This is a genomic window from Paracoccus beibuensis (assembly GCF_026162625.1).
Classification (GTDB): domain Bacteria; phylum Pseudomonadota; class Alphaproteobacteria; order Rhodobacterales; family Rhodobacteraceae; genus Paracoccus; species Paracoccus beibuensis.
Map to the genome: position 1 here is coordinate 1 of NZ_JAOTBD010000024.1, position 54,926 is coordinate 54,926.

Consider the following 54,926-nt stretch of genomic DNA (forward strand, 5'->3'; position numbering starts at 1 on the left):
GGGCAAGTGGCGGAGGGAATGGGCCTGATATCCAACCCTCTCCAGTTCTTTTGGCCACAATCACGAGCCGAGTGGCTTTCGGCGCGCGGGACTGAAGGCTCAATGCCGCGCGCCGTTCTTTTCCGCTGTGTAATCCCGCCTCTCCGCCGTTACAGTCGCCCGCAATCATGCAACTGCGTCAGCGCGGTCGCCCAAGCTGCTCCAGGCGCGGTATTCGAGCCAGGCCAGAAGGCCGACGATCAGCGCCTGCGTAAGGATCAGCGCGATTCCGAGGACATTGGGGGTGATGAAGGCGAGTAGTGCCACGCTGACAAGTGTCCACCCGACATTGCCGAGGATGACGAGCCATACAGCAAGCGCGCTGCCGGTTCCGGCGCGGCCAATCACGGCCATGCAGATGCCGATCGGGATCAGCAATACGCCGGCGTAGAACAGCACCGGTCCAGGAATGGCCGTGATTGTGCCGACCGGGCGCGCGGCAAGGACCAGCAGCAGCCCCATCGCGAGACAGGTCGCCGCATCGATGTTCAGAATGCGGACCAAGCCGCGTTTGTCATTTGTCGTCATCTGGCGTTTCTCCTCGATCCGCTTTTCGATGTTTCGATCCGTCAATCGCGTCAGCCCGCCCTAAGCTGTCTGCGCGATGACCATGGCAGTCAGCGCGACCATGCCCAGCACGGCGCGCGCGATGTGGGAATACTCCCACAGGTTCCGAAGGTGCTGCCAATCTGCTTCGCGTCCCGCATAGATGGAGAAGAAGGCGGCTCCCGGTCCCGAAATGTCCGTGTCCTGCAGCCAGACCGCATTCACCGGATGGGTGACGAGCCAGTAGACCGCGTGCCCGGCGGCCAGGCAGGCAAGGGCGGCGGCAGTCCACCAGAACCGGTCGCCGCCGATTGGCAGCAGGAACAGCAGGACCGGCAGAAGGAGAAGTGCTCCCAGCTCTCCGATCAGCCCCCCGATGGTGAAGCCGGGATAATAGATTGCCTGCACGGCGCGATAGGTCTGCTCGTCCAGCCGCAGCTTTCCCGGAAACTCCAGCGCATGGGCAAGTGCAAGGCCCATGGTCACGGCGACCAGCAGGACCGCAAGGACGGAAAGCGCCTGTGTCATGAGGGTGCTCCTTCGATCTCCCCTGGGGACTAATGATGCCTCGCCCTTGGGGCGGCCTTGATCAGGCGCATTCTGCCACGTCGGCGTGCAACGGCGACACCGCCTCGGCGGCGAGAGCGGCCTGCACCGCGGGCCTCTGTTCGACGCGGTCGACGAACGCGTCGAAAACCTTCGGCGTCGCGATCTCAAGCATCGCTGCCCAGCGAAGCATGACATAAAGGAATGCATCCGCGCCGGTGAAGCGGTCTCCGAACAGATGGTCGCCCGCCATCATTGACCCAATCCTGCGGAACCGGGACGACAGCAGATCCCGGATCCGGCTCTGCTGTTCCGCGTCCTCGATGAAGAACAGCGGGATGCAGGGCTTGTGCAGTTCGGTCGAGATGAAGCCAAGCATCTGCAGATGCCGCGTTCGCCCAAGTCGGCCCGTGGGCAGAAGGCCATCGGCCTGGCTTGCGATCCAGTCCAGGATGGCAACGTTCTCGGTCAGCAGCATGCCATCATCAAGCACCAGGGCGGGCACATAGCCGTTGGGATTGATCCGCGTGTAATCGGAACCGTCCTCGAGCGTGCGATTGAAGATGTCGACACGATGTGGCCGGAAATCGAGCTTCGCTTCGCGCAGAAGAATGTGCGTGGCCTGCGAGCAACTGGTTGGGGTGTGGTAGAAATCCATGTCCGGTCTCCTGATTGTCCCGTGGAACTTGCATCCCCACCGTCGCAGATCGGACCGGACCAGATCAGAGGCGTTTCGACCGGTTTCGGGGCAAAACAGCCATTACCTGGGAAGACTGCGGAGTCGGTTGCGCTGGCGATACTGTGCCGGGGTCACGCCGGCGCGGCGCTTGAACAGCCTGCGAAAGAAGGTCGGATCCTCGTAGCCCACGGCGGCGGATATGTCTTCGATGGCCATGTCCTCGGTCTCGAGAATCTGCTTGGCTTCCTCGATCCGGAGCGCCTGAACGTATTCGACGGGCGTATAGCCGGTGGCGGCGGAAAACCGGCGCTTGAAGCTACGTTCCGACAGGCCCGAGCGATCCACCATGACAGCCACAGGTGCCGAAGTGTCATAGTGATCGACGAGCCATTCCTGGATCCTGGATATGACGGCATCGCTGTGCTGGCGTGGCCGGGCCATCGACGCAAAGGGCAACTGGCCGTAGCCTCGGTCGCCGAGGAGAAACAGCCGCGCGATGCGGGCCGCCTCGTCCGCGCCGCAGAACCGGCCGATCAGGTAAAGCGCGAGATCCTGCCAGGACGATGCCCCGCCCGTCGTGATCAACTGCCCGCCACGCCCGCTGTCGCACAGGATGCGCTCGGGTCGGAACCGGACAGATGGATACCGGTCGCGGAACAGGTCCGCCATCGTCCAGTGCGACGCCGCCTCCGCGCCGTCCAGAAGGCCTGCCTCGGCGAGAAGCACGGCCCCGCTACATGTCGAGCAAACGAGAGATCCGTGGTCGATGTGGCGATGAACCCATGCGATCTCCGCAGGCCACCGCCCGTCGAGCACATCGTCATGGTTCAGGTGGATGTCGCAGATGATGATGACGTCGGCACAATCCCCATTCAGGCCGCCATCGGGCGTGACCAGCAACCCGGTGCTGGACCGGAATGGCCCTCGGCGATGCGCCACCAGTTTCGGGTGAATCGGGCGGGACAGTGCCTGGTCGTTTGTCCCCGTGTCACCGAGGACTTCGTGCAGGCCGAAGGCGGCCATCGTCCCGCTTTCCGGCAGGCTCAGGATAGAGACACGAAGTGGTTCGGTGGGACGCGGGCGTATCGGCATAGTCAAGTTCTGGCATAAATGCCCCGAAACTGTCGAGTCTGACACTAACCTTCGCGGCCGATTCGACCCAGTCTCGATCCACAGCAGAAGCAAGGGTCACGAAGGGACACCGATATGAGCATCGTGGAAGGCACCGTCGACCTGACGAGGGAATATGACCAGCCGGTCGCAGAAGTTTTTGCGGCCTGGTCAAGCGAAGACGCGCAGCGGACATGGGGCGATCCCGGAGATGGCTGGGAGATGAGCTTCGAGCGGTTCCGCTTCACTGTCGGCGAAACCGACAGCTGCCGCTTTGGTCTCAAGGGAGGACCGCAATACATCAACGAAAACCGCTATTTGCTGATCGAGCCGGAACAGCGCATCGTTTACGCAACGTCCCTCAAGAGCGCCGACCGGCTCACCTTCGCTGGCACACTAGCCATTACCTTCGAGACGACGGAAGACAGCACGCGGATGAGGCTGATCGAACAGGGCCTCTATTTCGATGGCCAAGATGACGTCGCCGGCCATCGATCCGGCTGGGAAGGGATGCTGGCAGCGCTCGGAAAATACCTTCGCGGCCGGCGCTGAGCCGGTGCGGCGAAGTGGGCTGCGATTGGAACAACCAGGCCAGGAAGTCCGGCGGATACGCATTGGGGCATCGGCCAATCGAAGACAAAAATTGAAGGAAGACCATGATACGGACGTCAACTGCCGCGCTTGTCGCATTGCTATGGCTGACCCCTGCAGTCGCGCAGGAACGCGCGGACATCGCCAGGAACGGCGCGGTGGACCTCGCCTATTGGAGACATGGCCCTGAGGCCGGCGTTCCGATTGTGGTCATCAACGGCCAGGGCGTCGCGACACGGCCCCACGACGATGGGCTGACTAAGGCACTCCTCGCCGAAGGTTTTCGCGTCGTGCTTTTCGACAATCGCGATTCAGGCCAAAGCACGGTATTGAGCGCGGAAGGCTCTGCCGCCTACGACCTTTCCGACATGGCTGCGGACACGATTGCGGTCCTCGACGCTGCCGGTGTCGAACGCGCGCATGTCGTGGGCCACTCGCTTGGCGGCATGATCGCCCAGGTTCTTGCCGCGGAACACCCCGACCGGGTTCTGTCGTTGATCTCGGTTTCGTCTACGTCGGGGGAGCCGGGGCTGCCTTACGGCCCGGCAATGGCGGCAATGTCCGAGCCGCCGCCTGACGCGTCCGCACCGATGGCCGATCAACTCGCGCGGTTCTACCGCATCTTCGAGGGCGAAGCCGACAGGATGCCGGATGCCGAAGTCGCTGCGAGAGTGGAGGCCGACATGGCCGTGCGGGACCCGAACGCCGCCGAGCGTCAAGTGGCGGCGGCGATGCGGACGGGTGACAGACGGGCATTGCTGGGCTCAATCGAACTGCCGGCGCTCGTTCTTCATGGCGGCGATGATCCATGGTTTCCGCTGGTTCATCCGGAAAGCACGGCGGCAGCCCTGGGAGGCGCCCCGATCGAAGTGATCGACGGAATGGGCCACATTCTTGCCGACGCGGCGGCGCCAGACGTTGCGGCCCGGATTGCAGGTTTCGTGGGGAGCCTGCCCACACCATGAGTTACAGGAACAGTAATCCCACAGATGTCCACCATCGATAAAGCAGGGCGGGGACCGCGAAGGCAAATCGACACCCTCCACACAAGGACCAACTTCAATGTATTACGATAGCATCAAGGATCTGAGCACGCGCATCAGTTCGCGGGAGGTGTCGCCGATTGATGCGGTCGAAGCATGTTTGCGACGGATCGCCACGCTGAACCCGAAATTGAACGCCTTCATCACGGTGATGGACGATGACGCACGCGAGCAGGCAAGGCAGGCGGAAGCGGAAATCAAGGCGGGTCACTGTCGCGGACCGCTCCACGGTATCCCTGTGGCTGTGAAGGATTTTTACGATACGGCCGGCGTCAGAACTACCGCCGGGTTCGAGCACTTCAAGGACCGCATGCCGGAGGCCGATGCGCAAGCCGTCGATAGACTGAAACGGTCCGGCGCAATAATTGTCGGGAAGACCAACATGGATTCCCTCGGGATGGCGACCACAGGACTTACAAGCTGTTTTGGTCCAGTGCGAAACCCGTGGAACGAAGCCTATGTTCCCGGTGGTTCGTCTGCTGGCTCTGCAGTCGCTGTGGCTGCCGGGCTTTGTTATGCGACGATTGATACCGATGCCGTCGGTTCGACGCGCCTGCCAGCGGCATGTTGTGGTGTAGTAGGTTTCAAGGGCGGCTTTGATCTGATCAGTACGAAAGGCATCTTGGGCGACGAGCCTGTCGATGACTTTATCCGCTGGATGGCGCATGCAGGGATCACGACTCGCAGCGCTGCCGATACCGCGTTGATGTTGAATGTGCTGTCTGAGCGCGAGGGCAATATTTCTCTCGCCGATCTTGAAGATCCAGCCACCAGCCTGAGACTTGGTATTGGAAACAATTTCAAATCCGACGGGGAAATCAGACATGCCTTCGACCAGGCGGTGAACATCCTCCGGGGCGTTGGATACGGGTTGGGTGAAGCTGCGGTGCCGGTCTGGAATCCCCAAGCCGGCTTGGACACTATTGAAGCAGATCGGGTCAATGTCACTCGCGATGCGTTTGCCGATGCCGATATAATCCTGCTTCCAACTCTGACCTCGTGCGTTCCGTCAATCGAGGCAGCGGCAAATAAACCGGATCAGGGTGTTGCGCCGGAGAACACGGCCTTTGCCAATTACTATGCCTTGCCTGCTGTTACCGTCTGCTGCGGCTTCGACAGCAAAGGCATGCCGATTGGCCTGCAAATTGTCGGAAAACCCGGCGGTGAGCAAAACATCCTGCAAGTTGCGCGCCACTACGAAATAACTGCCAGCTTCGGCTCAAGCCATCCTATACCGTAAGCTTCTGGATATGCAGAGACCGTGCGGATCTTCTTCGGTAGCAACGACGAGTCGACGATGAGGTGACCAGAAATGGTTCAGACCCATGTCGACGCTGCGAGGTTGGCAAGGAAGGGCGGCGCTGGCAGGTCACACAACTGTTCATCCGTGGAAAGGATAGATAGACACATGTCGATTGCGGGCCTCATGACTACGGACCGCTTCATGGTCCGGGAGTTTACCGAGCATGACCGTAAAGCGTTTATCGCCTGCCACATGGATCCAGAGTTCTCGCGATTTCATCTGGAGAGCGAACGCGGTGCGGCGCATGCGTCGTCGGTTTTCGATCTTTTCCTTGCCTGGCAGCAGGAAGACCCCCGGCTGAATCACCAACTCGCAGTCGCGCCCCGCGACGATCCGAAAACATACCTCGGCAATGTCGGTGTTCGAATGGGAGGGTTGGCGCCGGGTCAGGCCGAACTTGGAATTGAGTTGATTCCGTCTTACTGGGGCAACGGAGCGGCGACCGAGATCATGGCAGCGATCCTTCCCTGGGCTACCCGGCGGTTCGGTCTGACAACGTTCATCGCCGAGACGGCGATCGAGAATGCCGCGGCAGAGCAGCTCGCGCGAAAGACGGGTCTGCGTCAGGTCAGCATGGGTGAAAAGCGCATGTGGCGGTCGGATCGAGGCTAAATCGATGCGACGAAGGAGATGGTCTTGCTCAGTTTCGAAGGTCGCCAGATACCGCTGTTCGGGATTTTTCTAAAGAATAGGACGCACCATGATTGCGTATTGGATTGCGGCGGCCGGCCTTCTGGTCTTGATATTGATCCATCTGACGGTGGGCGAGAAGGAAGTCGTGAGACCGCTGCTCGCTTCGCGTGAGTTCAAGGACGACACCAAGTACGTGCTCTTCTTGTGCTGGCATCTTGTGACTTTGGTCATGGCTGGGGCTGCGGCAGGCTACGTCGCTGCAGCGATGTCAAATGAATGGAGGGATTTCGCTCTGGCGGGAACGATCCTGATAGCCCTGCTCGCACTGTGGAGCTTCACCGTCGTGATATGGAAGCGGCAACGACACCGCGATATGCCGCAGTGGATTGCTTTTGCCGCCGTGGCGCTGCTGGGATTGGCGGGGCACGTTACGACGTGAGTGGCCCGCATAACAGAGAATGTCCGCTTTGTGGCGCGTCAGATGTTGGTGGGCTCGATGGATGTCGGGAGCTATTCGGTGCTCTGGCCGAGAAGGAGTTCTCCGATGCTTCCTACTTCGCTTTTCATCGGCTGACAGTTGACGCCTACTGCTTGCAGCACCCGGAAATCTACATGATCTCTTCCAAATCGGCCGCTGCCCATCTGGCTGCGATGTGCTGGTCAATGGAGCAAGGATTGACCCGTAACCTGCATCCCCGGCTCAAGGCTTTTGTCGATGGTCCCAGGAAGTTCGCTCGAGTCGAGCCGCCCAAGCCCCTACACAGGGGAGGATTCAGGATTTCCGATATGGTGCTTGCCGACACCCTCGACGAGTACGAAGCGCACGCCTGGACGTGGGCGCGCTCTGCCTGGGGCGCCTGGAAGGATCACTGGGGGTTAGCTCGGCAGTGGGTCTCTGAGGCATGTGGCATTTAGGAGGACTGCCGCAAGCCATATCGGCGCCTTCTTTCGATCATCTGTTATTACCGGGCGTACTGAGCGCGACTGCACAACTTGGTTCGTAAGCTGTCATGATGCGAGTTCTCTAAGTCCAGGCGGCAGGGATCGATCAGATGGCGGGCATAGCGCGGAGTGGGAAAGTTGTGTTTGATCGGGCATTCGTCACCCGAGAGTGGTTGAAACCGGGCATTATGCGCGGTTGCACGCTTGAGCCTGATCGCGCATGACGCCGTAGTCGCTCAGCAACTCGGCGGTGGCGGACCCGTCCGGCAGCAACCCAAGTTCCTCGGCCGCCCGCGCCTGAAACTCACGGTTGTACCCGACTACGGGCGGGCAGACGGTGGCAGTGCCTGTATCAGAACTGACCGTCACGCAGGCGCTCAGCAAGCTCGTCGCGATCGTGAGGACGGCGAGCCGCCGCTTCCAGCATCCGGCGTTGGACATCATTGGCTTTCTCCGTGGTGACTAGGCGTTCGGCGAGACGTCCCGATCGTTCGCCGAATCGGCGCAGGGCCAGCAGGAACAGAAGGATTGCGAGGGCGGTGACGGCGAAGCGGAGCGCTGTGCGCGCCCATACCGAGCCGGCGAGCGTGGCGAGGAGCCCGGAGATCACCGCCGCCCCCGGCGCCAGTCGTCGAGCCGAGCGTAGATCGTGACCGCAATCCCCCCGAGAGCGACGGCGATGAACACCCAACGGAGCGTGTCGAGATACGGCACGAGCGGCAGGATGGCGGTCTGGGTCTCGGCCAGGACGCTCTGCGCCACCTCGACCCCGGCCGCACCCAGCGTCGCCACTCCGGCCGCGCCTCCACCTTTCATGGTGCGGCTGTCAGCCAGCATCTCGCGCGCGGGCGGCGTCTCCGCTGCAAATACCGTCGCCCGGACCGGGAACCGCTCGCCCCACTGACGCGCGGGCCCGAGATCGACATGCATGAACCCCGAGCGCGGGTAGAAGCCGAAGCCGAGGAACCCGACCTCCCGCGCCGCCGCCTCGAAGGCCACGGGGTCGTGGTTCGCCATGGCGATGTCGAAGGCGGCGCCGTCGAGATGCTTCGACCGGGTGGCGCCGCCCACGGCGCGATTGTGCTCGGGGCTGCGATAGGCCGAGCGAACGATCAGCGGCTTGCCCAGCCGGTCGCGCAACGCCTGCAGCCTGTCGAGGGCGGGTTCGTTGACCAGCAGCTTGCCGGTGCCCCGGCAGGCGATCTCGGCGGGTGAGAAATTCGGCCAGCGCCAGGCATCCTCCGGCGCCTTGCGCCAATGGTCGTAGAACGTCGTGTTCATGGGGATCCTCGGGAAACGAAAAAACTCGCCTCGAGGGCGGGTACGGTTGGGTCGATCGATGGGGTGGTGAGCGGCTACGGGCTGCCGCCGAAGATCTTCAGCTTGATTGCGATGCCGGCGAGCAGCGCCAGCATGACGCCGGTAGTGATCATGCGAACGGCGGTCTGCATCGCAGTCCGCCGCACCAGCCGGATGCAATCCACCAGGGATCGCAGGTCGCGGATGTCGAGCGCGGCCTCGTCGCCGTCGAGCCCGACATCGGCCAGCGCACGCTTTGCGCCTTCCTCGGCCGCCCGCGTCAGGATCGCCTCGAACTCGGCGTCGGGCATGCGCACGAAGCCCTCGGATCGGGGTGGTGTCATTGGATCCTCCTTCGCCGCTCAGCCGACCTTGCAGCCCCAGAAGGACGTGTGATCAGCGGCGAAGTAGCCATCCGCGACCCGGAAATACCCCTGGAGCTCGACGGTATCGCCTGCCGTCAGCGGCACCATGGTCTGAAGCCAGATCGCGGTGGCGAGCGAGACGTGGGTGGCAGAGATTTCGCCGAGGGAGCCGCGGATTTCCGTCGTGCCGTTCAGGACCAGCCGCCCCCGCATGCGCGCGGTGGTGCTGGCGTTGACCTTGTACATGAGCGTCGCGCCGAAGAGATAGGTGCCGTCCACGGGCGCCACAAAGTGGTTGTTCGCAGCGTCGAAGGCCCCCTGGTCGTTGTAGTCGGTGTTGTTGAGGCCGATCTTCGTCCAGGTTCCGACGCCGACATAGTTGTCGTAGTTGGTGTACGCCTTGAACCGCGGGAGCCAGGGCTGGTCGACGATGCCGGTGGCGTTGTCGACGCTCAGCCCGTCGAAGAAGGTGCTGCCGTCGGCGGAGACTGCGAGGCGGAAGCGGTCGGAGCCGAAGAGCCCGACCAGCGCCTTGGTCACGAATCCGGTCTGCAGCGTGAGCCCGAGATCGTCGCCCGCGGCCTCCTTGTTCATGGTGTAGAAAAGATCGCCCGTCCCGCCCTCGACCACCGTTTTCGCCGTCCAGAGCGCGGCGTTCAGCTTGGCCGAGAACGGATTGGCGGCGTCGGCGGTGGTGCCGACGCCCAAGAGTGCCATGTTCTGCAGTGCGTCCGGGGTGGTCCCAATCCAGCCCGCGCCATCGTAGACCAGCAGCTGGCCCTCATCCTCGACCCATGCCCGCCAGCCAGTCCGGGGTGGCAGGCGCAGCCATGCGCCATCGGTCCAGAGCGCGACGTTCAGGTCCCAGCCCGCCCAGTCGCCCGTCGCGCCCGAGGCGACCATGTAGCGGTCGCCGTCGGAAGGAGAACCGGGCGGCGCTGTCAGATCGCGGTCGAGCACGGAGAGTTGCACGAGCCCGTCGAGCAGCCGGAGCGCCTCGTTGTGGGTGACATGCTTCTGGGCCTGCGCCGCCAGGATGTAGGGCAGCAGGAGATGGGTCGTGGCATCGGACATGGACGGTCTCCAGAACGAAGAAGGCCGCCTGCATGGCAGGCGGCGAACAGTGGCGCAGCGGTGGTGCTGACGAGCTACCCGCGCTCGGGCGTCTTCCCCGGAATCGCGGACAGAACTGGGTCGGGTTTCGCCGCGTCCCACTTCGCGGTCATCGCGGCCCAGCGATCAATTTCGGCACGGAAGGCCGGGTCATCGATCCGCAGATGGAAGGTGTAGAGCCGATCGACAATCTCGCGCATGAGCGCGCGCATCTCGTCGTCATCGATCCGAGAGACCTCGGACCAGGGAATGCGGTTGCCTTCTGCATCTTGGACGATGACGTCGCTGCCGTCACCGGTGCGCGAGATGGGCGTCCGGCCCGCATGCAGGGCCTCCAACTGCGTGTTGCGCACGCAGGCCACGGCCATCACTCTGGCAAGCTGGGCTGCTATACGGTCTTCGTCTTCAGGGCGCATGACCCAAGCTTACGCCGCAGGATGCGTGCTCTTCCAGATCTCATTGCGTGCCTCAAAAGGTCAGCGTGACGGTCTTGGGCGCGCCCCGCCCGACGAGGGCGGAGAGCTGGTAGATGCGTATGTCGAGCGTGTCGCCGGGGCCGAGCGGCGCGCCCCAGTCGGCGGTCTGCTGGGCGGCGGTGTAGATCGCGCTGGTGGTGGTCGTGCTCAGCACCCGCTTCACGGCAGCGCCGTCGAGGAGCTCGACCTCGTAGACTTCCAGCTCCTCGGCCAGCGGCACCTCCAGCCCGCCCCAGCTATCGGCCGCGAGCGCGCGGGACCGGCGCGTCCAGCGGATGGTCAGATCGCCGGGACCGCGTGGCGTGCGCCACGGCTGCTCGACATGGACGACGGAGAACGGCCGCAGCCCCACGCCCACCGGCGTGAAGGCCTGCGCCACATAGGTCTCGTCGCTGACCGGGCGGCTCGCCGGGCCGATGCGCCAGTTCCACGGGATGCCGAGATCGGCCTCGGCGATCGGCAGTGACGCGAGCGCGGTGTCCAGAACCACTATCCGCACGCCTGCGGGCGCCGGATTGCCCACTGCGCCTTCGGTCCCACGTTGGCCGCGGAGGAGACGGGTCAGGCGATAGCGGCCGGGGGCGATCAGTTCCGCCGCGCCTGCCTGCACGATCTCCCAGAGACCGGGCGCGCTCTCGATGGCCAGCGCATTGGCACCGCCAAAGAGGGTCAGGTCGGTGACGCTTTCCAGCGTGCCCGCCAGCAGATCGACCACCAGCGCATTGCCGAGGTCGAAGCGGGATGTGGGCCCGGCGTAGAGGTCCGAGACCAGCGTCCCGATCCGGGCGCGGCTGCCGAACGTGGTCAGCAACTCGAATCCATCCGTCGAAGGACTGCGGAACACCGCCATCTCGCCGGGCCAGGGAACCGCGTGCGCGGCGACCAGCGGCCGATGCGCGGGCTGGTCCTCGATCAGCTGCGGCAGGTCCATCAGCACCGCATCCGGCGCGCCGAACACCACGGCCCGCGTCAGCGACGCCGCGCGGGGATCGCCGGGCGGCAGGTCGTAGGTGGCCCGGTCCTGGCGGGCCGCCTCGATGCCGCGCGCCTCGGCGTCGGCGATGGAGACGAGCCGCAGATCGATCAGCCGCCCGTCATGCGCGAGGCGGATCGCGTCAGCCGGGTCCAGCGCCAGCCGCGAGGGCGGCAATCGGAACGCCGCCGTCTCGCGCCCCACCCACGCCTCCATCAATGTGCGGCGGCAGCGGCGCTCGGCCTCCTCGGGCGGCACCGCCATCGGGAAGGACTCCGAGGCGATGCGCGTCGTGTCCACGGTGATGCGCCGCGCCTCGACGAGGGCCGCGTCGTAGTCCTCGTCGGCGCGGGCGATCTGCCACTTGAGCGCCTGCGGCAGTTCCGTCTCCTGGCCGCGCGTCAGTTCCAACACGTCGCCTTCGGGGGCCGCCACCAGATCGTCGGGCTCCAGGGTGGCGACGGAGGCCCGGCCGCGCATGATGAAGCGGATCACGCCCTCGGTCTCGACGGCATCGAAGCCGAAGTGGCGCGACAGCGTGGTGATCGAGACCCGAGGGCTTTCCAGCGCGCCGATGGCATAGCCCTCGACCGCGCCCCAGAGGCCGGTGACGTCGATGCGATCCTCGGGCAGACCGGCGCGCAGGCAGAGGTGCCGCACGAGGGCCGCCAGCGACACCGACCCGAGGCGCCCAGTCAGCCAATGGCCCAGACGCCAGTTGGGGCCATCGGTCCAGACGTCGGTCAGTTCGGGAAAGAACGGGTACGGCCGCGCGTCCCAGGTCCAAGCCGCGCATTCCGGCACGTCGACCATCCGGTCGCCGTAGACCGAGGACAGCGGGTTGTTCGCGGCCTCACCCCAGAAGAGCCAGGTCGCCTCGAGATAGGCGCGCTGGATGGCGTCGTCGCGCCAGGCCCGCGAGAAATGCGGCGTGAAGCTCTCGGACGATTTCGGGTCGAAGAAGACGTTCGGCTGGTTCGTGCCCCGGTCGATGGCCGGACAGCCGAGCTCGGTGAACCAGATCGGCTTGGACTCGGGCGTCCATGCCGTCGGCGTCCCGGCCTCCACCCCGCTCGGGCGGTCGTAGTGCGGGTTCGCCCACCAGGCCCGCAGATCCTTGTAGCGGAACACCCATGCCTTGCCTGCGGCGCCATCCGTGATCGGGGTGCGGGCTTGCCCGCTTCGGTCGGCCGCGCTGGCATAGAACCAGTCGAAGCCTTCGCCGCCCGCGATGTTCCCCTGCAGGTAGGCGCGGTCGTGGATCGCGGGCCAGCCCTCGGCCGCGTCCGCATGCTCGAACCCATCGCGCCAGTCCGACAGCGGCATGTAATTGTCGATGCCGACAAAATCGATCTCGGGATCGGCCCAGAGCGGGTCGAGATGGAAGAACACGTCGCCCGAGCCGTCGCCGGGCTGGTGCCCGAAATACTCCGACCAGTCGGCGGCATAGCCGATCTTCGTGCTTGCACCGAGGATCGAGCGGGCATCCGCGAGCAGATCCCGATAGGCCTGCACGGCCGGATAAGTGGATGTACCCGAGCGGATGGTTGTCAGCCCCGGCATCTCGGTCCCGATCAGGAAGGCGTCGACCCCGCCCGCCGCGGCACAGAGATGGGCATAGTGCAGAACCATGCGGCGCAGACCCCAGTCGCCAGATGGCCCGGTCCAAGAAACCGTCTGACCCGAGACGCTGAAGCTCGCGGGCGTGGCCGCGCCGAACAGCGCCGCGACCTGGCTTGCGGCCGCGGCGGTCTTGTCCACGGTCCCGGCGAACCCCGCGGCAGGCGAGCAGGTGATCCGGCCTCGCCAGGGGAACGCAGGTTGGCCCGTCTCGGCGGCGTTGTCGGAATACGGGTTCGGCAGCGTGTTGCCGGGCGGCACGTCCATCAGGATGAACGGATAGAAGGTGACCCGCAGCCCGCGGGCCTTCATCTCCTGGATCGCCTGCACCACCGCGAAGTCGGACGGCGTGCCGCCATAGACAGGGCGATCCTGATCGTCCCGGCTGACCAGGAAGGCATTGGCGCGGCTCACGCCGTTCACCGACCAAGTGGCCGGCGTCGTCGACTTGGCCGAGACCTCGACACCGGGCCGCACCTTGCAGGAGCCCGCCCGCAGATCGTCCCCGAACCACGCCACGACCAGGCTGACGCTCTCGACCGCGGGCGCCATCGCCTGCAGCCGGTCGAGCGCCTCCACCATGTCGGTGGAGTCGGCGAGCGCGTTCAGGTTCTCGGGCACCGTCGCGCCGCCATCGGTCTTGCGGATCGCCTGCGTCGCATAAGTGAACTCGCCCGAGGCGGGGATCATGGTGACCGCGCGGGTGAGCCCCTCGGCGGTGTCGGGGTCGGCGAGCGGGCGGAACACCTCGAAGGAGAGCTGCGGCAGGCGGTTGCCATAGCTGGAGAGCGGCAGCTCCTCGAAGACGACATAGGCCGTGCCGCGATAGGCGGGCGTGTTGGCGGAGCCCATCTTCGCCGCGATGAACGGATCGGCCGTCTGCGCCTCGTCGCCCGGATACCAGCGCCAGGCGACCCCGGAGAGGTCCATCGGCTTGCCGTCGGCCCAGATGCGGCCGATGCCGGTGATCGGGCCTTCGCACAAGGCGACCGCGAAGCTCGCGTAGTACAGATACTCGGTGGTCTTGACCTTGCCGCCCCCGCCACCCTTGCCGCCACCCTGCGTGGTGGTCTTGGTCTCCTCGCGGAAATCGGTCGCCCAGATGATGTTGCCGCCCATGCGCATGCGCCCGTAGAGCCGCGGGATCACCGCGCCCTCGGTGGCCGAGGTGATGCGCAGAGTGTCGAGCCGCGCGCCCTCGATGCGCTGCGTCGGCGCCAGCGACGAGATGATCCAGCTGTCGACGACCGAGCCGATGGTGGAGCCGATGAAGCCGCCGATGGTCGCGGCGCTCACGCCGAGGATCGCGCCGCCGATCGAACCGCCAATGGCGGCGCCTGCGGCACCGAGGACAAGCGTTGCCATGTCGGGGTCTCAGCGTTGCGGGAACAGGAAGGCGAAGGCGATGCGCCGCCGCCAGGATGGGCTGAGCGGTTCCTCGATGACGCCGAGCCGCTCGTAGGCATGGAGAAAGGTGTCGGGTGCGGTGAGGATCCCGACATGCTTGGCGATGGCGCGGGGCTTCATGCGGAAGAGGACCAGCGCGCCGGGACCTGCCTCGGCGGGCGACACCTCGATCATCATGCGCCGCGCGCCGTCGGCCAGAACCTCGCGCGGGCCGATCTCGCCCCAGTCGCGGCTGTAGGCCGGGATCGGGAACGGTTCGGGCCCGACGACCTCGCGCCAGATCCCGCGCGCCAGTCCGAGGCAGTCGCAACCGACGCCCCGAAGGCTAGCCTGGTCGTGGTACGGCGTGCCGCGCCAGGAGCGCGCCGTCGCGACGACGCGCGCGGGGTCGGCCAATGCGAGGGGTTGCGTCACAGCACGCCTCCCTCGTGCCCGCCATCCTTGGTGGCGTAGCGCAGCACGGCATCCTGGCCGGGGATGTGTGGGAAGCCGCGGAAGTTGACGGTGTTGGCGAACTTCGCCACGCAGGTCTCCATGCGCTTGTCGCAGCCCGCGCGGATGGCGAAAGCGTCACCCTCGGCGATCGCGCGCACCGGCGCCTCGAGCAGGGTCAGGATCGCGATGCCGTCGGTCACATCATGGCCCAGCACCTCGGCACGCCGGCCTGCGTTCGCGCCGCTCGTCCAGTCCAGCGTACCGAAGGTGAACCAGCCGGAGGCGAAACCGCCAAGGCCTGAGGCAGTGAAGGCCCGGTCGCGCAAGAGATCGATGACGGCGCCCGTGCCCTTGTAGGCCGGATCCTCGAGATCGACGCCACAGCGCGCGTCGCCGAGCGCGGCGTCGCAGGTCGCCTGGAAGGTCCGCCCGACCGTCTGGCCGAGCACATGGGCGAGCGAGCGCACCTCGGCGACGAAAGCGAGCCGCCCACGCCGGATCTGGCCGATGGCCCCGCGGCGCATCAGCACGCGCTGACTGGCATCCGTCCAATTCACCCGCCAGACCTCGACCTCGGCGTTGTCCCAGCGGCCGTCGAGGATGTCGGTCTCGGTGATCCGATCCGAGGTCAGCACGCCTTCCGCGTCTTGTGCATCCACCGACAGGTCCGATCTCGAGCGGACCTCGGAGGCTGTCAGCCCGCTCTCCGGCTCGAAGTCCGTCCCGTCGAAGCTGAGCGTCCGGTCGTGGTCGGTGAAGCCGAAACTCGCGCCATCGGCGCGGGCGATCCGCCAGCACCAGGCGAGCGTGGTCGTGCCCTCGTCGAGATGGGCCTGCAGGGCGGGGTCGAGGGTCTTCATCGGCGCAGTTCCAGCAGCGGAATGGAGGTGATCGAGCCGAGCCGCTCGAGGTCGAGCGTGACGTCGAGCACATCAGTGTCGAAGCGGACCGGCACGTCGAATTCGAAGCCCGCGGTGATGGCAACGCCAGCGCCCGGCGCCGTGATGAAGGTGACGACGCCGGTCGTGGTGTCGACCGACCAGCCGGAGGGCTGCTCGACGCCCGACAGCGCGATGCGCTCGCTGCCCGCCACCGGCTTGGCAATGGCGCGCGTCCAGGATTGCGCGCCCGAGGCGTAGCGCTTGACCAGTTGAAAGCCGGTCGTCGTGCCGTCGCCGGTGCCGATCGGCTGATCGGTCGGCAATGGCGTGCCCGAAGGCAGGCAGGACTTGTGGTCGCCCCAGTCCTTGAACCGGAAGCCGTGGAGGCGCCCGTTCCGCGCCTCGAAGAAGGCGACCACCGCCGCCAGGTCGTCGGCGCGGCGGATGCCGTAGGCGACGTCATAGCGGCGGCGCGAGTTGGCCCAGCTGGCGTTCCTCTCCTCGTCTCCCGAGGCGAGCTCGACGATCTGCGTGCGCCGCTCGGGCCCGCCGCGTGCGCCGCGGCTGATGTTGTCTGGGAACCGGACCTCGTGAAACGCCATCAAGTCTCTCCTTGGTTCGTGCTCTGGCCCCCGCAACCGGTTCCCACTTGCGGGGTCGCACTCACATGCCCCTCCGCCCGAGCGAGACCGCACGGGCAATGTCGGTCGCCACCTGCGTGCGGGACTGCCGGAAGCTGTCGGCGTCACGCGCCATGATGGTAACGTTGACCCCACCGCCCGCGCCGTAGCTCTGCGCCTCACGCCGGGACAGCACGCGCTCGCCGCGCTGCAGGATCGCCGGCACCTCGTCGTGACGAAGCCCGGCCATGCCGCCGCCATGCATCCGGGGCGCAGCGGCGAAGGCCATGGCCGGGACCATCCGCGAGGGTCCGGCCGATCCGACCATCCCGCCCGCATGCAGGACGCTGGCGAAGATCCCGCCAGCACCGGAGAACACGCCGGAGAGCGCGTTTGCGATCGGCCCGAGGATGAAACGCCGCGCCCCCAACTGGGCGAGATCGGCGAGCAGCGAGGTGACGAGGTCGCGGAAGTTCAGCTTGCCGGTCTTCACGAACTCACCGACCGCGTTCTCGGCCGACTGGAAGGCGCCGACGAGGCTCTGACCGATGTCGCCGCCGATCTCGCGCGCCTTGCTGGCGTAGTCGGACAGCGCGGCGGTGACGGCCTGCCAGCCGGTGACAGCAGCTTCGGTCGCGGGCTCTGCCGCAGCGGCGGCAGTACCGGCCGCTGCGCCTGCACCCGTGGCGGCGCGTCCGGCATTGCCGAGCGCCGTCTCCAGCCGGTCGGCCGCGCCGGTGGCGTCGGTCAGCGCATCGGCACTGGCCTCGTCGGTACCGCGCACGGCATCGCGCAGGGCCTGCCAGCTTTCGAGTGGCGCACGTGCCCCCTCGGCTAGATCGCGGGCCGCGCCACGGTAGAGGTTCGCGGACTCGAGCGCCCGGTTCGCCGCCTCGGTCAGACCGAGGTTGGGTGCGGTGAGCGGGTTGTCCTCGAAGGCCCGATCGAAGGCCGCCTGCGCTGCCGTGGTGGCGGCACTGGCCGCGCCGTCGAAGCGGTTCTCGATCTCGCCGAGGTCGAGGTCGGGCATCAGCGAGATGCGGCGCTCGGACCCGAGGGCTTCCAGCCCCTGGTTGATGCCACCGATGAAGCCGTTGATGCGCGAGACCACGCCGTTCAGCATCGCCTCGACACCGTCGACCAGGCTGTTGGCCGCTTGGAACGCGAGATCGCCAATGACGGCGGGCAGCAGACCCCAGATCGCTTTGATCGCCTCGTACGCCCCCTCGAACGTGTTCGCGGCGATGTTGCCGAAACCGACGACGCTCTCGATGGCGCTCTGCATGCCCGAAGCGGCGTCGGCCTTCAGGTCGAAGAACATCGCCGTGGCCGCAGCGCCCGCCGCAGCCGCGCCCATGCGGATCCGCTCCCAGACCTCGACGGCAAGATCCTTCAGGAGCGACATCGCCTCGCCGAAGCCGCCCGCGCCGGACACGAGGCGGGTGAACTGATAGACGAGTTCGCCCCCGCCGACGATCAGCGCGCCGATGCCGGTGCGGATCAGCGCCCCGCGCAGAACGACGAGCGCCGTGGCGAGGCCCCGGACCGAGAGCGCGGCGGCGGCCATGCCGGCGACCCAGCGACTGGCGAGGAATGCTGCGAAGGTGGCCGCGTAGGTGGTCAGCCGGCCGATGTTGTCGAAGAGGCCGCGGATCGCGATGCCAAGCGGACCGGTGCGGCTGGCCACCGCCGCCATGGCGTTGGCGACAGCTTCCAGCGCGGGGGCCGCGGCGACAGCGAGCTGGTTCGACAGCCCGCGCCAGATCAGACCGAGCCGGGAGATGGCGTCGTTCGTCCGCTCGATCTGGTCGGCGTCCTGCTCGGAGACAACCACTCCGAAGGCTAGGACGTCCTCCGTCGCCTGGCGCAGCGTCGCCGTGTCGATCCGGCTCATCGCGATTGAGCCTTCCTCGCCGAAGAGCTGGCCCGCGACCGCCGCGCGTTCGGCGGCGGGCACGAAGCTCTCGATGGCCGCGTTGATCGCGCCGACCCGTTGGTCCAGCGGCAGCGCGATCAGTTCGGTGGCGGAAAGGCCCAACCGGTCCAGCGCGTCGGCGGCCGGGCCGCTCCCGGCGGCCGCCTGGCTGAGACGCCGCGTCAGATCCTTGGTGGCCTGCTCGATGCCGGACATCGACACGCCAGCCAGCTCGCCCGCGCGCTCCAGGGTCTGGATCGAGGCGACGGTGGTCCCGAGGGACTGCGCGCGCTTGGCTTGTGAATCGACCGTCTGCAGGCCGGAGCGAACCATCGCCACGCCTGCGGCGGCAGCGGCGGCCACGGCGGCGGCTGCAGCCACCGCAACACGGCGGGAGAACGCCGCCAGCCGGGTGTTCGCCGCCTCCATCTCCCGGCTGAGCCGGCCGAAGCCGCGGGACCCGGCTTCACCGACACCTTCCAGTTCGGCCCGCACCTGCCGTCCGCCCACGGCCGCGAGGCGGACGCTAACCCGTTTTTCCGCCATGGGCGTGATCCATCTGTTCGTTGAGCTTTGTGACCATCACCGCCTCGATGACGGGCAGCAGTTCGGCCGTGACGAGCGGCGGCACGCCGAGGGCGTCACCGAGCGCCAGCGCCGCCGACATGTCCCAGCCGATCACCGCGCCGGGGAGCACACGCAGCTGGCCGCCGAGACGACCGACCAGGTCCCAGACCTGCCAACCCTCCGGAGTTTCCGGACGGTTCAGCCGCGCCGGGCAGTCCGGGCAGGCTTTCGCGCAGGCTTGGCAGTATCGGTCGCCGCCGCCGAAGGACCATTCGGCGAGGGCGCGGAGGCGTTTTTTTCCTGTTCCAGCAGCAGGCCCTTGGAGACGTAGGTCAGCTGGAACGCCTCGAAGATCGGCCAGACGTCGAGCAGCGCGTCGATGGCCTCGGGGCTCGGGTCGATGGGATTGCCGTCGGCGTCGCCGATGCCCTCCCAGGCGAGCACCGCGCGGCGGGCCAGCGCCTTGGCGAAGGCGACGGCGCGTTCCTCGTCGAATGCCTCCTCGGGCACCGCTTCGACGGCCGGATCGCTGCGCGTCGCCACCATCAGCGCGGTGGTCAGCGGGCGCAGCTGTACCCGCACGCCGGGGGCGAGGTCGTGCCAGCGTGGCGCGTTGGTCAGGTCGAGCGTCAGCATCGTCAATATACCTCGATGTCGTTGATCAGGGTTGCGGTGCACATCCGGCCGACGACGCTGTCGCGGGCGGCCTGCCAGTCGAAGGTCGCCTGCACGCCCTGCGGCCCGGAAATCTCGATGCGCGGGCGCGGCAGGTAGACGGCATGCACGGTGAACGTGAAGCTCTCGCCCGAGGGCAGGACGTAAGCGAACTCCATCTCGCAGGCCTCGCCGTTGATCGCCTGCGTCACCAGCGTCTGGTCGGCGAACCGCACCTCGATCCGGCCGGTGAGCGCCGCGATGGACGGGTCCGCACCGTCGATGCGGCCGTCGCTCCGGATCGTCTCAATCCGGTCGAGGTTATTGGCATAGGTGATCTCGGCCGAGACCACATTCCCGAGGGCAGAACCGTTGCGGGTGATCGCCCCGTTGAAATGCCCGAAGCGCTTCAGTTCCAGCGCGGCGGGCGTTCCGGCGCTGGTGGTCGTGCCCACCGTCTCGCCCTGCGCCACCAGCCGCGCCGTCGCGGTCAGCAGGCCCGAGCGCTGCATCTGCCAGGTGATCTGGTCGAGCACGCAGCCGGAATACATCGCGTAGCGCGGGATCTCGGGCATGCCGGTCTCGATCGACATGCTCGGCAGCGTCCACGACCCCGACTGGAACTCGTGGGTGTACGGCGCTTCCACGCCCGTGGTCGTCGGTGTTCCGAACGCCGCCTTCAGCCAGAAGCCGAAGGCCTCTGCGTCGAGCGGCACCACGACGTCGCCGTCTGCCGTCACCGCATCCTTGATCGGCGCCAGCGGATCCCGGCCGTAGCCGAGAAGCTCCGAGTTTAGCAGCGGTTGCTCCGCCCCCAGCGAGGTGCTGGCGAAAGGCATGCGGGTGAAGCCGCTGGCGGGCGGCGTGCCATAGACGGTCTCGAACGCAAGCGCCATCTGCGCCCGCGCCCCCTGGGCTCGTGCCATGGTGTTCTCCTCGGGTTTTCGGGATTAGCCGAGCGGGTCGGCCGTGGAATAGTGCAGCACCACTGGGATGACGGCGGCCTTCAGGCTGGCCGCGCCCTCGACCAGCAGGTCCACGGGGCGCGGCGCTTCCGCCTCGACCCAGTCGCAGAGCCCGCCCAGCGTGCGGTCGGCGGCGAGCGCCGAGCCGATGCTGGCAGTCAGCGCGTCGAAGGCAGCGTCACGCTCGGCGCCCTGAATGACCGCCTCGATCTCGGCCCGGTGCTGGTAGTGGTAGCGTAGCGGCGAGAGCGTGGCCTCCGGTTCTCCGGGCTCGCCGTCGCGCAGGATCAGCAGCCCCTCGGTCGGGACACGCTCGGGCAGCACCTCACCGCGCAGGGCAGTGGCGGGCAGCGCCGAAAGCCGCGCATGCAGCGCGGCGAGGATGGTTTCGCGAGGGGTAGGCATATACGTAGCCGTTTAACTTCCTATCTTGACACCGGAGGCCACATCGCATTAGGTAGTCAAATGGCTACCAATCATGCACCCCTTCACAAAGTTTTCGGCGCGCTTTCGGACCCGACACGGCTTGCCGTAGTCGAACAGCTTGTCCAGGGACCGGCATCGGTCTCCCATCTTTCCCAACCCTTTGGCATGGCCCGTCCCACCTTTCTGAAGCACCTTCAGGTTCTGGAGAACGCTGGCATCGTTACATCCGAGAAGGCTGGACGCGTTCGAACCGTCACCCTGTCTCCCAACGCTCTAGACTGGGTCGATACATGGGTACGTCAGCATCGCAAACGTTGGGAGCGCCGCCTGAACGACCTCGGTACAATTCTCGAAAAGGAGATCAATCGATGACCAACGCAGGGCAATCGCACGAAACATTTACTATAGATCGAATTTACCCAAATTGCCTTGACCACGTCTGGGCTTGCTGGGCGGCTGCCGATAAAAAGCGAGCTTGGTTTGGCGACGGCTTGCAAGAGATGGATTTCCGCCCCGGCGGGATTGAACGAGGTGCCTTCCAAGACACGATGGGCGAGCATCAAAACGAAACCAGATACTTCGAAATCTCGGACCGAAATCGCATTGTTCTAGCCTATTCGATGGCGTTGAACGGCCGCGTACACACTGTCTCATTGGCCACGATCGTCTTTGCCGACCATGATGGTGGAACCCGTCTGACCTACACCGAACAGATGTGCGTCATTCCTCCCAGCGACGGCGTCGACGGGCGCCGACACGGATGGGATGCGCTGCTGACAGGGCTGGAGAGTTACTTGTCAGCGGACACGATCGCACAGGCTTAAACGATACGGCAGGGCAAGCCGCCGATCATATCACCTTCCATCCACCCAGTTCCCCACGATCAGCCCCGGCACGCTGTCCAACGCCCGGTCTGCATCTCGTGCGAGGTCCAGCCGCTTCGGCAGCTTCACTTGCGGGACCAACAGGAAGATCGGAGCGGTGACTTTGCCGCGTCCGGTCTTCGAGCGTGACACCACGGCCTGACCCTTCGTGTTCAGCCGTCCCTCCGCCACTAGCAAGCTCGGACCTGTGCGGCGATAGACGAAGCGCAGGCGCAGACCGCGCCGCCGTTCCCATTCGCCGGGCGTTATCCTGCCGCCGCGCAGGGAGTTGCCTGCGGCGGGCAGCGGGATCGCCAGCCAGAACCCGTTTTTCGAGCGGATCAGCGGCCCCGTGTCATGCGCGCCCACGATGACCGGAGCCTTGGACCAGACGAGAGCTGCCGCGTCCAGGCTCTCGCCCGACCTCGGGAAATTCTGGCTGCGGATCGAGTTGGCCAGCCGGGGCCCGAGCCCCGCGCCGGTGATCTGCAAACGCCAGGCGGTCTTCAACCCAGTTCCGGCCTCGCGCATGGCGGCTGTCACCGCGCGTTCGCCCGCCGCCACCTCCGCCGCCATCATCGCAACGATGTCTGGATCGATGTCGAGCTTCAGTTTCACGCGGGCCTCAGATCGACGGTCCAGACCAGCCGCTCGCGGTCGCGGACGGGCTCTCCCTGAATGAGGAAGGCGTCGCCGTCGATTTCCAAGCGATCGCCGGGACGCGGGTTAGCCACCTCGGCCACGCGCAGGTCGATCCGGGTGGTCTCGGACCAGAGGCGCGCATCGCCGAAGTCCGATATGGCGTCAGCGCGCCGGGCGACGGCACGCACCAGAACGGCCGCGCCGCCGCCGGCGATGTAGACTGCGTCCTTGCCGATGTTCGGATCGGCGAAGAGCGCGCCCACGGCGGCGGCAAAGGCGCTCATCAGAAGGCCGCGTTCAGGCGCACGCGGCCGATGGTGTCGCCCGCGCCGCTCGCCACCGCCTCGGTGGCCACGCCGATGAGAGTGTTGTCGGTCGCGACCGTGGTGCAGCGCTTGTTGGTGTCGTCCCAATAGACCTTGGCGCCGACGGTCCAGGCCTGGGAGCCGACCTTGGTGATGTCGAAGACGCCGACGAGCGCGGTCTCGATGGGCTCGCCGAGAGCGGCCGCTCCGGCGGCGATGCCGAAGATGGAACCGACGAGCAGCCCATCGCCAGAGGCGACGGCATAGGGCGCGGTCAGGGTGATGGTGTTGCCGGGCTGGACGTAGTTTTTCATGGGGGTGATCCTCGTGGAAAGACGAAGGGCGGCCCGAAAGGACCGCCCGCGTGTCAGGGTTCAGCATGGGGTGCAGGTTATGCGCCCGGGTTCTTGTAGAGGCCGCGCCAGTCGATGGCCTTGGCGCCGAAGTCGAGGCGGCACTTGATCTCGACGCCGTCGACATCGAACCCGTTGCGGGTCTCGATGTAGGCGCCTTGCTGGCCCTCGAGGTAGGCGTATTCGATGGTGTCGATCTGGTTCGGGCTCGCGGCCAGATACCACGCGGTCTCGCTGGCGGCGTCGAGCCGCGGCTCGCTGATCGGCGCGAGCGTGCGGATCGACTGCGGCACCACGCTGGACGTCGCGGCGGGCACCAGGTTCTGGGCGACCAGCTGCTCGGCCCTCAGCTCCAGCGAGGCGGGAACGATCAGGAAGGCCGGACGGACGTTCAGCACCGTCTTCTTGTCGAGACCGGTCTGCTTGGCCATCGCCGCTCGGGCCGCACCCACGCTGCTCACGTCGAGCGCGGCGCCGGTGCCCGCGAGGTTCTTGTGCGTGGTGTGGAAGAGCGCGTTGCCATCGGCCATCGCCGGGTTTGCGGTGATGATGCCCCAGACCACGTCCGACTCCAGTTGCGCGATGGAGTTGCCGTACATCGCCGGAATCCGGGTGAAGGCGTCGAGATCGTCGTTGATCAGGGTCTGGCGGGTGATCGCGACCACCCGGCCATAGGTCTTGACCTTGTAGCTCTCCTTGCTCTCGCCCAGCGTCCCACGCTTGAACTCGCCGCTTTCGCCGACCTCGAGCAGTTGCGGCGCTTCGCCGAGCTGGACCCGGTGCATGGCCTTGAAGTCGGTGGCGAGCACCTGGCGGCAGAACAGCATGAAGGTGCGGGGATAGGCCTCGTAGGCCTGCCGCAGCGTCTTGTTGGTGACGGCCGAGAGGATCTCGGGGAAGTCCGAGGTCGAATGCAGGGCGCGGGTCGCCACCTCGTCGCGCGAGAGCCCCCGCGTGTTGACCCCGGCATTGCCGAGGCTTTCGCGGGCCAGTTCCAGCAGCGTCATGCCGCGGTACTGCCGGGCGGCGTCCTCCAGCTGGAACAGCGTCGGGCTGTAGCGATGCAGCAGCGCGTTCGCCACCGCGTCGCGGCGGGTGATCCGCTCGTCCCGGCCGCCAAGCGGGACAGAGACATGGGGGAAGGTCCGGATCTCGTCGGATTTCGCCGCGACCTGATCGAGGATCAGGCGGCGGGACTCGTCGACGCTGACGCCGCGCTTGACCAGATCCTCGGCGAAGCCGCGCTCGAGGTTCAGCCGCCCGGCCAGATCGTAGATGGTCGAGACGCGGTCACGTTCGGCCTCGCGGGCGCGGGTGGCGACGGCTTCGGTGTCGGACGCAGGCCCTGCCTGTGTCTTCGGCTGGCTGCGCGTCTCACTTGCTTGGACCTTCGGTTCGCTGGCGGCGACCTTCGGGTCGGGCGCCGGTTTCGGCTCGGTCATGGGGGTGTCCTCGGTATCATTCGGCTCGGTCGGCTGGGTGGTGGCGGGGGTTGCGGCGTCGCTCGCCGGGGTCTGGGTCTTGTCCGTCATCGGGATCGGTCCTTTCGGGCTGGAAGGGGCGTCCCGGCGGTGAAGGACGCAGTCGTGAAGGGGGTGCTGGGCGCGGAAGCCCGCTGCGGGGTCGGCGCCGACCGCGACGGCGGAGACCTCGAAGGGCGTCCAGTCCACCGCGCGCCAGAGTTCGCGCGCAGCCTCGGGTTTCGAGACCTCGAAGCGGTGGACCTGGTAGCCGATGGAGACCGCGCGGATGTGGCCTGCCTGGATGTCGCGCCAGATCGGCTCGACGTCGTCGCGCTCGCTGATCCGCACGAGCGCGATGCCCCGGCCGTTCTCGATCCGGGCGGAACCGGGGACGACCGACCCGATCACCGCATCGAGCGTGTCGAGCTCATGCACCTTCAGAAACGGCGCGCCCGCATTCAGCCGGTCGAGCCGGACATGGGCGGGGTCGAGGCTCAGCTCCTCGTCGTAGGGCTCGCCGAAGAAGGTGGCGCGGCGGACGCGCGCCCCGGCCGACCAGACCACCTCGACGGTGCGGCTGTCAGCGTCGGCGGTGTTCGGCGCAAGCTCCGCCGACCGGCGCATGGCCGGCAGTTCGATCATCGTGTCCATGGGTCAGTCCTGTTGGTCGGCCTGCGCCGGGTCATTGTCCGCGTCGGCGGCCGGGTCGTCGGTGTCTGGTTCGTTGGCGGCCGGATCGGTCGCCGGATCGCTGCTCTGCGCGCTGCCGGTCTTGGTCACCCGCCGCGGGTCGGTGTCGAGCACCAGCCCCAGCGCGTCGAGCTTGGCGTTGGTCGCGGCGATCTCGGCCAGCACGGCGTCGGGGTTGCGGCCCTGTTTCGCGATCACCTCGGCCAGCGTCATGGTGCCGGAGCGGATCGAGAGCAGGTTCGCCATCGCGTCCTTCTGCGGATCGACCGCCTCGAACTTCGGCGGCGACCATTCGACCGGCACGATGGGCGACGGGATTTGCCCTGCCGCCCATGCGGCCTCGGTGAACCATCGCCATACCGGCGCGCAGAACATCGGAATGAAGAGCTGCCACTGCACGGCGTCGATCTGGCGGCGGAACTCGACGAGCCCCGCGCGGATCGAGGAATAGTTCACCTGTGACAGATCGCCGGTCAGCAGCTCGTAGGGCACCCTGAACCCGGCCGAGATCGTGTGCAGGCTCGCGCGCTTGTATTCGCCATAGCCGCCGGTGGCCGAGGGCTGGTTGAAGCGGATGTCCTTGCCGCCGCGGGCATAGGCGATCAGCCCCGGCTCGAACTGCTCGACCCGGTTGCCATCGGCATCGACCACTGAGGGTGCGATGCCCTGCTGCGCCTCGTCATCGCCGAAGACGATGGCAGTCACGCAGGCCTCGGTCTTCTTGCGGACCAGTTCGGCCACCTCGTAATCGTCGAGATCGCGCAAGCTGCGGATGACCGGCGCGCCCCAGGGAACGCCGCGCGCCTGCGTGCGCTGCTTCTCGTAGACATGGGCGATCTCTGACGCTGGCACCGGGCGGCTCTGCAACCCGTTCTGCAATGCGTCATAGGCGTCACCGGGATGTTCGGCATGGAGCCAATAGGCTCGGCGCTTCCCGACCGGGTCGAACTCGATCCCCTGCACCAGTCGTCCCGCGCCGAGGGCGCCGGATTTCGTGGCGTCGAGGAAGTCGGCTTCCAGCACCTGCAATTGCAGCGGCACCGGCAGACCGTCGCTCGCGCGCCGCAGGCGGCGGCGCACCAGAACCTCGCCCGCCTCGACCATCTCGCGGCAGATCAGCGTCTGCAGGCCGTAGAAGTCGAGCTGGCCGTCGGCGTCGCACTCCGCCGTCCAGCGTTCGAAGAGGGCGTCGACCTTCCGGTCCAGCGTGTCGTCGCCGCTCGCGGCGCGCGGCATGATCCCCGCGCCGATGATGTTGTTGACCAGCACCGCCACGGCTTTCGCCGCATGCGGGTTGTTGCGCACGAGGTCGCGCATCCGGTCGCGCAGCAGCGCCCCGGCGACGCCGATCTCGGTATCGGCCGAGGATCCCGGCGCGCGCCAGCCCTCCGTCCGCCGCCCGCGTGCGGCCCCGTCGTAGCCGCGCGTCAGGGTCTCGAAGGCCTGACGCGCCATCACGCGGCGTGCCGCCATGCGCGGCGCCACCGTGGCGATGGCATGATCGAACCAGGTCGCCGACATCACCGGTCCCCGCGCGAGAAGCCAGCGAGCCCGGCCACCGGCAATGGCCGTGTCGTTCCCGCGATGGCGCGCTCGATGGTCCGAATGCGGGCCAGCAGGTCCTCGGCCGAGCCATAGTCTACGGATTTTCCATCGTAGCTGACCCGGGTGGTGCCGCTGGCATAGGCCCGGCGCAGCGCCGAGAGCTCGGTTTCCGTCCAGTCTGCCATTAAAACCATCCTCCGCGCCGTCCGAGCCAGTCGGAGCGGCGCTTGCCCTGCGGGGCCTGTCCCGGCCGGTTGATCTGCCCGGCGGGATCGGTGTCGGCGGGGGCCGCCCCGAGCTGATCCTCGAGGTCGCGCCATTTCTCCTCGGGCCAGCGGTCCGCGCCCGCGATCCAGGCGGCGGCGCGGGCATAGACCCGGCAGTCCAGCGCCTCGTTGCGTTCGCGTAGCTTCTGCCATTCCAGCCGGGCGAAACCGCGCTTCGTGCGCACCGTCACCAGCTGTTCGGCGACGAACTGCTTCAGCCATTCGTTCTCGACCCAGTGCGGCAGATGCACCGATCCGGGCGGGAATGCCGCCCCGTCGGCCATGTCCTCCTCGGTCGGGCGCGCCAGCCGCAGGAAGCGGTAGGTCTCGGCCTTGAAGGTCGAGACCGCCACGGTCCAGAGCCGCGCGCCGCGCCGCAGACGTTTGCCGCCCTCGGTCGCGTCGACGAAGGTCGGTCCCGAGACAGGGCTCGAACGGTTGAACCCCTCGACGCCCTTCACCGGCGACACCTGCGCGAACCCCTGCGCCCGCGACCATGAATAGACCGCAGGAGCCTCGTAGCCCGTGTCGATGGCGAGACGCGCGATCCGAAGATGCGCGCCGCGTTCATGCGGCCAGGACCGGTCCAGAAGTGCTGTCAGTTCCGACCACGCGTCGTGCCGGTCGGGACCGCCCTCGATGACGACATGATCGACGAGCCAGCTTTCCAGCCCACGCCCCCATGCCCAGATATCGACCTCGATCCGGTCCTTCTGGACGTCGGCGCCCGCGGTCAGGAACAGCCCGCCAGCAGGCACTGTGCCGGATGTCCAGCGCTCGCGGCGGTCGTAAAGCCGCTGCCAGTCGGGGGCTTCACCGGTCTCGACCCAAGTCTCACCGAGGATCGTGTTGCGGAACGCCTTGATCGCCTCGTCAGAGCCCTGCGCCGCGTCCCATGCCCGCACGATCCGCTCCCAGCTCAGCCAGCCGATCGGCGAATAAAGTGCCGAGAGGTGATACCCGACCGTGGTCGGATCGGCGGCGGTGGCGGTCGCCCGCCATTCGCCGCCCTCCAGCATCGCCGTCTTGTGGTGTTCCGCGATTGCCGCGTCGCAGCCCTCGCAGTGGTATTCCGCCGTCTCCGGGCGGCCCTTCTGCCAGCGCAGCCTGTCGAACTTCAGCCACTGCATCGCACCGCAATGCGGGCACGGCACGAAGAACCGGCGCTGGTCCGATGCCTCGTATTCCCGTTCGATCCGGCTCAGGCCCCGGATCGTCGGCGTCGAAACCAGGAAGACCTTGCGCCGATGGGCGAAGGTCAGCGACCGGGCTTCCGCCAGCGTGACCGGGTCACCTTCCTCGTCGGCCGAGGCCGGATAGGCATCGACCTCGTCGAGGAAGATGTAGCGCGCCGGGGTGGACCGCAGCCCGACCGCCGAGTTCGCACCGGTCATGATCAGGATGCCGCCCGCGAATTCCTTCGACAGCATCGTGTTGCCGGCGTCGCGTGACCGCGCCGGTTTGACCCGTTCCCGCAGGTCGGGGCTCTCGTCGATCAGCGGGTCGATCCGCTGGCGCGAGTTTCGCTTCGCCAGTTCCACCGTCGGCTGGACCGCCAGCATCGGGCCCGGCGCCTGGTGGATGGCAAAGCCGATCCAGTTGTTGCCGGCCTCGGTCGCCCCGACCTGTGCCGCCTTCATGAACACGATCCGCTGTGTGGGATCGCCGGGCGACAGCCGGTCCATGATCTCGCGCATGTAAGGCGTGCGCACCGTGCGATACCGCCCCGGTTCGGCCGAGGCGCGGCCCGAGAGCATGCGGTGCCGGTCGGCCCATTCCGACACGGTCAGGTCCGGGTCGGGCCGCAGCCCGTTGCCCCAGGCACGCAGGATCTCGCCCGCGTCGTCGAAGTCCGTCAGGCCATCGCCGCTCTCACCGGAAGTCGGGCCGGACCTCGGCGAGTTCGTCGAGGTGGGCGCGTACATGTCTCTCCAGGACCTTCTGCATCGCGGCTGGCTCCACGGCGACCTGCTGGCCGGTCGCGTCGCTGCACGAGGCCGAGAGCTCGGCCGCCATCAGCGCCGCCACGCGCGCAGGCCAGGTCACCCACGCATCCCGTTCCTCCCGCGCCAAGCGGAACACCAGCGCCAGCGCGCGGGCCCGCTCGATCAACTCCCCCTTCAGCTTCTGGAGACGGATGCGCCGTTCCTGCGCCTTCAGCACCTCGTTCGCGGTCTTGGCCTGCAGGAAGGTCGTACCGCCGCCGACAGCCGGGGCAGTCAGTCCCTGCTCACGCAGGGTGTCGCCAACGGCGGCCACCGCTACCTCGGGGACGGGCTTCAGCTTTGGCGCAGGCGGTTTTCTGGTCTTCGACGGGTCTGTCGTCTCGGCACGCCGGGCGTCGCTGGCGGCTGCGTTGATGCTGCCGTCCGGATAGAGGACCAGCCGCTCGGCCGCCTTCGCCTTCTGGATCGCGCCGCGCGACAGCCCGACATGCGCGGCGTACTGGCGCTCGCTCATGCCCTGCATCGACGGCTCCGATTATCATTCAAGATCATGTGCTTATCGAGTTGATAAGCATGGCGGAGAGAGCGAACGTCACTCCAACGAAGCGATGCAACTCACCAAGGAGCCAGCCGGATGACCCGCCGCGCACAGGACAACACGAAAGCCCTCGACGCCTTCCTCGCCGCCAAGTCCGAGATCGACGCGATGCTGGAGCGACTCGCCGCCCTGAGCGCCGACCATTTCGAGACCCACCCCGACGAGATCAATTGGGGCCATGTCGGCACCCTGAACCACTACCGCGCCAAGCTGCGCGAGATCACCGACATGGCCTTCAGCGAAGGCGAACACGCCGAGTGAGACGACCCGCTCCCGGTCCCGCCCGCCGACCGGCGGGCTCGACCTCGTAGAAGGGCCTGCATTCCGCGCGCCCCGATACGGGAGACGACGATGACCAAGCTTTCCGATACCCAAGCCCTGATCCTGAGCGCCGCCGCCCAGCGGCCCGAGCACATAGCCCTGCCGCTGCCCGAAAGCCTGCGCGGTGGCGCCGCCACCAAGGTGGTCGGCGCGATGCTCGCCAAGGGCTTCCTGCAGGAGGTCGACGCCGACATGCGCAAGGGCGAGCCCGTCTGGCGCGAGACCGGCGACGGCCACGGCGTCACGCTGGTCGCCACCGACGCAGGCCTCGCCGCCATCGGCATCGAGACCGAGGACGCGAACCCCGCGCCTGTAGGCGCGACGGACGCGCCGACCGAGGAGCCCGGGCCGGACACCCCCAACGAACCGAAGACTGCGCCCAAGGCGCGCACACCGCGCGAGGGCACCAAGCAGGCCACCCTGATCGCCATGCTGCGCGCGCCGGACGGCGCGACCATCGAGGAGATCATGGCCGCGACGGGCTGGCAGTCTCACACGGTGCGCGGCGCGATGGCCGGGGCGCTGAAGAAGAAACTCGGGCTCGAGGTGTCCTCGGAGAAGGTCGAGAGCCGGGGGCGCGTTTACAAACTCCCCGCCGCCTGACGCGCCGGACGCCGACAAGCTGATGGCCGCCGTCCCGCCGAGGCGGCGGTCGATCATTTGGCGCTCCGCATCCGGATCGCCTCGAACACCCGCCGCAAGGCGAAGGAACGCGCTATCGACACGATGGTGAAGATGGCGCCCATCTTCAGGTTCTGCGCCAGCGTCGTGTGCAGGCCGAAGATCGGGAAGATCAGGATCTGCGTCATGACCGCGACGCCGTAGCCGACGATCACGTTGGCGACGGACTCGACCAGAGACATGAGGCGCGACTGCTTCATGCGGCGGACTTGCGCTTTCGCGCGGGTTCGGGTTCGGGTTCGGCGTCCGTGTCCAGCGTCTCGGCTGGTGGTTCGGCGTCGCCGCACAGCCGCTCGGTTCTCACCTGCGTGAAGGTCCGGCCATCGCCGTCGAGGATCGCGTCCTTGCCGGTTTCGGCCTGCCAGCGTTCAACGGCGACATCGACATAGGCCGGGCTGATTTCCATCGCGAAGACGCGGCGGCCATTGGCCTCGCCCGCCATGATCTGCGAACCGGAGCCCGAGAACGGCTCGTAACAGAGCCCGCCTCGGGCGACGTGCTGGCGCATTGGGATGCCAAACGCGTCGAGAGGCTTCGGGGTCGGGTGGTCGGGGCGCTCGTCCTTGGCGAAGGACGGCATCTCCCAGGTCGAGGGCAGCGTCTGCTCGGCCACCTTCGGCGGGCGGTTCGGACGACGCCAGCCCATGAAGCAGGGCTCGTGCTTCCAGAGGTAGTGTGAGCGGGTGAGAACCCCGCGGTCCTTCACCCAGATGATCTGCTGGTGGACGAAAGCGCCCGCCTTCTCCCAGCAGGCCTCCAGCATCGCCTGGCGGCGGGAGGCGTGCCAGCAGTACCAGGCGGCATCCTCGGCGATGGCCTCGGCGACCGCCGCAGCGATGAAGCCGTCGTAGAGTTCCGCCCCCTGCGAACTGTCGTCCCAGGTAGTTCCATAGGACGCCGACCAATCCTTGTTGCGGGTCGGATGGTTCGAGCCGTCGTAGTCCACGAGGTACGGCGGATCGGTCGCGAACAGGATTGCGCGCTCGCCATTCATCAGGCGGCGGACATCATCGTGGCTGGTGCTGTCGCCGCAGAGCAGCCGGTGATCGCCGAGGATCCAGAGATCGCCCGTCCGCGACGCCGGATTGCGTGGGGGTTCGGGGATGGTCACCGGCGGCACTGAGCCCCCGGCGCCACCTTCTTCCCCGTCCCCCTCCGGCACGAAGGCCAGCAGCTTGTCCAACTCGCCGTCGGAAAAGCCGACCAGCGACAGCTCGAAATCCTCGGCCAGCAGATCGTTCAGTTCCGCCGACAGCAGCGCCTCGTCCCAGGTGCCGAGTTCCGTCAGCTTGTTGTCCGCGATCCTGTAGGCCCGGCGCTGCGCCTCGGTCAGATGGCCCAGCACAATCACCGGCGCTGCGGTCAGCCCGAGCTGCGTCGCGGCCAGCACGCGCCCGTGCCCCGCGATCAGTTCCCCGTCCTCGCCGACGAGGCAAGGCACGGTCCAGCCGAACTCGGCCATGCTGGCGGCGATCTTCGCGACCTGGTCCGCGCCATGCGCCTTCGCGTTCTTCGCGTAGGGCTGGAGGCGCGACAGCGGCCACGTCTCGATCGCGTCCGGGGCGAAGCTCAGCGTCATGGTGGGCAAGGTTCCTCGGTCGGGTGGATGCCGGTGGCTTCCGGACTCCGGATGCCGCGCCGGACTCCTCACGGGGTCCAGCGGCCACCAAGGGTGTCCAGCTTCAAAGGCTTGATTTTGCGGTGTTTCAGGCGGGTTCAGGCGGCGCTGGCTTCCGGGTGGCTTCCCAAAAAATCGGCCCTGTCGCTGGCGATGCGTCGCGCTTCGCCCGCCAGCATACGAATGTCGCCAGGAAGGAACCGGAAACTGCCGTGGGATGGACCCCGGCCGGACCCTCGCTGGATACCGGGGTCCAGAAGAGCCCCGTCAACGCAAAGGGGAGAGCGAGCTTTCCAGCGCACTCTCCCCATCTTGCCTTCGGAATAGCATGGATCTGTTGCAGATGTCGAAGGGAAAAGTGTTGCAACACATTGGAGTCACTGCGCATTCAGCCGCGCGGCGATCTTGGTCAGCGCCAGTTGCCAGCGCCGCCATGCGGTCGTGCGGTCGCAGCCGAGTTCCCCGCTGATCTGCTTCCACGGCACCCGGGCCGCGCGCGACCAGACCAGCTTGCGCTCCGCCTCCTCGATCCAGAGCACCCAGTCGAAGGTCTGCTCGAGCCGGGTGATCGCGGCGGCCGAGGGCCAGACCCGCATCGGCTGCGGCTCCATCGCGGCGATCTCGCGGCTAGTCCGCACGATGTCGGGCCAGGTGTTGAAGTAGCCCTGCGCCTTGACCGGCGGCAGCTTGCGAAGGGTGCGGAACGCCTCCTCGAAATGATCGGCGACGCAATCGGCGGTCCATTCGCGATCAGCCATGCCGCGCCTCCCTGTCGGAAGGGCGCGGGCCGTAGAGCTTCTCGCCCAGCTGGCGGACCAGTTCACGCTCGGGCCAGGTGAGGCGGTCGTCATCAGCGGAGACCGCGAGGACGCCCTGTTCCTGCCAGCCCTCGCGCTTGACCTGTTCGGGATCCCGGCGCCGACCGCCGTAGCCATGGGGGTGCCACCTCATGCGACACCCCCTTTCGTCTCGATCGCCCAGAGCAGGATGGCGATGGCGTCGGCCTCGTTGTCGTCGGCCGGGCTGAAGCCGCGGGCGCGGACGGCGGCGACCATGGCGGCCTTGTCGGCGTTGCCCTTGCCCGCGGCGTGGCGCTTGATCGTGCCGACCGGAACGCCCTCGTAGGGCACGCCCCGCAGCTCAGCCCATGCGGTCAGCGTGGCCATGAGCCCGCCGTAGATGTGGCTCGCGTCGGTGCCTGCGTGGCGGCGGACCTCCTCGAACCAGATGGCGGCGACAGGACCGGAGAGCCGGTCGACTTCGGTCAGCCAGTTGGTGAAGCGCAGGTAGCGCATGCCGCCCCCGTCGAAGCGGCCGGGGCGGAGCGAGACGGTGCCGCTGGTGATCAGACCGTCGTGGCCGCGGATCGCCCAGCCGGTCGAGGTGCCGAGGTCGAGCGCGAGGATGCAGCGGTGGCGGGTCGTGTCGAGCGGCAGCGATTCAAACCTTGCGCCGTCGCAATTCGGTATCAGAGTCGGCTGAGCCATGATGGGTCTCCTTTGCCGGTGGCCTGTGGTGGTGGAAGACGACGGCGGTCTGGTGCTTGGCGGTACGGGGCCGCCGTCGTCGGATCGGGAAGCACAAGGGAGCGTCACGGCGGCGCGCGCGGCTGGCCCGGACGTATGGGAGGAGTGGCCAACCCTGTGGGGTGGCCCTCCCATACGTAGTATGGGGGTTTGACACCTAACTGTTCCGAGGCGCTCAAGTGGCTGAAATCATTACGGAATAAGACTTCATGAAGTCTTCGGACATGAGTCAGGGACCTAACTCTTATTTGCCCGTAACCCGTTGATTTCGTTGAGTGCACAGTTGGCGCTGTCATATGAGTCAGGCCTCACTCATATGAGTTAGGTCGTCCTCGAGCCCCTCCGGGTAGACCCAGACGGCGGGGTTCTCGACCTGCAGGCAGAGCCCGGATTGGGGGCACTTGAAGTGGCTGGGCAGGACCGGACGGGCGGTTGTAGTGACCTCGCCGGTTTCTGGATCGACATGCTCGACGGGCGCGCCGAACTGCATGCCTTCCACGCAGAGATAGCCGAACCGCGACCGGGTGACGGGGAAGCCGAACCCCGAGGGGTCGCGCAGGAACTTCACGAAGCCCTTGGTCGCCAGCACGCTGAGGCGCTCGCGGATGGTGTGCTTGCTGCCCAGACCGCCCCGGTTCTCGAAGGTCTCGGCGAACTGCATGGCGGTGTAGAGGCGCTCGCTCGCCGCCTCATCCAGCAGCATGCCGAGGATCACATCGTGCTTGCGCAGCCGCTCGGCATCGAGTTTGGCGCCGACCTCCTTGCGCACCAGGCGCTCGTTCAGCGGGTTCAGCTCGACCCATTCGCCCTTCACCTTGTCGATCAGCTTGCCCGGCAGCGCGGGGCCGTTCCGCAATTCGATCTCCAGCCTGCGGACGCTGCTGTCCTCGTCGGGCCGGTGCATGAGCAGCCCGGAGGTGTAGAAACCCCGCAGCGCGCTGGCGCCGGACAGGGCGAGGAAGGGATCGTCCTTGACCTGATGCTTGGTGGCCTTGCGGGTGTGGTGGGCGAGGATGACGCCCGCGTCCGGATTGACCGCCTCGCGCAAAAGCTCCACCCGGTCTTTCAGGAAGAACATCATGGCGGTGTTGTCGTTCTCGCCGCCGCCCTCAGGGCCGCCATCGAAGAGGTTGCGGATCGGGTCGATGACGATGATGTCGGGTGGCGCGTCGGGGAATGCGGCCCGGATCGCCTCGGCCGCGCGGGCGACGCCTTCCGCGTCGAGCAGCAGCTTCAGCTTCGGCGTGGCGATGAAGGTGTCGCGCGCGGCGGCGATCACGGCGGCAGGCAGCGCGATCTGCTGCATGCGCTCGCGCAGATAGTGATACTGGATCTCGGCCTGCAGATAGAACACGCGCAGCGGCCGGGGCGGCGTGAAGCCGAGGAACGGCACGCCAGCGGCCATGTGCACGAGCCATGAGATCAGGAAGTCGCTCTTGCCGACCTTGGGCGCCCCGCCCAGCACCAGGAGACCGCCTGGCGTCAGCACGCGCGGCCCGATGACGTCCTCGGGCATGGGGCTCGTGTCGTCGAGCAGAGCGCCGAGGCTGAAGGTAGGCAGCGGGCTGGCCGGGGCATCGACATGGGCCGCGCGCAGGAGCGGCGGGCCGTTGCGCTTCACATGCAGCTCCCAGAGGCGTTCGGACTCGGCCATCAGCCGATCGAGCGGCCAGGACGGGCGCAGCATGGCGGCGTTGTAGCCGCAGATCGCCTCCCAGCCCGCGAACGGGTCGAGGCGGCCCTCGTGCACCAGGCGCACGTAATGGCCGATGGCGGCGCTGGCCCCCTGGAACCGGGACCAGTCGTCGACCGCGCCTTCGCGCACCGGCGTGGTGAGCACCGCGTCGATGCCGGGCTTGGCCTGCGGGGCCGAAACGTCGCTGGCGAAGCCCACGCCGGGCAGCGGCGGCATCTCGGCGACCCGTTCGGCGAAATCCGCAAGATCCACCTCAACGTCGCGATGTTCGCGGATCTGCACGAGGCGTTGATGGCCGTGCTTGTGATAGACGGTGCCTGGCACCCGGATCGGCTGGTGCGCCGAGCGGAAATGCGTGTCGCCGCCGACCTTCACGGCGATCTCGCCGCGCAGGCGGCAGAGGGTGGCCAGGTCCTCACCTTCGACGGGTTCGGTCAGTTTCCACCAGACATGGAGCTTGGCCGCACCCTCGGGCGTCCGCCCACCGCTCTCGATGATCAGCGAGGGCGGGCCGAGGTGGCGGGTGACATGGTCCAGCTTGGCCGGGATGTCGCCTGCGTCGAGATCGACGACGATGGCCTGCATCTGCAGCACATCGGCGGCGCGGGCCTGGCCCTGTTCCTCGACCGTGCCGGGAATGACATAGACGGCGGCGGCTTCGCGGTTCGCCCATCCGGCGAAAGTTGCGAGTTTCTCGGGCGCAGTGTCGTCGGCCGGGATCCAGATGTTGTGCGGCTTGCCGTCCCGGCCCTGACCCTTGTCGACGAAGCCGCGGAGCGGGATCAGCCCCTCGCACCAGCTGAACACGGTGTCGAGAAAGACGGCGATCTGCTCGGGGTCGGGGTCGCAACCGAACGGGTTCTCGGACGGCGGGCCGTCGTTGAAGTCCATCCACGGGTTGAAATGCAGGATGCCGTCGTCGCTCATGCGGGCAGCCCCCAGCAGCGCTCGGACCACGGGCAGAAGCGGCATTCGAAGAAGTCGGACGTGGTCGCGACGCGTGGCAGAAGCTCGCCCGCATCGGTCGCCTGCAGGATCCGCACGCCCCGGTCGGACATGCGCTGCGCGAGATCGGCGTCGAAAGGCACCAGTTCATGGTGCATCTCGGCCGTGTCCTTGTTGATCGCAGTGAAGAGCGCGGGCGCGGCGCTGATGCCGGGCACGCTGGTTTCCATGTAGGCCTGATAGACCGCGATCTGGGCGGCATAGACCGGCTTCGATTTGGTCACACCGTCCTTGACGCAGGCGCGCCAGTTCTTGGCGTTCATCGTCTTGCATTCCCACAGTGCGGGAACGGCCAGACCGAAGCCTTCGGGCCCGGCCGCGACGATGCCGTCGACATGACCGCGGATGCGTCCGCCCGCGACTGAGAAGCCGAACTGGCCGCCATCTGGCCGGTTGCCCTTGCGGGTGTAGAGCTCGAAACCCGCGCCGCGCAGCCAGGCGACGGCCAGATCCTCGAGCGCGTGACCGATGGCGAAGATGCGCAGCGACTGGCCGCTGAAGTCCTGGCCCTCGTCCTTCGGCGTCGCCGTGAACTCGAACTGCAGCGCCCGCTCGCAGGCATGGCCGAGGCGCGAGCCGCCCAGATAGTCGCGGGGCGGCCGCATCGCCTGATCGGCGGTCAGCGCCCGATCGACCGCGGCGTTGACCCGCTCTGCGAAACTCGGCCGGTGATTGTAATCGAGGGTCAAAACGGCACCTCCGGCGTCTGCGCCCGGGCGATGTCGGACGTGGCCTCGCGGAAGCCCTCGACGGCTTCCTCGATAAGCGCGCGCACCTGCGCCTCGGTCAGATCCGCAAGCGGGGTGGCCCAGCCGATCTCGTCCATCAGCAGCGCCACGCGCTTCATGGTGGCGGTGATCGCGGCGCGCTCTTCCTCGGTCAGGTCAACCATGGCGAAACGCTCCCGCGCCAAGCGCGTCCAGAAGGACTGGCAGGGCATCGAGCAGAACCAGACCGAGGGCCGGGGCTGCTTCGACCGGTGCGGATCGAACCAGCCAAAACCACGGGTGGGTTGCCGGCAGACAGCACAGAGCGTCCCACGCGGATGCCAGAGCCGCCGCTGGTCCTCGGCCGTGATGGGGGTGGATGTGGACATGGGTCATGCCGCCCTCCGTTCGGGCCGGGCGGCCGTGTCGATCAACTGGCGGATGGCGCGCTTGTTGAAGCCGAAGGTCATGAGCGCCGAGGCCCGGTAGCGCGTCAGGCCGAAGTCATGGCGGCACTCGGGCGGCAGGTACTGCAGCTGCTTTTCAGTCGGCGGCTGGCGCAGCCAAGAGCGGGTCTTGAAGGCGCTCTCGTCGGTCTCATGGGTGTTCAGCCAGTCGTCGGCTTGCGCGAGACAGACCGTGCGCTCGCCCACACCCAGCAGATGCGGGCGTTCGCCTTTGGCCCCGCCGATGGCGTACCAGACCCCGTCCAGCCAGAAGATGCCGCCCCAGGCGGCGAAGCCCGTTGCCATCAGCGCGTCGTCCGTGCCGTAGAGGTCGACCCACGCGAAGCTGGACCGCTTCAGCAGGTCGATCTCGGTCATCATGAAGCCCGAGAGCGGCGCGGCGTCCCCGCCTTCGCCTGCATCCAGATCCTCGCGGGGGAACGCCTCACCGCAGAGCGGGCATTCGGTGGCGGCCAGCGGGATCTCCGCCTCGCAGGCCGGACAGGTCTTGGTGGGCGCCTCGCCGGTCTCAGTCTTGCCGTCGAGATCGACATCCTGTTCCAGCGTGCCGTGGATCAGGCTCGACGTCCCGAAATCCAGCACGACGCAGTCGGTCTTGACGATGCCGGGATGTTCCTCGGGATCGACGGTGCGCAGCCCGCGCCCGACCATCTGGATCATGGTGGACTTGTAGGAGCTGGGGCGCAGCAGCACGACGCAGGAGGTGGGCGGATGGTCCCAGCCTTCGGTCAGCACCGCCACGTTGACCACGACGCGGATGTCGCCCGCCGCGTAGTCGGCGAGGATCGCCTTGCGGGTTTCTGCCGCCAGATCGCCGTGGATCAGCGCGGCGGAAACGCCAGCAGCCCTGAACGCGTCGGTGACATGCTCGGCGTGCGCGACGGTGGAGCAGAACACCACGGTCTGCCGATCGCCCGCCTTCTCCTTCCAGTGGCGGATCACCTCGTCGGTGACGGGGGCGCGGTCCATGATGCCCGCCACTTCCGCCATGTCGAAATCCGACATCGTCTTGCGGACCGAGCGCAGTTCTTCCTGCACGCCCACGTCGATGACGAAGGTGCGCGGCGGCACGAGGTGGCCCGAGGCGATCAGCTCGCCCAGCCGCACCTGGTCGGCGACATTGTCGAAGACCTCGCGCAGGCCCTTCTTGTCGCCCCGGTTCGGCGTGGCGGTGACCCCGAAGATGCGGGCGTCGGGATTGGCCTCGCGCACCCGGTCGATGATGCGGCGATAACTGTCGGCGACGGCATGGTGCGCCTCGTCGACGACCAGCAGATCGAGGCGCGGCATGTCGGCTATGTTCGAGGCCCGCGCCAGCGTCGGCACCATGGCGAAGGCGACTTGGCCGCTCCAGGACTTCTCGGTCGCGTCGATGACCGATGTGGCGACGCCCGGCACCACGCGCTGGAACTTGGCGCGGTTTTGGGCTGTCAGCTCGTCGCGATGGGCGAGCACGCAGGCCTTCGCGCCGTCGCCGATCATCTCGCCGGTGACCGCCGAGAGCATGATGGTCTTGCCCGCGCCGGTGGGCGCCACACCCAGCGTGTTGCCGCGGGAGGCGAGCGCAGCCACGCTGCGCTCGACGAAGGTTTTCTGGCGGGGGCGCAGGCGCATGGCCGAGATCCCCCTTACTGCGCCCAGCTCGGCCGACCGGCGGCGCCGGAGGCGGACGCGGGCTGACTGGGCTGGGTGGCCGTGGTGGGCTGCTGCGCGGCGTGGCCCTGCGCCGGGGCGGCGGCGAACTGCGGCGCGACCGTGCCCATCAGCGCGGCGTAGTCGCGATGATCGGGGGTGACCGCGGCGCGGATCTCGTTCTTGTCCTCGCCGTTGGTGTCCTGGCCGATGTCGATGCGGGCGACGAATTCGACCCCATCGAGATCGCCGAACCCGTTGATGCGGCGGCGGGCCTGCGCCTCGGGCGAGTTGTCCTTGTCCGACACGCCGCGCGCCGAGTTGAGGATGCCGCGGATCAGGCCGCGCCCCATGTTGGCCCAGTCAGGGCCCTTCGGGCTGTAGAGGCCGATCAGCGACCAGACCTTGCGCCGGGCATAGGGCCCCTCGACCACGGTGTATTCGGCGTCGAGGTAGACGGCGCCGGTGGCGGCGCGGCGCGCCCAGCCGCCGGTCCAGCCCTGCGAGGGGTCGTCGAAGCCACCGGGGCGGAGCGTCAGGCGCACCTTGGCGAGGGTGCCCTTCGGGATCACGTTGGTGTTGGATTGCGCGGAGTTGAAGTCGTTCCAGGGTCCGGACATTGCGCGGCTCCTTTCAGTTGGAGGATGGGACGCGCAGAGGCGTCAGAAGGGGAAAGCCACCCCGGCAACCAGATCGGGACACCGGGCGTGGCGAGAGGCGCTCAGCCATGGCCGGGCTCCTGCGCGGGCGCGGGATCGGCCGGGGTCACCGGCGGCCAGGTCAGGCGTTCGGAGGCAGGCGCCGCGGGGCGCTGGATCTTCTCCATCAGGCGGCCGAGATGCGGGGCCTCGACCTTGTCGAGGCGGCCGGAACGGTCCTTGGCCGGATAGCCCCAGGGGTTCAGCGTATGGCAGACGAAGGCGCGCTGCGGCTGGCCGCCCTGGTCCGGGATGTCGGCCATGGTGATGACCTGATCGACGATCCCCGGCAGCTCGAGCCCGGTCTTCGAGCCGTCGATCTGCGGCTGGAAGACCTTGCGGTTGAAGTCGTCGGCCCGCTCGTCGAGGATGCCCACGAACCAGACATGCTTTCCGCGCGTGTGCTGCAGGTGCGTCAACCACCCGATCATCTCGCGGCCGTGCAGCCCGTAGGCGCCACGGATGTCGGGTTTGCCGGTCTTCTCGGAGAGCGCCTCGGGCTGGCCGCGGCACCACTGGAAGCAGAGCCGCCCGGCCACGGTGATCGAGTCGATGAAGACGGTCTCGTACTTCCCGATCACCGCGGGATCGCCGTAACGCCCGCAGACCTCGTCGAAATGCGCCTGGCTGTAGGGCTGGTCCTCGCGCAGCGCCGGGTTCGGCCCACCGATGAACACCGCGAAGTCGCGGCATTCCTTCCAGGTGCGGGGCCGGAGCGTGTCGATCTCCAGCCCCTCGACCGCCAGATCCCCAGCCTCGAGGTCGAGGAAGAGCGTTGTGGAGGCGTTCAGCGTCCAGAGCAGGCTGGTCTTGCCGATGCCGGACCGGCCAAAGATAACGCCCTTGATGCCCTTGCGCTGCGCGAGCCGCTCGTCGGCGCCGATGATGGGAAGGGCCATCACTGGCCCTCCTTCTTCATCACCGCCGTAGCGGCGCGATCTGCACCGATGCACCCGGCCTCACGGGCGAGCTTGTAAAGCCGCTTCAGCGCATCGGCGCGGCGGTAGGCGGCCGTGCTCTCGCGTTCCGCTTCCACGATCGCGAAGGCGATCTCGTCGACGGTCGCCTCGACGATGGGCAACGGCTCGCGCGGCTCGTCTCCGGCGCGCTGCGGAAATGCGATGGTTTCGGGGAGGTCTTCGAGGGCGTAGCTCGCCTTGCGAAGACGGGTGATGTCGTCCGGCTGGTCCGGCATGGCGGTTCTCCGTGAGATGAGGTGATCGAGGAGGCGCATCACGCGGCCTCGCGGACGTCGGGCGCGGGCTCGGCGACGTAGATCGCCAGCAGCGGCGTCCCGTCGGCATGGGCGCCGGCGTCCTCGATCTGATAGTTGCGGTTGGGCTCGCAGACCTCGGTCAGCTCCCAGCGGCGATAGAGCCCCGGAAGACGCCTGAAATCCTCGAGCGACAGATCGGCAGTGCGGTTCATGCGTGTCTGCTTTCGGTTGGAGGGAAGGCGCTCGGGGCGCTCGAATGGGAAAAGCCACCGGCGGGACCGGATCGGGACATCCGTTCAGGGGACTTCCTCGAGGGCGTCGTGCAGCCGGCGCATGGCGCGCTGGTACCGCTTGCGGGCGGCAGCCTCGGTCAGGCCGAACTCGACCGCGACTTCCGCCTGCGAGAAGCCTTCGATCGCTACGCGGATCACCAGCAGGGCGTCATCGCCGAGCAGCTTCCGCACGGCGCCGTTCAGCCGTGCGTACCCGTCCGCGCCGATGCCGCTGTCGCCGCTGTCCGCCACCTCTTCAGGGTCGGCGCCGCTGGCGAGATGTTCGCGCGCCTGGTCGCGCTTGCGCGTGCGGACCATGTCGCGCTCGACGTTGCGCAGCACCGTGGCCGCGATCCAGTTGACGCGCCCGAGGTCGAGGCTGCGGACAGCCTCGGTGGTGCGCGCCAGAACATCGGACGCGACCTCGTCGGCGGTGCCGATCCTGCGCCAGATCGACCGGCGCCGGATGGCGTCGAGGCCGGGCCAGAGTGCCAGCAGCAGCAACGTCAGGGCGCAGTCGGACGCGGGGCCGTCGCCCTGCGCCGCCCTGACGAGAGCGGCAAGGATCAGGTTCTTCTGGCCCTGATCGCCGCGCGTGCGGTGCAGCCCGTCCAGCAGGGCCGCCGGATCCCGGAACGGTGCGAGGGCGGCCTGCGCACGCCGGACGGCGTCGAAACTGCGCTGGAAGTGAAGGTTGGAGGATGAATGCATGAGGTGATCACGGATCTCGTGCCACGCGAAGGACATCGGACGCCTGCCTTGCGGCCAGGCGTCCGGCGCCTTCTCGTGGCCAGGTCAGGACGTCGCGCGTCTCTGCGATTTCAGGGGATTGGGTGAATGCGCGCGTCAGCGCGCGGGCGCGGTCGCGTGGTTCAGCGTGCCGCAGCCGCGGCAGGTGGCCTGAACCGGGAAGCCCACGAGATACTCGTGCCCCCGCGCGAAGCGCAGGTGCATGCGGCCGTCCCGGCAGACGCCGAGCAGCTTGTCACAGCGCGTGCAGCGCCATTCCGAGTTGTGGTTGGTGGGCTTGGTCGTCGCGGCGCCGGACCAGCTCGTCGGGGCTGCCTGGCGCGGGGGGAAGGGAGTCGGCATGGAAGTGCTCCTCTGATCGATGGAGCACTCCCATTGGCCTGAGGAATCGGAGCCCGTCAGACCCCCCAATCGGAGCCGGATCGGAGCCAGCTGTTAGATAGCGATCTCCCAAGGCCCTTTGGCGCCGAGACTTCTCAGAAAGTTGGCCTTCAGCTTGTCCCACAAAGGCTGCTTGAAGATGTTCGCCAGGGACTGGTCTTCAGCGATGCCCTTGACAAGATCTCTCGTCGCCATTGGCATCGGGCCGTTGTTGTGGGCATCGACCAGCCGCTGGATGATCGCGATGCGGTTCTCGCCCTTGATGTCGATGGTGCCCGCTCCTGGAACGAAGAGGGTGGCGAAGTTTTCTCCGGACCGCGTCAGTCCGACGGTCTGGCCGCCGCGGGCCAGTATTCGATGGCGCCGGAACACGGACCGGAGCTTGTCTGCGACCAGCGCGATTTCGGCTTGCTGTGTGTCGATCTGATCGACAAGCGGCGTTAGGACGTTGGCCGCTAGACACGGTCCGGGAGCGTCGCCGGCCTGAAGGACGAGCCCGAGACCGAGGTTATGGCGCGCCCGAAGCTCCGTATCGACGGCCGACCGCACCTTCTCCCGGTCAAGACCGCGCGCGAGGTAGAGCGGAACGTCCCCGCCATCGACGTGGAGCGTTCCAAGGTAGAGGAGATGATCGGTCAGCTTCTCGATGGCAGGTGCATCGAGCACTTTTTCAAGACGTGCCTTCAGGTGTTGCGCGACCCAGCCGTCGCGCACCCGATATATCCTGTAGCGATCCGGGTTGCCCGCAGGCGTCACCTGTCCCTCGGCGACCTTGAGATCGGCCACCTTGCGGTCGACATCCTCCGCATCTCCGTTGTCGACCCGAACGACCACTTCGCCCGCGACCGGACCGACCTCGTCTTCATCGTCGATCAGATCGTCGCCTTCCCAGCCGGCGGGCACGAGAAAGCCCAGATCGTTCAGGAGGCCAGGATCGACGCCGCGAGATTGGAGCCATGCGCCGGTGACCCTGTCAGCTCCGATATCCCATATGGCCAGCAAGGCGGGCATGACAGCCATGCTCTCCTCATCGCCCGGTGCACGGCCATCACGGAGGATGTTCCAGTGTCTGAGCAAGCGATGCCCCAGAACGCGCTCGAAAGGGTCGTCGATGCTGAGAAGGCTGCTCGTGTTGCGGTCGGTGAGCGTGAAGTTGAGGGTTTGCGCCTCATCCCGTCCCGCGCGGAAATACCGGACCGCAATCTCGACGAAGCGGATTGCGAGAGCCCGCTCGAAGATCCTCGGAAGGCCCGGATGGCTGTCGATGATTTCTGAGATGTCCTGGTCGATCGTGGTGGAAAGCGAGAGGCGGTTGGCGAGATTGCCGATGCTGATGTCAGCGCGGATCACCTGCGCGCGGTCGATCACCACGTCGTCAAGTTCCGGCGGTTCAAGATCGAGCCCCTGCAGGAACTGCGAAATGTCGTATGCCTGAAAGTCGACGGGCTGGTTGGAGTAGGTCTGATCGAGAGCGGTCTCGATGAATCGTTCGGCGACTGTGTGCCTCAGCTTTCGGTTGCCGGCGCGGACATGCACCCGCCCGGTCGACGGCGTGTAGACGATCATCGCTTCTCCGGGCGGCCGAAAGTAGATGCTCGACCGATTGCCATCGTCATCGATCTCCCGAACGCTCGTGGGGGGATCGGGATGGAACAGCAGGTACATCTCCGCCGCCGGTTCATCGCCGTCCTCGGGGATGTCGAACTTGTCGATGCTGTAGCCGTCGCCGCGATCGAGACGCTTGTTGAGATCAACCAGAAGCTCTTCGAGCAATGCGCTGCCGGCGTCCGGGCCCCCGTCGACCGAAGGCTCGGCCATGAAGGTCTGGTAATGCTTGTCATAGCGCCGGTAGAGACGCAGGTGCAGGCTGTTCTCCGCCGCTTCGAACAAGCCATGCTCGTTGGCGAAAGCCCACAGGCTTCGCGCGAGCTTGTCCCGCTGGTTCAGAAGTACCTTGGCGCGGTCGGGTTCGAGCGTGGTAGTGGCGAGACCTTCAAGGACGTACTCGCCGCGGTCGCTCGCGATTGTGACGATCCGGGCTGCTTCAGCTTCTAGCGGGCCCAGCCGGTCCTTCTTTTCCTGCGGCAGCATATTTCTGGCAACTGTCGGACCGTCCGGATTGTCGGGGTCGAACTGGTAGGTGGCGAGCCAGCTCAACCTCTCGAAAGCCTTGCTGTTAAGAAATCCGGACAATAGTTCCGGCTCTGCATCGTCGAATAGCCGAGAAAGATTGGGGCAGGTTTTGGCAGGGACGCGTACCATCGAAGTCTCCGAGGATTCTGACTGCGCTATTGATGGCGAGCGTGGCGCCGTGCTCGGAGCTTGATACTGCGCTGTCGTCTCTGGAGACCGAGGGCAACAGCGCCTTTTTGCCGGACAACAACATCCGGTGAGCCAAGATCCGTGCGTGCATCCTCGATCCGCTCCAGGACATGGGGACTGATCGGAGTTGCTTTGCGCACCATGGACTTACCTCAATGAACTACTGCTCTCGACTGATTCAACTCGCGATTGTCGCGGACAAATCGGTGATCGGCAAGTCCTGACGTTCTCTACCTGTTCGCAGCCCTGAATCCTGTCGGGTGAGATGTCCCATCACGGATGGTGGGGTGGCTTTTGATCGGTAACGACCAACCGACCATGGCTACCGAATGATGAAGCGCCCGAATCCGCTGCCGCCCGACCAGATGACGCCCGCAGAACGTCGCGCCGAGCTGTGCCGCCTGCTGGCGCTCGGGCTGGTTCGGTTGCGGATGCGGGAGATGGGCGAAGTATCTGACGACGCTGGAGAACGTTGCCTACACTATCCGCCCGACCAATGCCGTCATGCAATTCCAACTCACCGGAGAAATGCATGAACAAGCCCGATCCCATCCCCGCGCGCCTGGCCGCGCTCAAGACCACGCCGACGCCTGACCTGAAGCAACAGTGGCGCGACCTGTTCGACAGCGAGCCGCCGCCGTTCAACCGCCGCTATCTCGAAAGCCGCATCGCCTATCGCATCCAGGAACTCGCCTATGGCGGGCTGAAGCCCGAGACCATCCGGCGGCTGGAACGGCTCGGCGAGGAACTGGACGGCGGCGACAGAACGAAGCGCGGCATCCGCGCCGATCGTGACCGCCCGATCACCGGAACGCGGCTGCTGCGCGAGTGGCAGGGCGTCGAACACGTCGTCACCGTCACCGCCGACGGCTTCGAATGGCAGGGGCGCCCATACAAGTCGCTGTCCGCCATCGCGCGGGCCATCACCGGCACGCGCTGGAACGGCTGGGTGTTCTTCGGCCTCAAGAACCACAGGGGGCGGAGATGACGAAGCCGCCCGAAAAATCGAAGGTCGTCCGCAAGCTGCGCTGCGCGGTCTACACCCGGAAATCCTCTGAGGAAGGGCTGGAGCAGGAGTTCAACAGCCTCCATGCCCAACGCGAGGCCTGCGAGGCTTACATCGCCAGCCAGCGATCCGAGGGCTGGGTGCTGGTCCGCGATCAGTATGACGACGGCGGCATCTCTGGCGGCACGCTGGAGCGGCCGGGCCTGAAGCGGCTGCTGGAGGATATCGAGGACGGGCTGGTCGATGTGGTGGTGGTCTACAAGATCGACCGCCTCAGCCGCTCGCTTGCCGACTTCGCCAAGCTGGTCGAGGTGTTCGACCGCAACGGCGTGACCTTCGTCTCGGTGACGCAGTCGTTTAACACGACCACGTCCATGGGTCGGTTGACGCTGAACATCCTGCTCAGCTTCGCCCAGTTCGAGCGTGAGGTGACGGCCGAACGGATCCGCGACAAGGTGGCTGCCAGCCGCAAGAAGGGCATGTGGATGGGCGGAGTGCCGCCCTATGGCTATCGGGTCGAGAACCGGAAGCTGGTGGTCGATGAGGACAGCGCCGCGCATGTGCGCTGGATCTTCGCCCGCTTCCTCGAGATCGGCTCGTGCACGGAACTGGCACGGGAGGTCGGCACGCGCGGCATCCGCACGCCGCGCGGCAACCGAATCGACAAGAAGTACATCTACCGGATGCTGAGCAACCGCGCCTACGTCGGTGAGGCGGTGCACAAAGGCGACAGCTATCCCGGCGAACACGACGCCATCATCAACGGTGACATTTGGGACAAGGTACACGTCATTCTGCAGGAAAGCCCGCGCAAGCGGGCCTCCCGCACCCGCGCCGAGACGCCCGCGCTGCTGAAGGGGCTGCTCTTCGGCCCGAATGGGGCGGCCTTCTCGCCGACGCATACCCGTAAGGGCGACAGGCTCTACCGCTACTATGTCAGCCAGACGGTGCTGAAGCATGGCGCTGGATCCTGCTCAGTCGGCCGCGTGCCAGCGGGGGAGATCGAGGCCGCCGTCATTGACCAGCTGCGCACCGTGTTCTGCCAGCCGGAGATCGTCGCCGGGACGTGGAAGTCAGCGCGCTCGCATGGCGACGACATCACCGAGGCCGACGCCCGCACCGCCCTTCGGCAGCTCGATCGGCTGTGGGACGAACTGTTCCCCGCCGAGCAGGCGCGCATCGTGGCGTTGCTGGTCGAGCGCGTCGACATCGGCACGGACGGGTTCAACGTTCGGCTCCGTTTGGATGGGCTCGACGGCCTCGCATGCGAGATGCTGGCTCGAGAAATGGGAGCGGCCGCATGACCCGCGGCACGCCCATTCCCGAGACCGTGACGCTCCACGTCCCGTTCCGCATCGTGAAGCGCGGCGGACGGAAGGAGATGGAGGTGCCCACCGGTATCCGCGCTCGCGGACGTTGCGACCACGCTTTGATCAAGGCGCTGGCCCGGGCGTTTCGGTGGAAGAAGATGCTGGATTCGGGCGAGTTCGGCACCATCGCAGAATTGGCCCGAAGCGAACGGATCGCCGCGCCTTTCTTGACAAGGACCATGCGGCTCACGCAAATGGCCCCCGACTTGGTGGAGGGTATCCTTGACGGCAGTCAGCCGTCAGGCCTCAAGCTGGAGGCGCTGCGCGGCCCCTTGCCAAGGGCCTGGTCCGAGCAACGCGCCGTCCTGAGCACTGCCCTAGATTGAGGATGCCTGCGGTACGCGGCTGGCTTCAGGCTTGCATCATCCTAGGGCCGCAGCTTAGTCTCCCGCCGCAAACGGCGGTAATGTCAGCTCAAAATCGGGCTTCCGGCAATCCAGTCGCCGTCCGATAGTTGAGAGCGACAATGGAAGCGGGCGAGCGCACGATCAGTCAGATTCTGACCGAACAGATTAGATACGAAATACCCGCGTATCAGCGGCCATATTCCTGGGAAAAGGGCAACGTTGAACAACTTCTCGACGATGTCTGGGAAGCATATGTGGCCAACGACGAGGAGTACTTCATCGGGTCGCTCATCACCATAGAGCGCGAAAAGGGTCGCCTGTATGATGTCGTGGACGGCCAGCAGCGGCTGACGACCCTCAACCTGATTTTTTCACGCCTGCGCGATACCGTCGATGAACCGGCGAAATCCGAACTGGGTCGGCGTGTATTGCCACGCAATGCGCTGACTGGTGAGGAGGAAACGCCACGCCTGATCCTACGCCAGCGCGATCAGAACTTCTTTCGACGTCATGTGCTGGCCGGGGAAGCGGTCCCCGAGGCGCTGCGCAAGGAGGTCGCGAAGGAGCAGGATGCTCCAAAGCAGCGCATCATCGAGAACCTGGAAGCCATCGACAGCTTCATGGCTCAGCATGACCAGAAGACGCTGAAGCTGTTCGCGAACTATCTGCTTAGCAGGGTCTATGTGGTGTTTGTCACCACTGCTTCCTGGCAGTCGGCATACCGGTTGTTCAATGTTCTGAACGCCCGCGGCATGGCGCTGTCAAATGCCGACCTGATCAAGAACATGCTGTTTGCGCGGCTCGGCGGCAACGCAGCCCGAAGCAGTGATCTGGACGAAGCATGGCTCGAACTGGAGGAGCAGATCGGTATCGAGCGTCTTGATCAGTTCATGGCGCATCATCGCAGCTCGATTGTAGCAACAAAAGCGCGGAAGGCGCTGCACGAGGAGTTCGAGCCCCTTATAGAGACTGCGGCGACGCCGTTCACTTTTCTCGACGAGGTGAATACTTCCGCTCGCAATTACCTGCGTGTTCTCAGGAACGAGTTTGAGGCGCCCGCAGCTCGTCGCGCGGTCAGATCGCTCAAGCGGGTAGCGTTCGAGGAGTGGATCCCGCCGCTGCTTGCCTTCTTGAATAGGCCGGTAGCGGACATGCCCGAGGGCGAGTTCATCGATCTACTCGAACGGATCACCTATCAGAACTGGATCCGGCGGCTCGCGTTCACTGCTCGTTTGACAGCATACTTTCAGCTCATCACCGCGATCCGTACCGGGAAAAACGCGGACGACATCCGCGCGATCTTCCGCGCCAATGCCAATGACGATGAGTTCCGTTCTCTGCTTGACGGCGAGGTTTATGGGCGGCCCTTTGCGCAGGCCGTCCTGCTGCGGCTTGAAGAGGCCGATCAGGACGAGTCAGTCACGAAGGACTTCGGCGGAAAGATCACCATTGAGCATGTTCTGCCCCAGGCGCTCAAGGACGCCTACTGGCGTGAGCGTTTCACCGATGACGACCACCGCCTTTGGCTGCATCGCCTTGGCAATCTTGCACTGCTTGCTGGCATCAAGAATTACAAGGCGCAGTACTTCCCATTCGACCGCAAGAAGAAGATTTACGCCGAACGGAACAACCGGGTTTCCTTTGATACAACAAAGCCGATCCTCTCGGCTGATCATTGGACGAAAGACCTGCTGACCGCACGTCAGGCTGATCTGGTCGATAGAGCGGAGCGGATATGGTCAGTCAATGCATAGTGGTCTGTCGCTCCGGGGCACTCTCGGCACTGGATGCCGACCCGATTCATGCTTCCGGTCTTCGATAGTATTTTCCAGCGGGGCGGGAGGCTGACCATGAGCATGAATGAAGCCGACACGCGGTATCACCTCATCGACCCAGTTCTCCGGGCAAAAGGCTACGTCAGCCGGGACCAGGTTACGCTCGAAACCGTTCTGACGCCGCCGCCGGTGGAGCCCACAGGGCCAAAGGGGCGCAGGCGGAAAGGTGCGGGGCGCACGGACTATCTCCTGTGCGTCCAGATTGCGGACATGCCGAAGTCGATGCCCATCGCTGTGCTCGAGGCAAAGAAGGAGGGGGACGATCCGCTCAAGGGCATGCAGCAAGCCAAGGCCTATGCCGATTGCGAGCGGTACGAGGTCAAGTACGTCTTCTCGACCAATGGCCACCGCTATGGGGAGTACGACTGCTTCTCAAGCCTGCAGGCTGGGCCCTTTCAGTTTCCCGATTTCCCCACGCACCCTGACCTGACGACACGGTATGCCAAGGACAGTGGGATAGACCTCCACGCCCCCGACGCAGCCATGCTTTTCCAGGCGGACAGCCCGGCATGGGCTCAAAGCCGCTACTATCAGGATGCAGCGATCCGCGCCGCCTTCGAGAAGATCATTCTGGACCGCCAGGCTGGCACGGCACCCCGGGTGTTGCTGACGCTCGCCACAGGCGCAGGCAAGACGATTATCGCCACGAACCTGCTCTGGCGGCTGTCGCAGGCCGGCCAGCTCCCCAAACCAGCGCTCTTCCTGTGTGACCGGGATGAACTTCGCGAGCAGGCCTACAACAAGCTCAAGGCGGCCTTCGGTGACAACGCCCGCATCGTGAAAACGGAGCGGGGCGGCAACGCCGCGCAAAACGCACGGATCCATATCGCCACCTACCAGACGCTCGGTCTGGACGATGACGACGGGTTCGCCAGCTTCCTGTCCGAGTACTATGGCGAGGACGCGTTCAGCGTCATCATCATCGACGAGTGCCACCGCTCTGCCTGGGGCCGGTGGTCCGAGGTGCTTCGCCGCAACCCGAACGCCATCCACATAGGCCTGACCGCGACGCCGCGGAAACTCGAAGAATCGAAGCAGGCCAGCGCCGAGGACCAAGAGATCACTGCCAACAACAGAAAGTACTTCGGCGAACCGGTCTACGAGTACACCCTGATCGAGGCGCAGGAGGACGGCTATCTGGCGGCCTGCGAGATCGTTAAGCGCAAGGCCAGCATCGACAACATGGTCTTCACGCGAGAGGAAATTCTCAAGGCGGGTGTCCGAGACATCAAGACGGGCTTGCCGCTGACCGAGGACGACCTGCCCAAGGCGCAGTACACCGGCAAGGACTTCGACGACGAGCTGTTCGTCGAATTGCGCACGCCGAAGATGTGCGAGGACCTGTTCCAGCTCCTTTGCGCGAATGGCGGGCCGGAGCAGAAGGTCATCATCTTCTGCACGCGCGAGATCCATGCCGACCGGGTGGCGCAGCACATGAACAACCTCTACGTCCGCTGGTGCCGTGAGAACGGTCAGACGCCGAAGGACCACTACGCTTTCAAATGCATGGGCGGGGCGAACAACGGCGCCGACATGATCGAGCCGATGCGCGGGTCCGGCGAACGCGCCTTCATCGCCTGCACGGTCGATCTGCTGGAGGCCGGCGTGGACATCGAACGCCTGAACGCCGTCGTCTTCTTCCGCTATCTCCAGTCGCCCATCAAGTTCTACCAGATGGTCGGCCGGGGCACGCGCATCCACGAAGAGACGGCCAAGTACAAATTCTGGCTCTACGACTACACCGGCGTCACCGATCTCTTCGGCACCGAATTCATCACCAAGCCCCCGCGGCCGCGAGGCGATGGAGGCACGGGGAGCGGTGGCGAGGGCGGCGATGACGAGGGAGGAGGCGACGGCCCGTCCGTCGCCGAAATCGGCGGAAAGCAGGTCGTAATCAACCCGCAGGGTCGCTTCATCCTGGTCAGCCGCGAGGGCCGCGACACTCCGATCCCTGTGGACGAGTACCGGCGCGAGGTGATGGCGCGCGTGCTCGCAGAGGCGCACACGCTGGACGAGTTCCGCGAGCTCTGGATCGAGACGAGCAAGCGACGTGACCTGATCGACCATCTGCTCGGCGACAACTTCAGCCCTGAGGTCATCCGCGAAATCGACAAGATGAGCGACTTTGACCTCTACGACTTCTTTGGCCACCACGGCTATCACGCGCGCGCTCTGAAGCGACCCGAGCGCGGGAAGCAGTATATCGACTTGAATCGCGGCTGGTTTGACGGCATGGACCCGAAAGCGGCCGTCGTGCTGAAGGAACTGGGCCCCCAGTTCGCGCAAGGCGGCACCGACGCGCTGGAAACGCCTGCGCTGTGGGATGTACCGGAAATCCGGATGGCAGGAGGGCTGGCCGCGCTTCGCGGGCTTGGAAGTCCTGCTGATGTTGTGCGCGAGGCAAAGGGAAGGCTCTTTGGAGCAAGATGACAGAATACAGCCCTGCATTTTTGCCGATATCTGTAGACCCGAGTCTTTCATCGGCCCCTGACGGCTGGAAGTGGGTACGCTTGAATGAGGTCGCCAGGCTCGAAAGCGGTCACACTCCAAGTCGCTTGCGGCCTGAGTGGTGGGGTGGTGACGTATCTTGGCTTTCTCTGACCGAGATTCGTGCTTTCGACGGCAAGTGGGTCAGCGGCACCGAAATAAAGACAAACCATGCTGGTATTGCGAATTCTGCTGCGAGGATTCTTCCCGTAGGTACTGTTTGCTTATCCAGAACGGCATCGGTTGGTTTTGTCGCGATCATGGGAAATCCCATGGCCACCAGCCAAGATTTCGCTAATTGGGTCTGCGGCGAGACCCTCGATCCAGATTTCTTGATGTATTCCCTTATTCGGTCTCGAGACTATTTACGTGAGCTTTCGTCGGGGGCTACTCACAAGACGATTTATATGCCGACCCTTGAGGCGTTTCATATTTGCCTGCCCGCTCTGGAAGCCCAAAAGGCGATAGTGAAACGACTGAAAGCGGCGCTTTCGGAAGCTCATCAGGCGGCGGCGGGGGCCAAATCGCAGAGTGAAGATGTCTCCGCCCTTGCCAGCGCAATCATCTTTGAAAGTATTAAGAAAAATTCAGCGCATGAGCGACGTTTGGGCGATGTGTTGGACGAGGTTAAGCGTGGTGTCGGCGCAGACTGGGCGTCCCATCCTGTCCTCGGTGCCACCCGCGACGGCCTCGCCCCGGCCAAGGAGCCACCCGGCAAGCAAGCGCCGAAATACAAGCCTGCCACGCCCGGCACCGTCTTTTACAACCCGATGCGCATCCTGATCGGCTCTATCGCCTTTGTCGACGATGACGACGATCCCGGTATCACCAGCCCGGACTATGTGGTGCTCCGCGGGAAGCCCGACATAGTGGACAGCCGCTGGTTCTACTACTGGCTGCGTTCGCCTCTTGGCGCGCACTGTATCCTTTCGCTCGCCCGGGGCGCCGTACGAGAGCGCATGCTGTTCAATCGCCTTGCCGAGGGCGAAATCGCGCTGCCGAGCTATGCGGAGCAGCAGCGCGCATCCGCCGCGCTCAAGGAGCTCAAGCCGCTGAAACGCGCGCTGGAGTCCCGCCTTTCCGAGATCAACCGCCTGCCGCAGAAGATCCTCGCGGCAGCCTTCGAGATGTGACCATGGCACGCCCCAAGAAAGAAAAGAAACCCAAGGCCATCTCCTCAACGCAGTCGCTCGGCGCCTTCGTCAAGGGCATCTGCGACGTGATGCGCCGCTCCAACTGCGCCAGTGCGCTTCAGTATGTGCCGGAACTTACATGGATCCTGTTCCTACGCCTTCTCGACGCTCAGGAGACGCGCGACCAGGAAGAAGCCGATGCCGTCGGCGTCGGGTTCTCGCACGCCCTGCGCGCGCCCTACCGCTGGCAGGACTGGGCGGCGCCATACTCCGAGAAGCCGGGCCATCCGAAGACTCCGGAGGGTAAGCCGTTCGGCTGGAAGCGCCAGGAACTGTTCGCCGCTGGTGACGGCAAGCTCTTCGACTTCATCAACAAAGAGCTACTGCCAGCGCTGCACGGATTGGACACCGATCTGCGGACAGGTCTGCCCAACCCGGCCGCGTCACCGAAGCAGCGCATCATCGGCCGGATTATGACGGCGGTCGAACGGGTGCGCGTAGACTCCGAGACGAACCTGCGCGACATCCTTGATCGCGTTGACGAGATCAGCGTCGACAACATTGACGACACCCACTTCTTCACCCTGTCGCAGGTGTACGAAGACCTGCTGCTCAAGATGGGCGAAAAGAACTCGGATGGCGGCCAGTTCTTCACCCCGCGCGAGGTGATCCGGGCGATGGTGCACACCGTCGATCCGCAACTCGGTAAGACCGTCTATGATCCCTGCTGCGGGACGGGCGGCTTCCTGGCGATTGCATACGAGCACATCGCGCGGAAGCTGGGCCGGTCCCCCGTGAGCACCGATCTCGAGACCTTGAAGCACGACACGTTCTTCGGCCGCGAGAAGGAGAACCTCGTCATCCCGATCGCGCTGGCCAACCTTGTCCTGCACGGGATCGATCAGCCCAATCTCTGGCACGGCAATTCTCTCACGCGCCGGGCAACCTATGGCGCGCTGTTCGACAAGGCGCCGAAGCAGTTCGATGTCATCCTGACCAACCCGCCGTTCGGCGGAAAGGAAGGCAAGGACGCACAGAAGAACTTCGCCTTCGAGACCAGCTCGACGCAGGTGCTGTTCGTCCAGGACATCCTTGCCGAGCTGGCGCCGAAGGGCACCTGCGCCATCGTTCTCGACGAAGGCATGCTGTTCCGGACCAACGAAAGCTCCTTCGTTGAGACGAAGCGCAAGCTGGTCGACGAATGCGACCTTTGGGCAATTGTGAGCCTGCCGGGAGGGGTCTTCTCGACCGCTGGCGCGGGCGTGAAGACCAATTTGCTGTTCTTCACCAAAGGCCAGAAAACCGAGCGAATCTGGTACTACGACCTGAGCCATGTGAAGGTCGGCAAGAAGACCCCGCTCACGCTGGCGCATTTCGGTTTCGACAAGGATGGGAAGCCACTTGCCGACAGCGCGCTGCCCGCCAACCTGACCGCCGATTGGCTTGAACAGGAAGAGAACGCGGGGAAGCCGTTCCCATCTTATGCCCGGCTGCTGCCGCTCCGCGGCACGGAGGAGGCCGACAGCCGTTACTCCTGGACCATCGACTTTTCTGCGCGCCGCGCGAAAGCCCGCGAGGAAATGCAGCCCATCCTGGCGCAGGCAGCCGAAACCAAGGCTGAGGTGATCGAGCTCAAG

Annotated in this window: 60 protein-coding genes (1 of these 60 running past the window's edge); 17 read left to right on the forward strand and 43 right to left on the reverse strand. The window is 66.1% G+C overall.

Going from position 1 to position 54,926, the window contains the following annotated elements; genetic code table 11:
* Nucleotides 1-165: 165 nt before the first annotated feature.
* The 4 genes from OC159_RS13805 to OC159_RS13820 all read right to left on the reverse strand — a co-directional run bounded on the left by OC159_RS13805 (nt 166) and on the right by OC159_RS13820 (nt 2,833).
* A complete protein-coding gene (locus OC159_RS13805) occupies nt 166-543 on the reverse strand; it encodes a hypothetical protein (RefSeq protein WP_265501766.1) in 378 nt (125 codons plus the stop codon).
* A gap of 84 nt (nt 544-627) precedes the next feature.
* Entirely contained in the window at nt 628-1,113 is a 486-nt protein-coding gene (locus OC159_RS13810) for a DUF1772 domain-containing protein (RefSeq protein ID WP_126155449.1), read from the reverse strand.
* Nucleotides 1,114-1,174: 61 nt separating this feature from the next.
* A complete protein-coding gene (locus OC159_RS13815) occupies nt 1,175-1,789 on the reverse strand; it encodes a glutathione S-transferase C-terminal domain-containing protein (RefSeq protein ID WP_058097015.1) in 615 nt (204 codons plus the stop codon).
* A 102-nt stretch (nt 1,790-1,891) separates the two neighbouring features.
* Entirely contained in the window at nt 1,892-2,833 is a 942-nt protein-coding gene (locus OC159_RS13820; protein ID WP_265501767.1) for a GlxA family transcriptional regulator, read from the reverse strand.
* A 183-nt stretch (nt 2,834-3,016) separates the two neighbouring features.
* Between OC159_RS13820 and OC159_RS13825 the strand changes: the two genes are divergently transcribed.
* From OC159_RS13825 to OC159_RS20195, 6 genes are all read left to right on the forward strand, one after another.
* A complete protein-coding gene (locus OC159_RS13825; protein ID WP_058097013.1) occupies nt 3,017-3,472 on the forward strand; it encodes an SRPBCC domain-containing protein in 456 nt (151 codons plus the stop codon).
* A 104-nt stretch (nt 3,473-3,576) separates the two neighbouring features.
* Complete coding sequence (locus tag OC159_RS13830) at nt 3,577-4,476, forward strand: alpha/beta fold hydrolase (RefSeq protein WP_265501768.1); 900 nt, start codon at nt 3,577-3,579, stop codon at nt 4,474-4,476.
* A 97-nt stretch (nt 4,477-4,573) separates the two neighbouring features.
* Complete coding sequence (locus OC159_RS13835; protein WP_265501769.1) at nt 4,574-5,794, forward strand: amidase; 1,221 nt, start codon at nt 4,574-4,576, stop codon at nt 5,792-5,794.
* A 168-nt stretch (nt 5,795-5,962) separates the two neighbouring features.
* Entirely contained in the window at nt 5,963-6,469 is a 507-nt protein-coding gene (locus tag OC159_RS13840) for a GNAT family N-acetyltransferase (protein WP_265501770.1), read from the forward strand.
* Nucleotides 6,470-6,557: 88 nt separating this feature from the next.
* Nucleotides 6,558-6,929 carry a hypothetical protein gene (locus OC159_RS13845; protein WP_265501771.1) on the forward strand — a complete coding sequence of 124 codons (372 nt, stop codon included), beginning with the start codon at nt 6,558-6,560 and terminating at the stop codon, nt 6,927-6,929.
* On the forward strand, nt 6,839-7,405 hold the full coding sequence (locus tag OC159_RS20195) for a DUF5946 family protein (protein WP_369807750.1): 567 nt from the start codon (nt 6,839-6,841) through the stop codon (nt 7,403-7,405). Before OC159_RS13845 ends, OC159_RS20195 begins: the two co-directional genes overlap by 91 nt.
* A gap of 213 nt (nt 7,406-7,618) precedes the next feature.
* Here OC159_RS20195 and OC159_RS13850 read toward each other — a convergent pair whose 3' ends face one another.
* The 15 genes from OC159_RS13850 to OC159_RS13920 form a co-directional block, all read right to left on the reverse strand.
* Nucleotides 7,619-7,801 carry a hypothetical protein gene (locus tag OC159_RS13850; RefSeq protein ID WP_265501772.1) on the reverse strand — a complete coding sequence of 61 codons (183 nt, stop codon included), beginning with the start codon at nt 7,799-7,801 and terminating at the stop codon, nt 7,619-7,621.
* A complete protein-coding gene (locus tag OC159_RS13855; protein WP_082658011.1) occupies nt 7,785-8,042 on the reverse strand; it encodes a hypothetical protein in 258 nt (85 codons plus the stop codon). Before OC159_RS13855 ends, OC159_RS13850 begins: the two co-directional genes overlap by 17 nt.
* Entirely contained in the window at nt 8,039-8,713 is a 675-nt protein-coding gene (locus tag OC159_RS13860; RefSeq protein WP_265501773.1) for a YcbK family protein, read from the reverse strand. The genes OC159_RS13855 and OC159_RS13860 overlap by 4 nt, the downstream gene beginning before the upstream one ends.
* Nucleotides 8,714-8,787: 74 nt before the next feature.
* Nucleotides 8,788-9,075: a DUF6127 family protein gene (locus tag OC159_RS13865; protein WP_085378178.1), complete on the reverse strand. Its 288-nt coding sequence runs from the start codon at nt 9,073-9,075 to the stop codon at nt 8,788-8,790.
* 18 nt (nt 9,076-9,093) lie between these two features.
* Entirely contained in the window at nt 9,094-10,170 is a 1,077-nt protein-coding gene (locus OC159_RS13870; RefSeq protein ID WP_265501774.1) for a DUF2793 domain-containing protein, read from the reverse strand.
* A 74-nt stretch (nt 10,171-10,244) separates the two neighbouring features.
* Nucleotides 10,245-10,625 carry a hypothetical protein gene (locus OC159_RS13875; protein WP_055662104.1) on the reverse strand — a complete coding sequence of 127 codons (381 nt, stop codon included), beginning with the start codon at nt 10,623-10,625 and terminating at the stop codon, nt 10,245-10,247.
* A gap of 52 nt (nt 10,626-10,677) precedes the next feature.
* The gene (locus OC159_RS13880; RefSeq protein WP_265501775.1) at nt 10,678-14,643 is read right to left on the reverse strand and encodes a baseplate multidomain protein megatron; all 3,966 of its coding nucleotides are present in this window, start codon (nt 14,641-14,643) and stop codon (nt 10,678-10,680) included.
* Between the two features lie 9 nt (nt 14,644-14,652).
* On the reverse strand, nt 14,653-15,099 hold the full coding sequence (locus tag OC159_RS13885) for an NlpC/P60 family protein (protein WP_265501776.1): 447 nt from the start codon (nt 15,097-15,099) through the stop codon (nt 14,653-14,655).
* On the reverse strand, nt 15,096-15,980 hold the full coding sequence (locus tag OC159_RS13890; RefSeq protein WP_265501777.1) for a DUF2163 domain-containing protein: 885 nt from the start codon (nt 15,978-15,980) through the stop codon (nt 15,096-15,098). Before OC159_RS13890 ends, OC159_RS13885 begins: the two co-directional genes overlap by 4 nt.
* Nucleotides 15,977-16,603: a DUF2460 domain-containing protein gene (locus tag OC159_RS13895; protein ID WP_265501778.1), complete on the reverse strand. Its 627-nt coding sequence runs from the start codon at nt 16,601-16,603 to the stop codon at nt 15,977-15,979. The genes OC159_RS13890 and OC159_RS13895 overlap by 4 nt, the downstream gene beginning before the upstream one ends.
* 61 nt (nt 16,604-16,664) lie before the next feature.
* A complete protein-coding gene (locus tag OC159_RS13900) occupies nt 16,665-19,082 on the reverse strand; it encodes a phage tail tape measure C-terminal domain-containing protein (protein WP_265501779.1) in 2,418 nt (805 codons plus the stop codon).
* The gene (locus tag OC159_RS13905; protein ID WP_265501780.1) at nt 19,063-19,218 is read right to left on the reverse strand and encodes a DUF7697 family protein; all 156 of its coding nucleotides are present in this window, start codon (nt 19,216-19,218) and stop codon (nt 19,063-19,065) included. Before OC159_RS13905 ends, OC159_RS13900 begins: the two co-directional genes overlap by 20 nt.
* A gap of 83 nt (nt 19,219-19,301) precedes the next feature.
* Nucleotides 19,302-19,739 carry a hypothetical protein gene (locus OC159_RS13910; RefSeq protein WP_265501781.1) on the reverse strand — a complete coding sequence of 146 codons (438 nt, stop codon included), beginning with the start codon at nt 19,737-19,739 and terminating at the stop codon, nt 19,302-19,304.
* Between the two features lie 2 nt (nt 19,740-19,741).
* Nucleotides 19,742-20,683 (reverse strand): phage tail tube protein, encoded by a 942-nt coding sequence (locus OC159_RS13915; protein WP_265501782.1) that lies wholly within the window; start codon nt 20,681-20,683, stop codon nt 19,742-19,744.
* A gap of 24 nt (nt 20,684-20,707) precedes the next feature.
* The gene (locus OC159_RS13920; RefSeq protein WP_265501783.1) at nt 20,708-21,127 is read right to left on the reverse strand and encodes an acyl-CoA transferase; all 420 of its coding nucleotides are present in this window, start codon (nt 21,125-21,127) and stop codon (nt 20,708-20,710) included.
* Between the two features lie 60 nt (nt 21,128-21,187).
* Here OC159_RS13920 and OC159_RS13925 point away from each other — a divergent pair, with 60 nt between their 5' ends.
* Together OC159_RS13925 and OC159_RS13930 are read left to right on the forward strand one after the other, a co-directional pair.
* Entirely contained in the window at nt 21,188-21,520 is a 333-nt protein-coding gene (locus OC159_RS13925) for an ArsR/SmtB family transcription factor (protein ID WP_265501784.1), read from the forward strand.
* The gene (locus OC159_RS13930) at nt 21,517-21,972 is read left to right on the forward strand and encodes an SRPBCC domain-containing protein (protein ID WP_265501785.1); all 456 of its coding nucleotides are present in this window, start codon (nt 21,517-21,519) and stop codon (nt 21,970-21,972) included. Before OC159_RS13925 ends, OC159_RS13930 begins: the two co-directional genes overlap by 4 nt.
* A 30-nt stretch (nt 21,973-22,002) precedes the next feature.
* Here OC159_RS13930 and OC159_RS13935 read toward each other — a convergent pair whose 3' ends face one another.
* The 8 genes from OC159_RS13935 to OC159_RS13970 form a co-directional block, all read right to left on the reverse strand.
* A complete protein-coding gene (locus OC159_RS13935) occupies nt 22,003-22,629 on the reverse strand; it encodes a DUF6441 family protein (protein WP_265501786.1) in 627 nt (208 codons plus the stop codon).
* Nucleotides 22,626-22,937: a head-tail joining protein gene (locus OC159_RS13940; RefSeq protein WP_265501787.1), complete on the reverse strand. Its 312-nt coding sequence runs from the start codon at nt 22,935-22,937 to the stop codon at nt 22,626-22,628. Before OC159_RS13940 ends, OC159_RS13935 begins: the two co-directional genes overlap by 4 nt.
* On the reverse strand, nt 22,937-23,272 hold the full coding sequence (locus tag OC159_RS13945; protein ID WP_265501788.1) for a DUF2190 family protein: 336 nt from the start codon (nt 23,270-23,272) through the stop codon (nt 22,937-22,939). Before OC159_RS13945 ends, OC159_RS13940 begins: the two co-directional genes overlap by 1 nt.
* 77 nt (nt 23,273-23,349) lie before the next feature.
* The gene (locus OC159_RS13950) at nt 23,350-25,425 is read right to left on the reverse strand and encodes a prohead protease/major capsid protein fusion protein (protein ID WP_265501789.1); all 2,076 of its coding nucleotides are present in this window, start codon (nt 25,423-25,425) and stop codon (nt 23,350-23,352) included.
* 3 nt (nt 25,426-25,428) lie between these two features.
* Complete coding sequence (locus OC159_RS13955; RefSeq protein WP_265501790.1) at nt 25,429-26,985, reverse strand: phage portal protein; 1,557 nt, start codon at nt 26,983-26,985, stop codon at nt 25,429-25,431.
* Nucleotides 26,985-27,194 carry a phage head-tail joining protein gene (locus OC159_RS13960; protein ID WP_028031038.1) on the reverse strand — a complete coding sequence of 70 codons (210 nt, stop codon included), beginning with the start codon at nt 27,192-27,194 and terminating at the stop codon, nt 26,985-26,987. The genes OC159_RS13955 and OC159_RS13960 overlap by 1 nt, the downstream gene beginning before the upstream one ends.
* Nucleotides 27,194-29,200 (reverse strand): phage terminase large subunit family protein, encoded by a 2,007-nt coding sequence (locus tag OC159_RS13965; RefSeq protein WP_265501791.1) that lies wholly within the window; start codon nt 29,198-29,200, stop codon nt 27,194-27,196. The genes OC159_RS13960 and OC159_RS13965 overlap by 1 nt, the downstream gene beginning before the upstream one ends.
* Complete coding sequence (locus OC159_RS13970; protein ID WP_265501792.1) at nt 29,148-29,744, reverse strand: hypothetical protein; 597 nt, start codon at nt 29,742-29,744, stop codon at nt 29,148-29,150. The genes OC159_RS13965 and OC159_RS13970 overlap by 53 nt, the downstream gene beginning before the upstream one ends.
* A 111-nt stretch (nt 29,745-29,855) precedes the next feature.
* On the opposite strand from OC159_RS13970, the gene OC159_RS13975 reads away from it, so the two are divergent.
* Complete coding sequence (locus OC159_RS13975; RefSeq protein ID WP_149125626.1) at nt 29,856-30,080, forward strand: hypothetical protein; 225 nt, start codon at nt 29,856-29,858, stop codon at nt 30,078-30,080.
* Between the two features lie 90 nt (nt 30,081-30,170).
* Nucleotides 30,171-30,743 (forward strand): DUF3489 domain-containing protein, encoded by a 573-nt coding sequence (locus tag OC159_RS13980; protein WP_265501793.1) that lies wholly within the window; start codon nt 30,171-30,173, stop codon nt 30,741-30,743.
* Between the two features lie 53 nt (nt 30,744-30,796).
* On the opposite strand, the gene OC159_RS13985 is transcribed toward OC159_RS13980, so the two are convergent.
* From OC159_RS13985 to OC159_RS14060, 16 genes are all read right to left on the reverse strand, one after another.
* A complete protein-coding gene (locus OC159_RS13985; RefSeq protein ID WP_265501794.1) occupies nt 30,797-31,021 on the reverse strand; it encodes a DUF7220 family protein in 225 nt (74 codons plus the stop codon).
* Nucleotides 31,018-32,400 (reverse strand): site-specific DNA-methyltransferase, encoded by a 1,383-nt coding sequence (locus OC159_RS13990; protein WP_265501795.1) that lies wholly within the window; start codon nt 32,398-32,400, stop codon nt 31,018-31,020. The genes OC159_RS13985 and OC159_RS13990 overlap by 4 nt, the downstream gene beginning before the upstream one ends.
* Nucleotides 32,401-32,816: 416 nt before the next feature.
* Nucleotides 32,817-33,197, reverse strand: a complete 381-nt coding sequence (locus OC159_RS13995) for a DUF6362 family protein (RefSeq protein WP_018303644.1) — start codon at nt 33,195-33,197, stop codon at nt 32,817-32,819.
* Nucleotides 33,190-33,390 (reverse strand): hypothetical protein, encoded by a 201-nt coding sequence (locus tag OC159_RS14000; RefSeq protein WP_028720215.1) that lies wholly within the window; start codon nt 33,388-33,390, stop codon nt 33,190-33,192. Before OC159_RS14000 ends, OC159_RS13995 begins: the two co-directional genes overlap by 8 nt.
* On the reverse strand, nt 33,387-33,926 hold the full coding sequence (locus tag OC159_RS14005; protein WP_265501796.1) for a hypothetical protein: 540 nt from the start codon (nt 33,924-33,926) through the stop codon (nt 33,387-33,389). Before OC159_RS14005 ends, OC159_RS14000 begins: the two co-directional genes overlap by 4 nt.
* Nucleotides 33,927-34,266: 340 nt before the next feature.
* Nucleotides 34,267-36,633, reverse strand: coding sequence for an AAA family ATPase (locus OC159_RS14010; RefSeq protein WP_265501797.1), 2,367 nt, complete (start codon nt 36,631-36,633; stop codon nt 34,267-34,269).
* Nucleotides 36,585-37,355: a hypothetical protein gene (locus OC159_RS14015; RefSeq protein WP_265501798.1), complete on the reverse strand. Its 771-nt coding sequence runs from the start codon at nt 37,353-37,355 to the stop codon at nt 36,585-36,587. The genes OC159_RS14010 and OC159_RS14015 overlap by 49 nt, the downstream gene beginning before the upstream one ends.
* The gene (locus OC159_RS14020; RefSeq protein ID WP_265501799.1) at nt 37,352-37,762 is read right to left on the reverse strand and encodes a DUF6511 domain-containing protein; all 411 of its coding nucleotides are present in this window, start codon (nt 37,760-37,762) and stop codon (nt 37,352-37,354) included. Before OC159_RS14020 ends, OC159_RS14015 begins: the two co-directional genes overlap by 4 nt.
* A gap of 3 nt (nt 37,763-37,765) precedes the next feature.
* Complete coding sequence (locus tag OC159_RS14025; RefSeq protein ID WP_265501800.1) at nt 37,766-39,454, reverse strand: DEAD/DEAH box helicase; 1,689 nt, start codon at nt 39,452-39,454, stop codon at nt 37,766-37,768.
* A 14-nt stretch (nt 39,455-39,468) separates the two neighbouring features.
* Nucleotides 39,469-40,092, reverse strand: a complete 624-nt coding sequence (locus OC159_RS14030) for a hypothetical protein (RefSeq protein ID WP_265501801.1) — start codon at nt 40,090-40,092, stop codon at nt 39,469-39,471.
* Nucleotides 40,093-40,193: 101 nt separating this feature from the next.
* Nucleotides 40,194-41,069, reverse strand: a complete 876-nt coding sequence (locus tag OC159_RS14035) for an ATP-binding protein (RefSeq protein WP_265501802.1) — start codon at nt 41,067-41,069, stop codon at nt 40,194-40,196.
* Entirely contained in the window at nt 41,069-41,365 is a 297-nt protein-coding gene (locus tag OC159_RS14040; RefSeq protein WP_265501803.1) for a hypothetical protein, read from the reverse strand. The genes OC159_RS14035 and OC159_RS14040 overlap by 1 nt, the downstream gene beginning before the upstream one ends.
* A 38-nt stretch (nt 41,366-41,403) precedes the next feature.
* Entirely contained in the window at nt 41,404-41,598 is a 195-nt protein-coding gene (locus tag OC159_RS14045) for a hypothetical protein (RefSeq protein ID WP_018303655.1), read from the reverse strand.
* An 84-nt stretch (nt 41,599-41,682) separates the two neighbouring features.
* Entirely contained in the window at nt 41,683-42,405 is a 723-nt protein-coding gene (locus tag OC159_RS14050) for an RNA polymerase sigma factor (protein ID WP_265501804.1), read from the reverse strand.
* Between the two features lie 99 nt (nt 42,406-42,504).
* Nucleotides 42,505-42,750: a hypothetical protein gene (locus tag OC159_RS14055; RefSeq protein WP_265501805.1), complete on the reverse strand. Its 246-nt coding sequence runs from the start codon at nt 42,748-42,750 to the stop codon at nt 42,505-42,507.
* Between the two features lie 93 nt (nt 42,751-42,843).
* Nucleotides 42,844-45,051 (reverse strand): hypothetical protein, encoded by a 2,208-nt coding sequence (locus OC159_RS14060; RefSeq protein WP_265501806.1) that lies wholly within the window; start codon nt 45,049-45,051, stop codon nt 42,844-42,846.
* A 592-nt stretch (nt 45,052-45,643) separates the two neighbouring features.
* Between OC159_RS14060 and OC159_RS14065 the strand changes: the two genes are divergently transcribed.
* The 7 genes from OC159_RS14065 to OC159_RS14095 all read left to right on the forward strand — a co-directional run.
* Nucleotides 45,644-46,099: a DUF2924 domain-containing protein gene (locus OC159_RS14065; protein ID WP_265501807.1), complete on the forward strand. Its 456-nt coding sequence runs from the start codon at nt 45,644-45,646 to the stop codon at nt 46,097-46,099.
* Complete coding sequence (locus OC159_RS14070) at nt 46,096-47,421, forward strand: recombinase family protein (protein WP_265501808.1); 1,326 nt, start codon at nt 46,096-46,098, stop codon at nt 47,419-47,421. The genes OC159_RS14065 and OC159_RS14070 overlap by 4 nt, the downstream gene beginning before the upstream one ends.
* Nucleotides 47,418-47,813 carry a hypothetical protein gene (locus tag OC159_RS14075; protein ID WP_265501809.1) on the forward strand — a complete coding sequence of 132 codons (396 nt, stop codon included), beginning with the start codon at nt 47,418-47,420 and terminating at the stop codon, nt 47,811-47,813. The genes OC159_RS14070 and OC159_RS14075 overlap by 4 nt, the downstream gene beginning before the upstream one ends.
* Nucleotides 47,814-47,953: 140 nt before the next feature.
* Complete coding sequence (locus tag OC159_RS14080) at nt 47,954-49,588, forward strand: DUF262 domain-containing protein (protein WP_265501810.1); 1,635 nt, start codon at nt 47,954-47,956, stop codon at nt 49,586-49,588.
* A 96-nt stretch (nt 49,589-49,684) separates the two neighbouring features.
* Nucleotides 49,685-52,099 carry a DEAD/DEAH box helicase family protein gene (locus tag OC159_RS14085; RefSeq protein WP_265501811.1) on the forward strand — a complete coding sequence of 805 codons (2,415 nt, stop codon included), beginning with the start codon at nt 49,685-49,687 and terminating at the stop codon, nt 52,097-52,099.
* On the forward strand, nt 52,096-53,289 hold the full coding sequence (locus OC159_RS14090; protein ID WP_265501812.1) for a restriction endonuclease subunit S: 1,194 nt from the start codon (nt 52,096-52,098) through the stop codon (nt 53,287-53,289). The genes OC159_RS14085 and OC159_RS14090 overlap by 4 nt, the downstream gene beginning before the upstream one ends.
* Before the next feature lie 2 nt (nt 53,290-53,291).
* Nucleotides 53,292-54,926, forward strand: the 5' portion of a protein-coding gene (locus tag OC159_RS14095; protein ID WP_265501813.1) for a class I SAM-dependent DNA methyltransferase. It continues 312 nt past the right edge of the window; 1,635 of the gene's 1,947 nt are visible here — the first part of the coding sequence; the start codon lies at nt 53,292-53,294; its stop codon lies beyond the right edge, outside the window.

Excerpts from the sequence above, each read along its gene's own strand:
- OC159_RS14005 (WP_265501796.1), bottom strand. The coding sequence starts at position 33,926 with ATGGCTCAGCCGACTCTGATACCGAATTGCGACGGCGCAAGGTTTGAA.
- OC159_RS13930 (WP_265501785.1), top strand. The coding sequence starts at position 21,517 with ATGACCAACGCAGGGCAATCGCACGAAACATTTACTATAGATCGAATT.
- OC159_RS13830 (WP_265501768.1), top strand. The coding sequence starts at position 3,577 with ATGATACGGACGTCAACTGCCGCGCTTGTCGCATTGCTATGGCTGACC.
- OC159_RS14070 (WP_265501808.1), top strand. The coding sequence starts at position 46,096 with ATGACGAAGCCGCCCGAAAAATCGAAGGTCGTCCGCAAGCTGCGCTGC.
- OC159_RS13980 (WP_265501793.1), top strand. The coding sequence starts at position 30,171 with ATGACCAAGCTTTCCGATACCCAAGCCCTGATCCTGAGCGCCGCCGCC.
- OC159_RS13890 (WP_265501777.1), bottom strand. The coding sequence starts at position 15,980 with ATGAAGACCCTCGACCCCGCCCTGCAGGCCCATCTCGACGAGGGCACG.
- OC159_RS13990 (WP_265501795.1), bottom strand. The coding sequence starts at position 32,400 with ATGACGCTGAGCTTCGCCCCGGACGCGATCGAGACGTGGCCGCTGTCG.
- OC159_RS13815 (WP_058097015.1), bottom strand. The coding sequence starts at position 1,789 with ATGGATTTCTACCACACCCCAACCAGTTGCTCGCAGGCCACGCACATT.
- OC159_RS13995 (WP_018303644.1), bottom strand. The coding sequence starts at position 33,197 with ATGGCTGATCGCGAATGGACCGCCGATTGCGTCGCCGATCATTTCGAG.
- OC159_RS13945 (WP_265501788.1), bottom strand. The coding sequence starts at position 23,272 with ATGAAAAACTACGTCCAGCCCGGCAACACCATCACCCTGACCGCGCCC.
- OC159_RS14050 (WP_265501804.1), bottom strand. The coding sequence starts at position 42,405 with ATGTCCTTCGCGTGGCACGAGATCCGTGATCACCTCATGCATTCATCC.
- OC159_RS14045 (WP_018303655.1), bottom strand. The coding sequence starts at position 41,598 with ATGAACCGCACTGCCGATCTGTCGCTCGAGGATTTCAGGCGTCTTCCG.
- OC159_RS13825 (WP_058097013.1), top strand. The coding sequence starts at position 3,017 with ATGAGCATCGTGGAAGGCACCGTCGACCTGACGAGGGAATATGACCAG.
- OC159_RS14040 (WP_265501803.1), bottom strand. The coding sequence starts at position 41,365 with ATGCCGGACCAGCCGGACGACATCACCCGTCTTCGCAAGGCGAGCTAC.
- OC159_RS13835 (WP_265501769.1), top strand. The coding sequence starts at position 4,574 with ATGTATTACGATAGCATCAAGGATCTGAGCACGCGCATCAGTTCGCGG.
- OC159_RS13925 (WP_265501784.1), top strand. The coding sequence starts at position 21,188 with ATGGCTACCAATCATGCACCCCTTCACAAAGTTTTCGGCGCGCTTTCG.
- OC159_RS14030 (WP_265501801.1), bottom strand. The coding sequence starts at position 40,092 with ATGTCCGGACCCTGGAACGACTTCAACTCCGCGCAATCCAACACCAAC.
- OC159_RS13950 (WP_265501789.1), bottom strand. The coding sequence starts at position 25,425 with ATGGACACGATGATCGAACTGCCGGCCATGCGCCGGTCGGCGGAGCTT.
- OC159_RS14060 (WP_265501806.1), bottom strand. The coding sequence starts at position 45,051 with ATGGTACGCGTCCCTGCCAAAACCTGCCCCAATCTTTCTCGGCTATTC.
- OC159_RS14055 (WP_265501805.1), bottom strand. The coding sequence starts at position 42,750 with ATGCCGACTCCCTTCCCCCCGCGCCAGGCAGCCCCGACGAGCTGGTCC.
- OC159_RS13920 (WP_265501783.1), bottom strand. The coding sequence starts at position 21,127 with ATGCCTACCCCTCGCGAAACCATCCTCGCCGCGCTGCATGCGCGGCTT.
- OC159_RS13865 (WP_085378178.1), bottom strand. The coding sequence starts at position 9,075 with ATGACACCACCCCGATCCGAGGGCTTCGTGCGCATGCCCGACGCCGAG.
- OC159_RS14000 (WP_028720215.1), bottom strand. The coding sequence starts at position 33,390 with ATGAGGTGGCACCCCCATGGCTACGGCGGTCGGCGCCGGGATCCCGAA.
- OC159_RS13910 (WP_265501781.1), bottom strand. The coding sequence starts at position 19,739 with ATGCTGACGCTCGACCTGACCAACGCGCCACGCTGGCACGACCTCGCC.
- OC159_RS14020 (WP_265501799.1), bottom strand. The coding sequence starts at position 37,762 with ATGTCCACATCCACCCCCATCACGGCCGAGGACCAGCGGCGGCTCTGG.
- OC159_RS13880 (WP_265501775.1), bottom strand. The coding sequence starts at position 14,643 with ATGGCAACGCTTGTCCTCGGTGCCGCAGGCGCCGCCATTGGCGGTTCG.
- OC159_RS14090 (WP_265501812.1), top strand. The coding sequence starts at position 52,096 with ATGACAGAATACAGCCCTGCATTTTTGCCGATATCTGTAGACCCGAGT.
- OC159_RS13960 (WP_028031038.1), bottom strand. The coding sequence starts at position 27,194 with ATGGCAGACTGGACGGAAACCGAGCTCTCGGCGCTGCGCCGGGCCTAT.
- OC159_RS14025 (WP_265501800.1), bottom strand. The coding sequence starts at position 39,454 with ATGCGCCTGCGCCCCCGCCAGAAAACCTTCGTCGAGCGCAGCGTGGCT.
- OC159_RS14010 (WP_265501797.1), bottom strand. The coding sequence starts at position 36,633 with ATGCCGCTTCTGCCCGTGGTCCGAGCGCTGCTGGGGGCTGCCCGCATG.
- OC159_RS13955 (WP_265501790.1), bottom strand. The coding sequence starts at position 26,985 with ATGTCGGCGACCTGGTTCGATCATGCCATCGCCACGGTGGCGCCGCGC.
- OC159_RS14065 (WP_265501807.1), top strand. The coding sequence starts at position 45,644 with ATGAACAAGCCCGATCCCATCCCCGCGCGCCTGGCCGCGCTCAAGACC.
- OC159_RS13810 (WP_126155449.1), bottom strand. The coding sequence starts at position 1,113 with ATGACACAGGCGCTTTCCGTCCTTGCGGTCCTGCTGGTCGCCGTGACC.
- OC159_RS13900 (WP_265501779.1), bottom strand. The coding sequence starts at position 19,082 with ATGGCGGAAAAACGGGTTAGCGTCCGCCTCGCGGCCGTGGGCGGACGG.
- OC159_RS13820 (WP_265501767.1), bottom strand. The coding sequence starts at position 2,833 with ATGGCCGCCTTCGGCCTGCACGAAGTCCTCGGTGACACGGGGACAAAC.
- OC159_RS13840 (WP_265501770.1), top strand. The coding sequence starts at position 5,963 with ATGTCGATTGCGGGCCTCATGACTACGGACCGCTTCATGGTCCGGGAG.
- OC159_RS14080 (WP_265501810.1), top strand. The coding sequence starts at position 47,954 with ATGGAAGCGGGCGAGCGCACGATCAGTCAGATTCTGACCGAACAGATT.
- OC159_RS13860 (WP_265501773.1), bottom strand. The coding sequence starts at position 8,713 with ATGAACACGACGTTCTACGACCATTGGCGCAAGGCGCCGGAGGATGCC.
- OC159_RS13915 (WP_265501782.1), bottom strand. The coding sequence starts at position 20,683 with ATGGCACGAGCCCAGGGGGCGCGGGCGCAGATGGCGCTTGCGTTCGAG.
- OC159_RS14035 (WP_265501802.1), bottom strand. The coding sequence starts at position 41,069 with ATGGCCCTTCCCATCATCGGCGCCGACGAGCGGCTCGCGCAGCGCAAG.
- OC159_RS14085 (WP_265501811.1), top strand. The coding sequence starts at position 49,685 with ATGAGCATGAATGAAGCCGACACGCGGTATCACCTCATCGACCCAGTT.
- OC159_RS20195 (WP_369807750.1), top strand. The coding sequence starts at position 6,839 with ATGGAAGCGGCAACGACACCGCGATATGCCGCAGTGGATTGCTTTTGC.
- OC159_RS13870 (WP_265501774.1), bottom strand. The coding sequence starts at position 10,170 with ATGTCCGATGCCACGACCCATCTCCTGCTGCCCTACATCCTGGCGGCG.
- OC159_RS13965 (WP_265501791.1), bottom strand. The coding sequence starts at position 29,200 with ATGTACGCGCCCACCTCGACGAACTCGCCGAGGTCCGGCCCGACTTCC.
- OC159_RS13975 (WP_149125626.1), top strand. The coding sequence starts at position 29,856 with ATGACCCGCCGCGCACAGGACAACACGAAAGCCCTCGACGCCTTCCTC.
- OC159_RS13940 (WP_265501787.1), bottom strand. The coding sequence starts at position 22,937 with ATGAGCGCCTTTGCCGCCGCCGTGGGCGCGCTCTTCGCCGATCCGAAC.
- OC159_RS13970 (WP_265501792.1), bottom strand. The coding sequence starts at position 29,744 with ATGCAGGGCATGAGCGAGCGCCAGTACGCCGCGCATGTCGGGCTGTCG.
- OC159_RS13845 (WP_265501771.1), top strand. The coding sequence starts at position 6,558 with ATGATTGCGTATTGGATTGCGGCGGCCGGCCTTCTGGTCTTGATATTG.
- OC159_RS14075 (WP_265501809.1), top strand. The coding sequence starts at position 47,418 with ATGACCCGCGGCACGCCCATTCCCGAGACCGTGACGCTCCACGTCCCG.
- OC159_RS13895 (WP_265501778.1), bottom strand. The coding sequence starts at position 16,603 with ATGGCGTTTCACGAGGTCCGGTTCCCAGACAACATCAGCCGCGGCGCA.
- OC159_RS13875 (WP_055662104.1), bottom strand. The coding sequence starts at position 10,625 with ATGCGCCCTGAAGACGAAGACCGTATAGCAGCCCAGCTTGCCAGAGTG.
- OC159_RS13985 (WP_265501794.1), bottom strand. The coding sequence starts at position 31,021 with ATGAAGCAGTCGCGCCTCATGTCTCTGGTCGAGTCCGTCGCCAACGTG.